General features: G+C 40.7%; 40 protein-coding genes. 13 read left to right on the top strand and 27 right to left on the bottom strand.

Annotated elements, in window-relative coordinates; all coding sequences use genetic code 11:
- Positions 1-313 precede the first annotated feature (313 nt).
- On the bottom strand, positions 314-637 hold the full coding sequence (locus QZT73_RS07800; protein ID WP_291777451.1) for a four-helix bundle copper-binding protein: 324 nt from the start codon (positions 635-637) through the stop codon (positions 314-316).
- Between the two features lie 273 nt (positions 638-910).
- Positions 911-1,120: a hypothetical protein gene (locus tag QZT73_RS07795; protein WP_291787516.1), complete on the bottom strand. Its 210-nt coding sequence runs from the start codon at positions 1,118-1,120 to the stop codon at positions 911-913.
- Positions 1,121-1,339: 219 nt separating this feature from the next.
- Here QZT73_RS07795 and QZT73_RS07790 point away from each other — a divergent pair, with 219 nt between their 5' ends.
- The 5 genes from QZT73_RS07790 to QZT73_RS07770 all read left to right on the top strand — a co-directional run bounded on the left by QZT73_RS07790 (position 1,340) and on the right by QZT73_RS07770 (position 8,765).
- Positions 1,340-2,059 carry a head GIN domain-containing protein gene (locus QZT73_RS07790; RefSeq protein ID WP_291787514.1) on the top strand — a complete coding sequence of 240 codons (720 nt, stop codon included), beginning with the start codon at positions 1,340-1,342 and terminating at the stop codon, positions 2,057-2,059.
- A gap of 382 nt (positions 2,060-2,441) precedes the next feature.
- Complete coding sequence (locus QZT73_RS07785) at positions 2,442-2,882, top strand: hypothetical protein (protein ID WP_291787512.1); 441 nt, start codon at positions 2,442-2,444, stop codon at positions 2,880-2,882.
- A gap of 158 nt (positions 2,883-3,040) precedes the next feature.
- Positions 3,041-4,165 (top strand): efflux RND transporter periplasmic adaptor subunit, encoded by a 1,125-nt coding sequence (locus tag QZT73_RS07780; RefSeq protein WP_291777439.1) that lies wholly within the window; start codon positions 3,041-3,043, stop codon positions 4,163-4,165.
- Positions 4,166-4,167: 2 nt separating this feature from the next.
- On the top strand, positions 4,168-7,350 hold the full coding sequence (locus QZT73_RS07775) for an efflux RND transporter permease subunit (RefSeq protein ID WP_291787511.1): 3,183 nt from the start codon (positions 4,168-4,170) through the stop codon (positions 7,348-7,350).
- Complete coding sequence (locus tag QZT73_RS07770) at positions 7,347-8,765, top strand: efflux transporter outer membrane subunit (RefSeq protein WP_291777433.1); 1,419 nt, start codon at positions 7,347-7,349, stop codon at positions 8,763-8,765. The genes QZT73_RS07775 and QZT73_RS07770 overlap by 4 nt, the downstream gene beginning before the upstream one ends.
- Before the next feature lie 579 nt (positions 8,766-9,344).
- Here the strand turns inward: QZT73_RS07770 and QZT73_RS07765 are convergent.
- From QZT73_RS07765 to QZT73_RS07755, 3 genes are all read right to left on the bottom strand, one after another.
- Entirely contained in the window at positions 9,345-9,857 is a 513-nt protein-coding gene (locus QZT73_RS07765; protein WP_291777429.1) for a hypothetical protein, read from the bottom strand.
- A gap of 189 nt (positions 9,858-10,046) precedes the next feature.
- Positions 10,047-10,412, bottom strand: a complete 366-nt coding sequence (locus tag QZT73_RS07760) for a hypothetical protein (protein ID WP_291777426.1) — start codon at positions 10,410-10,412, stop codon at positions 10,047-10,049.
- A gap of 53 nt (positions 10,413-10,465) precedes the next feature.
- Positions 10,466-11,137, bottom strand: coding sequence for a class I SAM-dependent methyltransferase (locus QZT73_RS07755; protein ID WP_291777423.1), 672 nt, complete (start codon positions 11,135-11,137; stop codon positions 10,466-10,468).
- Positions 11,138-11,333: 196 nt separating this feature from the next.
- Between QZT73_RS07755 and QZT73_RS07750 the strand changes: the two genes are divergently transcribed.
- Together QZT73_RS07750 and QZT73_RS07745 are read left to right on the top strand one after the other, a co-directional pair.
- A complete protein-coding gene (locus tag QZT73_RS07750) occupies positions 11,334-12,704 on the top strand; it encodes an exopolysaccharide biosynthesis polyprenyl glycosylphosphotransferase (RefSeq protein WP_291777419.1) in 1,371 nt (456 codons plus the stop codon).
- Positions 12,694-13,620 (top strand): class I SAM-dependent methyltransferase, encoded by a 927-nt coding sequence (locus QZT73_RS07745; RefSeq protein WP_291787509.1) that lies wholly within the window; start codon positions 12,694-12,696, stop codon positions 13,618-13,620. The genes QZT73_RS07750 and QZT73_RS07745 overlap by 11 nt, the downstream gene beginning before the upstream one ends.
- Here QZT73_RS07745 and QZT73_RS07740 read toward each other — a convergent pair.
- Positions 13,617-14,528 carry a universal stress protein gene (locus tag QZT73_RS07740; protein ID WP_291777413.1) on the bottom strand — a complete coding sequence of 304 codons (912 nt, stop codon included), beginning with the start codon at positions 14,526-14,528 and terminating at the stop codon, positions 13,617-13,619. The two genes, QZT73_RS07745 and QZT73_RS07740, sit on opposite strands and share 4 nt — an antisense overlap.
- A gap of 130 nt (positions 14,529-14,658) precedes the next feature.
- On the opposite strand from QZT73_RS07740, the gene QZT73_RS07735 reads away from it, so the two are divergent.
- Positions 14,659-15,210 carry a 2'-5' RNA ligase family protein gene (locus QZT73_RS07735; RefSeq protein ID WP_291777410.1) on the top strand — a complete coding sequence of 184 codons (552 nt, stop codon included), beginning with the start codon at positions 14,659-14,661 and terminating at the stop codon, positions 15,208-15,210.
- Here QZT73_RS07735 and QZT73_RS07730 read toward each other — a convergent pair.
- The 11 genes from QZT73_RS07730 to QZT73_RS07680 form a co-directional block, all read right to left on the bottom strand.
- Positions 15,194-16,354 carry a glycosyltransferase gene (locus tag QZT73_RS07730; protein ID WP_291777407.1) on the bottom strand — a complete coding sequence of 387 codons (1,161 nt, stop codon included), beginning with the start codon at positions 16,352-16,354 and terminating at the stop codon, positions 15,194-15,196. The two genes, QZT73_RS07735 and QZT73_RS07730, sit on opposite strands and share 17 nt — an antisense overlap.
- The gene (locus tag QZT73_RS07725; RefSeq protein ID WP_291777404.1) at positions 16,324-17,487 is read right to left on the bottom strand and encodes a glycosyltransferase family 4 protein; all 1,164 of its coding nucleotides are present in this window, start codon (positions 17,485-17,487) and stop codon (positions 16,324-16,326) included. The genes QZT73_RS07730 and QZT73_RS07725 overlap by 31 nt, the downstream gene beginning before the upstream one ends.
- Entirely contained in the window at positions 17,477-18,382 is a 906-nt protein-coding gene (locus tag QZT73_RS07720; protein WP_291787507.1) for a class I SAM-dependent methyltransferase, read from the bottom strand. The genes QZT73_RS07725 and QZT73_RS07720 overlap by 11 nt, the downstream gene beginning before the upstream one ends.
- Before the next feature lie 180 nt (positions 18,383-18,562).
- Positions 18,563-19,681: a glycosyltransferase family 1 protein gene (locus tag QZT73_RS07715; RefSeq protein WP_291787505.1), complete on the bottom strand. Its 1,119-nt coding sequence runs from the start codon at positions 19,679-19,681 to the stop codon at positions 18,563-18,565.
- Positions 19,678-21,075 carry an O-antigen ligase family protein gene (locus QZT73_RS07710; protein WP_291777394.1) on the bottom strand — a complete coding sequence of 466 codons (1,398 nt, stop codon included), beginning with the start codon at positions 21,073-21,075 and terminating at the stop codon, positions 19,678-19,680. Before QZT73_RS07710 ends, QZT73_RS07715 begins: the two co-directional genes overlap by 4 nt.
- Entirely contained in the window at positions 21,066-22,004 is a 939-nt protein-coding gene (locus tag QZT73_RS07705; RefSeq protein WP_291777390.1) for a glycosyltransferase family 2 protein, read from the bottom strand. The genes QZT73_RS07710 and QZT73_RS07705 overlap by 10 nt, the downstream gene beginning before the upstream one ends.
- Positions 21,961-23,277, bottom strand: a complete 1,317-nt coding sequence (locus QZT73_RS07700) for an oligosaccharide flippase family protein (RefSeq protein ID WP_291777387.1) — start codon at positions 23,275-23,277, stop codon at positions 21,961-21,963. Before QZT73_RS07700 ends, QZT73_RS07705 begins: the two co-directional genes overlap by 44 nt.
- 8 nt (positions 23,278-23,285) lie before the next feature.
- Positions 23,286-24,359, bottom strand: a complete 1,074-nt coding sequence (locus QZT73_RS07695) for an exopolysaccharide biosynthesis protein (protein WP_291777384.1) — start codon at positions 24,357-24,359, stop codon at positions 23,286-23,288.
- Positions 24,356-26,992 (bottom strand): SLBB domain-containing protein, encoded by a 2,637-nt coding sequence (locus QZT73_RS07690; RefSeq protein ID WP_291787504.1) that lies wholly within the window; start codon positions 26,990-26,992, stop codon positions 24,356-24,358. The genes QZT73_RS07695 and QZT73_RS07690 overlap by 4 nt, the downstream gene beginning before the upstream one ends.
- A gap of 152 nt (positions 26,993-27,144) precedes the next feature.
- Positions 27,145-28,149, bottom strand: coding sequence for a radical SAM/SPASM domain-containing protein (locus tag QZT73_RS07685; protein ID WP_291777377.1), 1,005 nt, complete (start codon positions 28,147-28,149; stop codon positions 27,145-27,147).
- Between the two features lie 84 nt (positions 28,150-28,233).
- Positions 28,234-29,193, bottom strand: coding sequence for a fasciclin domain-containing protein (locus QZT73_RS07680; protein WP_291777373.1), 960 nt, complete (start codon positions 29,191-29,193; stop codon positions 28,234-28,236).
- A gap of 380 nt (positions 29,194-29,573) precedes the next feature.
- On the opposite strand from QZT73_RS07680, the gene gldB reads away from it, so the two are divergent.
- Positions 29,574-30,494, top strand: coding sequence for a gliding motility lipoprotein GldB (gldB, locus tag QZT73_RS07675; protein WP_363331090.1), 921 nt, complete (start codon positions 29,574-29,576; stop codon positions 30,492-30,494).
- Here the strand turns inward: gldB and QZT73_RS07670 are convergent.
- Genes QZT73_RS07670 through nth form a run of 3 tightly spaced genes read right to left on the bottom strand, consistent with a single transcriptional unit; the run spans position 30,463 to position 34,155 of the window.
- Positions 30,463-31,686, bottom strand: coding sequence for a glycosyltransferase family 4 protein (locus tag QZT73_RS07670; protein ID WP_291777367.1), 1,224 nt, complete (start codon positions 31,684-31,686; stop codon positions 30,463-30,465). The genes gldB and QZT73_RS07670 overlap by 32 nt on opposite strands.
- Before the next feature lie 2 nt (positions 31,687-31,688).
- Positions 31,689-33,467, bottom strand: coding sequence for an asparagine synthase (glutamine-hydrolyzing) (gene asnB, locus QZT73_RS07665; RefSeq protein WP_291777364.1), 1,779 nt, complete (start codon positions 33,465-33,467; stop codon positions 31,689-31,691).
- Position 33,468: 1 nt separating this feature from the next.
- A complete protein-coding gene (gene nth / locus QZT73_RS07660) occupies positions 33,469-34,155 on the bottom strand; it encodes an endonuclease III (RefSeq protein ID WP_291787503.1) in 687 nt (228 codons plus the stop codon).
- A gap of 124 nt (positions 34,156-34,279) precedes the next feature.
- Between nth and QZT73_RS07655 the strand changes: the two genes are divergently transcribed.
- Positions 34,280-35,140: an alpha/beta hydrolase gene (locus tag QZT73_RS07655; RefSeq protein ID WP_291787502.1), complete on the top strand. Its 861-nt coding sequence runs from the start codon at positions 34,280-34,282 to the stop codon at positions 35,138-35,140.
- Positions 35,141-35,179: 39 nt separating this feature from the next.
- On the opposite strand, the gene QZT73_RS07650 is transcribed toward QZT73_RS07655, so the two are convergent.
- Both QZT73_RS07650 and QZT73_RS07645 read right to left on the bottom strand, forming a co-directional pair.
- Entirely contained in the window at positions 35,180-35,422 is a 243-nt protein-coding gene (locus QZT73_RS07650) for a hypothetical protein (RefSeq protein ID WP_291777356.1), read from the bottom strand.
- Positions 35,397-35,999, bottom strand: coding sequence for a sigma-70 family RNA polymerase sigma factor (locus QZT73_RS07645; protein WP_291777352.1), 603 nt, complete (start codon positions 35,997-35,999; stop codon positions 35,397-35,399). Before QZT73_RS07645 ends, QZT73_RS07650 begins: the two co-directional genes overlap by 26 nt.
- Positions 36,000-36,389: 390 nt before the next feature.
- On the opposite strand from QZT73_RS07645, the gene QZT73_RS07640 reads away from it, so the two are divergent.
- Positions 36,390-36,752: a DUF3127 domain-containing protein gene (locus tag QZT73_RS07640; protein WP_291777351.1), complete on the top strand. Its 363-nt coding sequence runs from the start codon at positions 36,390-36,392 to the stop codon at positions 36,750-36,752.
- 34 nt (positions 36,753-36,786) lie between these two features.
- Here QZT73_RS07640 and QZT73_RS07635 read toward each other — a convergent pair whose 3' ends face one another.
- The 5 genes from QZT73_RS07635 to QZT73_RS07615 form a co-directional block, all read right to left on the bottom strand.
- Positions 36,787-36,948 (bottom strand): hypothetical protein, encoded by a 162-nt coding sequence (locus QZT73_RS07635; RefSeq protein WP_291777348.1) that lies wholly within the window; start codon positions 36,946-36,948, stop codon positions 36,787-36,789.
- Between the two features lie 79 nt (positions 36,949-37,027).
- On the bottom strand, positions 37,028-37,543 hold the full coding sequence (gene purE, locus QZT73_RS07630) for a 5-(carboxyamino)imidazole ribonucleotide mutase (protein ID WP_291777345.1): 516 nt from the start codon (positions 37,541-37,543) through the stop codon (positions 37,028-37,030).
- Positions 37,544-37,548: 5 nt separating this feature from the next.
- Positions 37,549-38,688, bottom strand: a complete 1,140-nt coding sequence (locus tag QZT73_RS07625; RefSeq protein WP_291777343.1) for a 5-(carboxyamino)imidazole ribonucleotide synthase — start codon at positions 38,686-38,688, stop codon at positions 37,549-37,551.
- Between the two features lie 121 nt (positions 38,689-38,809).
- The gene (locus tag QZT73_RS07620; RefSeq protein ID WP_291777340.1) at positions 38,810-38,962 is read right to left on the bottom strand and encodes a lmo0937 family membrane protein; all 153 of its coding nucleotides are present in this window, start codon (positions 38,960-38,962) and stop codon (positions 38,810-38,812) included.
- 70 nt (positions 38,963-39,032) lie between these two features.
- The gene (locus QZT73_RS07615; protein WP_291787501.1) at positions 39,033-40,787 is read right to left on the bottom strand and encodes a DNA mismatch repair protein; all 1,755 of its coding nucleotides are present in this window, start codon (positions 40,785-40,787) and stop codon (positions 39,033-39,035) included.
- A 183-nt stretch (positions 40,788-40,970) separates the two neighbouring features.
- Between QZT73_RS07615 and QZT73_RS07610 the strand changes: the two genes are divergently transcribed.
- Positions 40,971-41,423, top strand: coding sequence for a hypothetical protein (locus tag QZT73_RS07610; RefSeq protein WP_363331089.1), 453 nt, complete (start codon positions 40,971-40,973; stop codon positions 41,421-41,423).
- Positions 41,424-42,502: GTP-binding protein (locus QZT73_RS07605; protein ID WP_291787500.1), on the top strand; the 1,079-nt coding region annotated here is incomplete at its 3' end.

Raw genomic sequence — 42,502 nt, 5'->3', positions numbered from 1 at the left:
CAAAGGGCTTTTTTGAGCAGTTTTTCAGGCTTGGTGTTATTGCCCTTTATTTGGGACATGTTGAAAGACCGCTGCGGGGTGGTGTAAAAACCAGCTTCCTCCGAAAACCTGGGCACAGAGATTTTCTGCTCGGGATAGGGTCTGAATACGGAGAAGTTTGACTTTTTGGGCATAGCTTTTATGATATGAAGATAACTTAAAAAATTATCACCATGGAAATCGAAGTCAAGCTAAACCCCATGCGACAGCTCTAAAATTTTAATCTAAAAATTAAAAAAAGCCTGATGCGAAAAAGATCAGCCAAGATATTTGTCTAATTATTAAGATAAGCCAAACAAGCTTCTTTGCAGCTTTGACAAGATTTGGCACATGCCTGACAATGGTCATGTGCATGTTTCCCGCATTCATCAGCGCATATTCCACAGATTTTTGCACAATACTTAATCAGTTCATTTACTTCTTCAAAACTACCCGAAAGTACCTTACTTGTGGTCAAGCATACTGAACCACAGACATGATCTGTTTGGATACAGTCTTTCATGTGTTTCACATCTTCTTCCTGAAGGCAGGCATCCGCACAATGAAAACATGCATTGGCACATTCCTGAAGTTTAAGAATCAGTTCGTTACGTTTCATGGTTGTTTTGGTTTAAGGTTACAAATTCATTTAACTACTTTAAAACGTGCAAATACCATTCCATCAATCAGAAAGAACTCTTGCCGTATTGACCAGTTATACCAAGCATTGACTATTTTCTTCTAAAATGGCGGCTGATCACCGTAATTACCTGATTATGAATAGTTTTAAATTCCCAAAAATTTATTTCCAGCCTTCCTGACAATTTTCACTTTCAAACTCCAAATTGCCTTTATGGCACAATTGCTTTAAAGGAATGCCAAGCTCCAATAGCTAGGGAATAGGCATCACATTATAGCCTATCTGCGCATCTTTCTGGGTTTTGCAGGTCGCCTCAAGTTTCCGGCTATCCAATGCTTCCAGAATAAAACAATGACTGAAATAGGTACATCCTTTCAGTACTGGGTTTTCGTTGACTTTGGCAATCAGAAACTCCACTGTTTTCAATCCGGACTCGCCCTTTTCATGCAGGTGTATATTCATGCCCTTACTCCATTTCAATGCAAGTTGAGCGGTAAAGTACATGGTCTATTCCATATGCCCATCGATAGAATTAGGCTCCACTCCTCCGATAAAATCAATCTCGCTTAAAAAACACTTCTTCTGTAAAATTCAGTATATTAGATATCCGATATCAGATTTCGACAAATATTTGTCCGATTTAGAACAAATTAAGATTTTGTATCCTAAAAAACCCAGCTTATGAAAAAAAACAATATCCTTCTGATGCTAGCCTTTTTGGGCGGGCTTTTATTTTCCTGCCAACCCAGTGATTCCATCTATAGTGGCGAGCAGGTCGAAGAAGAAAGAAGCCTGAAGCCTTTTAACAGGCTCAGGGTATCAGGTATCATCAACTTGAATCTTTCCCAAGGAGACTCGGAATCTCTTCGCGTGGAGGGAGATTCAAAATGGGTGGATCAACTCAAGGTAGAGCAGCGGGGAGATTTGCTCAGCATTAGTCTCAAAGAAGGCCAAACATCCTGGGGAAAGAATGAGAAGATTGAAGTCTTCCTTCAATTAAAAGATCTGCGAGAATTGGAATTTGAAGGGGCAGGTCAGATCAAAACTTCTTCCATGCTGGATTTAGACGAACTCTTTATTTCAGGAAAAGGTGTGGGGAATATTGTGTTGGAATTGGAAGCAGAAATGGTGAAAGCAGAGTTGAATTTTGTAGGCAATATGGAACTCAAGGGCTTTGCCCGGGAATTCCGCTTAGAAAATGAAGGCCTGGGTAATATTGATGCTTCTAAATTAATCTCTCAAAAGGTGGATTTGACCAGTTCGGGTATAGGCAAGATTGCGGTGCATGCTGAAGAGGAATTGCAGATGAATGTTTCCGGTATCGGTTCGGTCAGCTATACCGGTAACCCCAAGCAGGTGACGGAAAACGTGAGTGGATTGGGAAAGGTGAATCGGAATTGAAGTAGGATTTGGGAAGGTAGGACGGAGCGTAAAAAAATGATCCCTTTGGTCCCGATAGCTCGGGATTTAGTGACAACCAATCCCCAGAGCAATGCGATTCGGGAGGCCAGGATGTACGGGGGACTGAGCGTAAAGAAAAGCTCTTGTAGAGCTTTTTAGCTCAGGGCCAGGCTGCAGGGTGGGAAAAAGAGCCAAGTGGGTGAACCATTAAGGAGTTAAGGGCTTTAAAGGGTTGCTTTAAGCAACCAAGGCAAAAGGAAAGAAGGATGTCAGGAAAAGCTCCAGGGGATAAAAAATATTTTCACTGATCTGCACGAAGTATTGAATAAAAATAAATGATAGCTATCGACTGATGATACTGAAACTTTAATTGGGAAAAATAATGACCCCACTTTTTAAAAAACTGAATTTTAAGGAACACCCTCATATCCTGGTGATCAATAGTCCTGAGTCCTTTGAAAGTGAAATGGATCAAATGGTTTCCAAAACACAAATTTTGAAATCATTGGAAGGTATAGACAAGCTGCATTTCGTTATGGCTTTTGTCAAAACCTTACCGGAAATTGAAAGCAGTTTTGCGGCCATTTATCCTAAGTTGGAAGGAGATGCCGTCCTTTGGTATTGTTACCCAAAAGCCTCCTCTAAAAAATATACCTGCGAATTCAATAGGGATACAGGTTGGCAAGCACTAGGTAAATACCAATTAGAGGGTGTCAGGCAAGTGGCCATAGACGATGACTGGAGTGCACTGCGCTTCCGGAAAGTGGAATTCATCAAAAAATTGACCAGAAAAGAGGCAATGCGGCTTTCAAAGGATCAGTGAATCCAATATAATCACCAAGCTTTTCGATAATTTGGGATTAATGGGCAAAAAAGATACAGATTGTGCCTTATATTTTTATTTGCAATGAATTGTTTTCATAGGAATTTAGATTTTGATACATTTGATTTTGTTCCAAAATTCTAAGAATTATCTTTTCTATGAAGAGTCTTGTTCACATTTCCATGCTTTTATTGGTTTTGGGCTTTAGCGCATGTTCCCAAAAGGATCAGCCTGCGCAGGCAGTACCTACTCTGAAAGCCGTTGAAGTTAAACAACAACAAGTCCCGATAACCAAAGATTTTGTCGGACAGGTCTATGGTAGGGCAGATATCCCGATCAGGGCCAGGGTGGATGGGTTTCTGGAAAGAATTCACTTTGACGAAGGCTTTGAGGTCAAAAAGGGCCAACTGCTCTATACCATTGATGACAGTCCTCTCAGAGAGGGACAAAGCAGGGAGCAAAGTAGGCTATCTGAAGCAAAAGTCAATTTAGTCAATGCCGAAAATGACCTTTCGCGTATTGTTCCCCTTGCAGAGATCAACGCCATCAGTAAACGGGACATGGATGCAGCCATGGCAAGAAGGGATGCCGCTCAAGAAGCGGTGAAGGCTGCCGAAGCTAACCTTAATCTGGCCAATATCAATCAGGGTTATTCCAGAATCTATGCGCCCATCACAGGAATTATAGGAAAATCCAATGCCAAAGTGGGAGAATACGTGGGAAGAGCGCCCAACCCGGTTATTCTAAATACTGTTTCCCAAATCGACAGCATAATAGTGGAATTCTTTCTGACAGAAAAAGATTATATCACCTTTGCCCGGCAAATCATGGCCGATGAAAAATTAAGGGTAAGGGATATGGAATACAATTTAGCGCTTTTCCTTGCCGATGATGAACTTTTCCCTTATAAGGGAAAAGTCACCTTTTTAGATAGAAATGTGGATTCGGGTACAGGGGCGATTTTGGTGCAAAGTATTTTTCCCAATCCTCAAAAGTTGTTAAGGCCTGGACAATTTGGAAAAGTAAGAGGGGTAGTTAATCTTTTACCCGATGCCTTGTTGGTTCCTCAACGGGCTGTTTTTGAACTTCAGGGCTTTTACAATGTCTTTGTGGTAGGGGATGATGGGATAGTCAGTCAAAAAAGAATAGAGATTTTAGAGAGTTTTGAAGATCAGTTTGTGGTACAGTCAGGCTTATCTAAAGGAGAAGTTGTACTGATGGAGGGACTGATGACAGTCAAAACCGGTCAAAAGGTTATTGTTGAAAAGGCTGTAAATAATTGATAATGGAAAACCCAACGAAAGAACAACATCATTTTTTTGTCAGGAGGCCCATTGTAGCAATTGTTATTGCCATCATCACAGTGACGGTTGGTTTGGTTTCTTTATCCACCTTGCCGATCGAGCAATATCCTGATATTACCCCGCCTGTGGTGAGGGTCAGTGCCAAATACACCGGTGCTAATGCGGTGTCAGTGGAGCAATCTGTGGCTTCGGCCCTAGAGCAACAGATCAATGGGGTGGAGAACATGATTTACATGAAGTCTACCAATTCCAATGATGGTACGGTCAGTGTTCAGGTTACCTTTGATATCGGAACCGACCCGGATATGAACACGGTTTTCACTCAAAACCGGGTTTCTTCAGCCATGGCCAAGTTGCCGGAGGAAGTGACCCGCTTGGGAGTCACCACCCAAAAGTCCATGTCCAATATCCTATTGTTGTTGTCCCTGGTTTCTCCGACCCAGCAATATGATCAGCAGTTTTTAGGTAATTATGCCATTATTAATATTCAGGACAGGTTAGCCAGGATACCTGGTGTAGGCCGGGTAGCAGTGATCGGAGCCTCCGATTATTCCATGAGAATATGGGTCAAGCCGGACATGTTGGCCAAAATGGGCATCACCATTGGAGAGATCACCCAAGCGATCAGAAGTCAGAATGCCATAGTTCCCGGTGGTAAATTTGGTGCTGAGCCCGCTCCTCCCGGAACAGAATTTACTTATGTAGTGCGTTTGCCCGAAAGGTTGCAGACTGAAGAGGCTTTTAGTAACATTATCGTAAGGACACATGAGGATGGTTCACAGGTCCGATTGAAGGATATTGCCAGAATTGAATTGGGTACGGAGAGCTATTCTGCTTTTACCCGGACCAATGCACAGGATGCAGCCTTGATTTCTATCTATCAATCTCCGGGTTCCAATGCCGTGCAGGTTGCGGAAGATGTGAAAAAGGAATTGGCGCAATTAGCTGAAGGCTTCCCTGAAGGAGTGGATTACCTCGTTTCCTTGGATGCGACCAAACCCATAACTGCTGGGATCAATGAGATCATTGAGACCTTGATCATCGCTTTATTATTGGTGATTTTGGTTGTTTTCATTTTTATCCAAGATTGGAGAGCTACTTTGATCCCCACCTTGGCCATTCCCATTTCCTTGGTCGGTGCTTTTATGTTGTTCCCTTTATTGGGATTTAGCATCAATGTGCTTTCTCTGCTAGGACTGGTATTGGCCATTGGAATTGTGGTGGATGATGCCATTGTGGTGGTAGAAGCGGTTCAGGTCAAAATGGAAGAAGGCATGGGTGTCAAAAAGGCCACTACCGAAGCGATGAAAGAGGTTACCGCTCCGATTATCGCCACAAGTTTGGTGCTGGTGGCGGTTTTTGTTCCTGTGGTGGCCATTCCTGGTATTACCGGAAAGCTCTATCAGCAGTTTGCGATTACCATTGCAGTTTCTGTAATCATTTCCAGCATCAATGCCCTTTCCCTTTCTCCGGCCTTATGTGCACTCATCCTTAGGCCAAAAAAAGAGGGAGAAAGAAAAGGGCTCTTGGGCCGCTTTTTTAACAGTTTTGATCGGGGATTTGACAAAGCGACTGTAAGTTACACTTCATTTACGACCGTAGTGGCCGGAAAACTTAAAAGAGGGGCTATTTTGATTTTATTGACGGTAGTTGCTGCTGGAATTTTAGGTGCCCGACTTCCAGGAGGCTTTATTCCTGAAGAGGATCAAGGCTATGTTTTCTTGGGCATACAGCTGCCCAGTGCAGCCAGCCTTCAGCGTTCAGATGAGGTGGCTGCAAGAATCGAAAAAATATTGAAAGAAGTAGAAGAAATTGAGGACTATTCAACAGCTGTGGGCTACAACATGCTTGCCGACGCTTTGAGCACCAATTCGGCTTTTGTCTTCATCTCTTTGGTAGATTGGGAGGAGCGGCCTGGCATCACGGCCAAAGATGTGGTGGCTAAAATCAATGGCCTGCTCAACAGAGAGATCAAAGATGCAGTGGCTTTTGCATTTGGTCCTCCAGCCATACCCGGGTTGGGTTCTGGGGCAGGTTTCAGCATCATGATTCAAGATAAAACCGGTGGAGATCCCGGCTACCTTTTCGAAAATACGCTGGCCTTTATCCAGGCTGCCAACCAAAGGCCGGAGATTGCCCGAGCTTCCACCCAGTTTCAGGCTTCAGTGCCACAGCGTTTTATTGACCTGGATAATGATAAGATTTTGAAAACCGGGGTCAATCTTCAGGAAGTGTATCAGACTTTTGGGGCTTTTCTAGGAGGGGCTTATGTCAATGACTTTACCAAGTTTGGCAGAATTTACAGGGCTTATGTGCAGGCCGAGTCCGAATACAGACAAAACGAAAAGGGTTTGGAACTGTTTTTTGTGAAAAACAACAAAGGAGAGTCTGTTCCTATCAGTACGTTTTTGGATGTCAAAGAGGTGAGTGGTCCTGAATATACCAACCGTTTCAATTTGTTCCGTTCGGCAGAGGTTACAGGGGTTCCTGCAGCTGGATACAGTTCCATTCAAGCTTTGAATGCCTTGGAAGAAGTGGCCAATGAAGTGTTGCCGGACAATATGGATTTTAGCTGGAATGGCATGAGTTTTCAGGAAAAGAAATCCTCCGGTTCTGCAGGAGTCATTTTTGCTTTTTCCTTCTTCTTGGTATTTCTCATTCTAGCAGCACAATATGAAAGTTGGTCCCTACCCTTGAGTATACTCTTAGGTACCCCATTTGCCATTTTTGGGGCATTTCTGTTTTTGTCTTTGGCAAGGGTTTTCAGTCTGAGTTTTGAGAACAATATTTTCGCGCAGATTTCCCTGATCCTATTGATTGCCATGGCAGCGAAGAATGCCATTTTGATTGTGGAGTTTGCCAAAATGAAATTTGATGAAGGGCTTACTTTGTTTGATTCTGCTGTAGAGGCTGCAAAATTGAGGTTCAGACCCATTCTGATGACGGTATTTTCCTTTGTTTTGGGGATTCTTCCTTTGATTTTAGCCTCCGGATCCGGGGCGGAAGCAAGAAAAGTGATGGGAATGGCTTTGCTTGGCGGTATTGGTATTGCCACGCTTTTAGGAGTTTTTCTTTATCCCATGCTTTTTGTCCTGGTGGGTAAATTGTTTAAATATGAGCAGAAGAGGGATTTGGTGCAGGCTGATAAATCCATGGAAGTATGAAAAAGGCAATAGGAATATTTTCTTTGTTGGTGCTTTTGGCGGCTTGTAAAGCCGGCAAGCCTTATCAGGGGGTAGACCTGAGTATTCCTGATACCGAAAAGCAGGCATTTGGTCAGGTAAGCGAGGATGAAATAGTCAATACCTTGGACTTATCAAAAAGCGGGAATGCCAATTTGCTTTGGTGGGAATATTTTGAAGATCCATTGTTGGATACTTTGATCAAAACAGGATTGCAGTACAATAGGAATGTATTGATTGCAGCAGAACGCATCGTACAGACGCGGATGGCACTCAGGATCCAAAATGCAGAGTTGCTGCCCAAATTTGGGGCACAGGCTTCTGCGGAACGGGGTAATTTTTTGTTTAATCAGATAGGCCAGGTCAATGAGCTGTACATTGCTGGTACTGGATTGAATTGGGAAATTGATTTTTGGGGTAGGCTCAGAAACCTATCAGATGCGGCGCGTTACCAATTGTTAAGTAGTGAATTTGGATTACAGAGCCTTCAGATTTCCCTAATTGCTGATATAGCTACTACTTATTTCAATTGGCTTCAGGCATTAGAAGAGTTGGAAATTGCACAAAGCAACCTTGCGCTCAGGGACAGCATGCATCAGATTATCGTGGCCAGGTTTGATAAGGGGATTGTGCAGCAGACCGATGTAGACCAGTCCAACATATTGAAAACCATCGCAGCCGGCACAGTTCCAAAATTTCAAAGGAAATCTATTCAATTGGAGAATGCATTAAGTTTTCTGATCGGAATGAATCCCATGCGTTTTGCTAACGAAGCCGGTATTGAAGCGCTAAATATGCATGTGGATATAGATCAGTTTCAGCCTGCCGACCTGTTGATCAATAGGCCGGATATCATTGCCGCTGAATACCAGTTGATGTCTCAGAATGCTCAGGTTGGAGCTGCTAAAGCCAGAAGGTTACCTGCCATCAGTCTCGATGCTACCTTGGGTATCATATCGGATGATCTCAGTACGCTAAATTTCAGTAATCCTTTGTGGAACATTGGGGGGCAGTTAGTGGGCCCAATATTTTTTTGGGGCCAGATCAGAAGAATGATAGATATTGAACAAAGCAAAGAGTTTCAGGCCTTGTTTGCTTATGAAAATACGGTCTTAAATGCCTTAAGGGAAGTGGAGGATGTAAAAGTTGAAATCAGGACCCTAATGCAGGAAATAGACATTGCTAAGGAAAGGAAGGGTTCCGCTTTGAGTGCTCAGTTTTTAAGTGGGGAAAGGTATTCGCAGGGTGTCACTTCTTACCTGGAGGTACTGGAGTCCCAGAGACAGGCTTTTGATGCCGAATTGGAGTTGGTCTTTTTGCAACAGTCTTTGCTGTCTGCATATGCCCGATTTTACAAAGTCATGGGTGGGGGGCCGGTAGGGGAGAGTGGGTTTTAAGAGCTATGGAAATGGTGGGATGTCGGAAGGCGGATTTAGGAAGTAGTGAATCATGAAGGAGTAAAGGCTTTCATTAAGAGGAGATAGTAAGAACCAAGGCAAAAAGGTTTGAGATGGGAAAGTTTGGGAATTTGGTTTTGTATGGGAGTCAGAACGCGGTAAGCGTTCAATACCGAAGGTTATTTGCCCCGAGTAGCAACTCGGGGAAATGGTGATCAAACCCTCGGTCCGCCCAACTCCGTGAGGAGTTGAATTTAACTTTGATTGTTGAGTCCTATTTTCTTTGTCCACGAATTACACGTATATGCACGAATGATTGGATTGGAGCGAATTAAGGCGGCTAGCGCCTGATCATGCGTTCGGTGATATAAATCAAGACGCAGTCTTTCATAAGTTGTAATATTTAAAGCAGAGCATTTAACTCAAGGGAAATAGGAGACACTTATTTGATTGACCTTATATTCGTGTCATCCTAATAATTCCTGCCATAGGCAGGCAGGCGTGGACAAAAAAACAAAAAAAACGCACCCAAAAGGTACAAGTAGTACCTGATGGATGCGGGGTGAGAAAAAATTTACATTAGGTGGTAACGTGCTGTCGGGGAACCTGTTGCAGCAAAGATTGTAAAAGCTTTTCCCATTTTTTTATCAGAAGAGGTTCTCCGTCCATAGCGGAAAACTTTTCCGCATCGTAAAACTCCAGTTGAAGACTAGATTGGCCAGCTATGATCAAAACAAGATCCAAGCGGTCTATCACTTTTCTTTTATCCCGTCCTTGGCCAAACTCGTGGAATTTCTCTTCTAATTTAATCCTCTGTACTGTTGTCAGGTCCAGCGTCAAAGGAGGGGTTTGATGGATCTCTGCAGCATATAGAAGCACTTTTTGCTCAGGGTCAAGGCCAATGAAATATTGGTTGTTCCAAGAATCCTTTTCCTGCAGATTGAGTTTCAGGTTTTTGGAAACCTCATGGATATGAAACATTGCCTGTTTTAATTTTTGGGCAGATTTTCTATGATTCCAGTAGAAAGGGGTAGCAAAGGCGGCTATGCATACCGCCGCTATGCTTAAGGTTAGATAATCAATGTCAAACATGTATCATGTGTTTTGGCCTTTTTGGAAAGACCGTTGTTATGAATTGGTAAAATGTATTGTTTTCCTTCTGAGGGAATCATTGATTCCAAAGGGACCTTGGCTAGGTGGATGACTGCCTTGAAAGCAGATCAGCAGGAAGCCACTCCACTGATTTCAGGGAATTGGTGTGAAGGAGAAGTTTTATGGCTTTTACCAAAAAAAATGGGCAGGAAACTTTAGTTTTCTAATGCTAAGGTTTGGGTCTACTTTTTGTAGAATTCCAAAAAGACGCTCGATCTCAAGCCCAATAAAGCATTCAAAGTCAAAGCTAGTTGAAGTCAGGACTTCCCAGAGGGGAGACAAGTAATTGGAAGGAAAATACCATGGAATAATCCCGGCTTCCTGAAGAGAAACTCCGGCTGTGCAGGAAGCTAGATCCAAGTATTCCAGTGTGTCTGCATCTTGGTCTGATAATTCTTGGCTTTTTATGGACAAAAAAGATAATGAGACGGTTAAAAAAACCATCCATGTGCCCAAAATGAGGGAAAATAAGCCTTTGGTTTTATCCTTTTTCATCAGTGACTAGCTAGTGTTATAGCTGTCAAAATCTGTACCAGAAAAATCAAGGATCAGCCCATGTTATGCGCGGTAAATGACTTGGTCATCCCCAGCATTTTTTCATGATAGATTTTGGCATCGGGGAAAAGTTCCTGCATTTCTCTTTTATTGATCAGCCTGATTTCATCCAGGTATTGTTGGGCATCTTGGGGTTCCCATTTTCTCAGGCGGCTGAGCCTGGTTTTTGTAAGTATGCTATAGGTGAGTCTTTTGGGCATGTATTGAATAAAAGGAATGGCATAATGGGCTTCGACAAAAAAGTGTTTATTGGGAGTCTGAATAAAGTATTTTTTACAAATGCGTTGGCATTCCCTGGCCATTTTTTGTTGATTTTCCCAAGTATACAAGTGTTCAATGACAGAATTCGAAAAAACCAGGTCAAAATGATTTTCCTCAAACATAGAAAGATCAGTGGCATTCCCCGCCATGCTTTTGATTCCGTTAGAAAGGTTTTTTTCTTCCTCAAGATTGAGTAAGGTAATTTGTAGTTTTCCGGATTTGACCATTTCCCGGTCTTTCCAAAAGTAGGCAGTTCCTCCTACATCCAATACTTTGATTACCTTTCCATTAGGAAAATTTTTCTGAATAAGGGCTTCAAATACCTGAAACCTTTTGTTTCTCATGGCATAGCCAAAAGAATCCGGTTGGTCAGAGGAAGCCAAGAGTGCTCTAATTTTAGGCATAAAAGAATGGAAATATTCGGCGATTGGCAATCTTGAGAATTATTGAAATATTATCCTACAAAATCAATTCCCTAAAGGAATCTTTATTAATTTTACATCAAACTTAGTGCAAAGGTATAAATTTCTGATTAATAACAGAAAACAAAATAGGAAGTCGCCACTTCCATTCGGCCCTGGTTAATAGAATTATATTTTTATGAAAAAACGCTTCGATAGGCTTTTCCCTTGGTTATTCGTTATTGGGGATTTGACTGTGATGATATTTTCTATCGTCTTAGTATCATTTTTGATGGGCAGTACAGGAAAATATAATGGGCCCGATGCTGAAATTTTTACCATTTTTATCATGGTATGGATGGTTATAACTATACTCAGGAAGGATTATAAATGGGAAAGAACTTCTCAAATTGACCAGCTTTTTAGCAAATTAGTGGTCTCGCTACTCTGGTTTTTGGTCATTGTTGCAATCTTGTGGATGCCGGTTTTAAAGGGAGTCAACAGCATTATCTTCTTTATTGCCCTGTCTTTCTCTTTGTTCTTGTTCATTTCTTTCTACCGCATTTGTACTTTTATCATCCTTAAAAAATACAGGACCAAAGGTTATAACTTCCGGAATGCTGTTATTCTTGGAAATGGTCAAATTGGCAAAAAATTAGCTTCCGTGCTTGAAAAGAGGAAGGATTTTGGGATTCGCTTTATGGGTCAATATGATTTTAGCCCTGAAATTGCTCAAAATAAGGAAAGTTTAAAGGTATTCTTCAATGATGCGGTGGAAAACAATATAGATATTATCTATATCCATGAGCTCAGTGATTCCAAGATGGTGAAAAGGCTTATTGATTTTGCAGACGAGCACTATATCAAGGTTAAGGTGATTCCTGGTAATTCACTGCAATTAGAGAAGCAATTGTCTTTCTCGAGATATGGTGATCTATTTGTCATCAATATCAATGAGATTCCCCTTGATAATGCTTTTAACCGCATGATGAAAAGGAGTTTTGACATTGCCTTTTCCCTCTTTGTAATCATTTTCATTATGAGCTGGCTGGTGCCTTTGGTTGGACTTTTGATCAAACTCGAGTCCAATGGCCCCATCTTTTTTGAACAAGAGCGCAATGGATTCAATAATAAAGTATTCAATTGCCTGAAGTTCCGTTCCATGACACCCAATGATTATGCTGATCAAGTTCAGGCTAAAAAGGGAGATCCCCGGATTACCCGTGTAGGAGCATTTTTACGCAGCAGTTCCTTGGATGAAATGCCGCAGTTTTTTAATGTGCTTGTGGGAGATATGTCCATAGTGGGGCCAAGACCGCATACAGTACCGATGAATGAGGAGTTTAAATCCCAAATTGAAAAATACAATTCCAGGCATATGATCAAACCGGGAATTACGGGACTGGCCCAAGTGAAAGGTTATAGGGGAGAAATTGAAAATCCATTCCAAATCCGTTCCCGCTTTAGATTTGATTATTTTTATATTAAAAATTGGTCAATTTGGCTGGATCTCAAAATCTGTTTGAAAACCTGCCATGAGTTGATCTACAACAGAGATAATGTCTATTGATGCTGATTTAACCTGCCCCTATTGTGGACATCAGGGATCATTTCCCAGGCATCAGGTCAAAGAAATGATGTTCGGGACCAATGAGTCTTTCGAAATGGCAGAATGCAGTGCCTGTGGCAGTCTTCAATTGGTAGATATTCCAAAAGACCTCCACAATTATTATCCGGCAGCTTATTATTCATTAACACCTTTGGTTCCGTCTGGATTTTTTTGGAAATTCTTAAAGAAAATCCGTTACCGATTATATATGAATGGAGTCAACTTTTTAAAGCCTGTTTTTGGGGAATGGATGTTGTATACCAAAATGTCTAGTCATGCACGGATTGCAGATATAGGATGTGGTAATGGCCAATTGCTTTACGAAATGCATGCAGCAGGCTTCACCAACCTGGAGGGATATGATCCTTATATCAGGGAAAACAGGGTTTTGGGAAAGGGAATACAGCTGTATAAAAAATCCATCCATGACATAAAGGGTACATATGACCTCATTATGATGCACCATGCCTTGGAACATATGTTCTCGCCTGAAGAAGTTCTTCAAAGGTGCCATTACCTGCTTGCAAAAGGGGGAATACTGCTTGTCCGCATACCTGTGACTGATGCTAAGATCTGGAAAGAGGAAGGTGTCAATTGGGTTCAATTGGATGTGCCGAGACATTTGCACATACCGAGTATATCCGGCATGAAAACTTTGGCAGGGAAGGTGGGGCTAAAATTAAAATCCTTGGATTTTGACAGCACTGCTTTTCAATTTTATGGGACAGCGTTATATAAGGAGGGGATTGCGCTCAAAGATGTAGGAACAGCCCATTTTACGGCCAAAGAGCTTAAGGCATTCGAACACAAAGCCCTGCTGTATAACCAGCAGGGCTTGGGGGATCAGGTATGTTTTTACTTTGTCAGAGAAGATTAAATCCGCATCAAGGCATCCAAGAAACTCATGGTTTCACCTTTTTTCTTGAAAATCAACATGGGCACTTCATTGTTGACATTGACCAGTTTTTCTGCAATGCTTCCCAGCAATACCGCAGCAGATGCTGTCCTGCCCCGGCTTCCCATCAAAATCATATCCGCATCGTTTTCTCTGGCCACTTTGATGATAAAGCGACCTTCATTACCTTCTTCTTTTAGCAAAAAAAGACAAGCATATTCCGGAAGTTCATGTTTTTTAAGAAATTTATTATAGTCTTTTTTAGCCAGGTCTTTCATGATGACATCAAACTCGGAATGGCTTTTCCCCGTTTTGTAATAGCCTAATGGAATGCTGTATACGTGCATCCCCAAAACTTCTGCTCCAATATCTTTGCCCAATCGCTCTGCAAATTCCAGCGTCATCACGGAGTGGTCTGAAAAATCCATGGGGACCAAAAGTTTTTTTGGAGTTCTGACAGGACTCTTCTCTGTAAAAAATAATACAGAGCAGGGAGCCCTATGGGCCATATTCTTTGCCAAAGAGCCACTGCCCTCCAATTCCTCTTTACGGCCCATGATCAATACATCAACATCCTTGATTTTGGCCCAGCGAAGGACAGTGTCCATGGGTTTGCCCTCTTCAACAACGATTTCTATTTCAGTTCTAGGAGAAAATCCATGTGCCTTAACCATTGTTTGGATTTCTGCTTTGATGGATTCATCGGTCGGGGCTGCAAGGTCCGGATATTCTCTTTTCAACTCTTCCGGTAGAGAAAGGTCTTTGGCCACATGGATAAAATACAGTTTTTCAATACCCAATACTTCAGATAAATGGGCTACTTTTTCTAAAAGGATATCATCCATTTTGCTGAGATCCAGCCCTACCATTGCCTTGGTGAAATGCTTCATAATACTGTGCGCTATAAGGTGCTTTAATTTACACTTTTATAATGTTCTTTGGAAAATTCTACCTGTAATTTAGCGGAAAGCTTTTTGAAATAAAGTCAAAAGGAGTTGAAATCGGCTATATTTGTGTTAAATGGCAACTGAACTTGCAAAATACTTTCTGGCTTTGGTGCCTCAGGGCCAAATACAAAAGGAAGCTACCGCTATGAAAGAAGAGTTAAAATTACTTTTCAATCTCAAATATGCCCTGAAATCTCCTGCGCATGTCACGGTAAAAATGCCTTTTAATTACAATGAGCTAAAAGAGGAAAGGTTGATTTCTAAAATGCAAAATTTTTTAAGTCTGTATCCTACTTTCCATTTAGAATTAAAAGGATTTGACCGCTTTGGTAAAAGGGTAATTTTCATACATGTCAGACCATCTGCAGTTTTAAATCAACTGCAGGAGAATTTGGGAAAGTTCTGCAAACTGGAGTTAAAGCTTAACAATGAGCTGAGTGATCGTGCTTTTCATCCCCATATGACCCTGGCGTTCAAAGATATCAAACCCAATAAGTTTGAAAGCTATTGGCAGCACATAAAAAGCAAGGAATTTCAGGCTACTTATGCAGTCGAGGACTTGGCTTTGCTCAAACGGATCGGGGGCAGGTGGGAAGTCATCCACCGTTTTATTTTGAAAGGATAAGTTTTGATTTTTTCTTACTCTCTTTCAAGGATTCGAATACCTCCAGGTATTGCTCTGTTACGATATCCCAATTGTACCGGTCTGTAAGTCCTTCTCTGGCTGTTTCTCTAAGAAATCTCATGGATTCAGGCTGCTCTTCAGCTTTTTCCACGCAGGCAGTAACTGCATCTACTTTCTTTTCAAAGAACCAACCGTGTTTTCCATCTTGTAACATTTCTCTGTTGAACACGGTATCCAAAGCGAGTACTGCACAACCGAAACCCAAAGCTTTGAGCATGGCAGGGTTGGTGCCACCATATTCGTGCCCATGGAAATAGGCAAAAGAATGGATATATAGTGATTTTAATTCTTCCGGATCAGTCACGTAACCAGTGAAAAGCAAACGATCATCTGGGATTTTTTTCAATTTGGATTCAAATTCATCCCGATAGGGAACATCTCCTACGATCACCAACTTTCTTTTTGACCCAGATTTGATGAAGCCCTCCACAAGCAAATCCGCGTTATTGTCGGGGACCAACCTGCCTACAATGAGGAAATAGCTTCCTTTTTCCAGACCCCATTTTTCGATTTTCTTAGGATTGGCATTTTCTGCGGGGTTGGCACCATAGGCTATTACGGTGGATTCCACGCCGAACATTTCCTTGTATATCCTGTGCATTTCGTCCGAATCATTGATGATATGGTCATAATGCTTGGTGGCCATACGCGAAGCCCATATAAAATACCTTGAGCCAAATCCTCTCCATTTGGGACGCAACCATTCCAATCCATCTACATTGATAGCGGTGGGTTTACGGAAAAATCTGGAAATGACACCAAAAGGACCATTTCCGCTATTTACAACAAAGATCACATCTACATCAGAGAGACAGGCATGCATCATGGATATGAAAGAGTGTGTGAGTTGGGTAAGACTCTTGGTTTCAATAGCAGGTGTGTAGATCAATTTGATACCATTGACAATTGGAGGTTTTTCCTTAAAAAGTGCCCGGTGACAATATACCCTAAGATCTACCCCTCTTTTTTGTAGCCTTTCACCCAATTCTTTCACTAAAGTGTCATAACCTCCATAAACATAGGGATAACCTTTAGCACCCAGTATGGCTACTTTTAATTTTTCGTTTCCGGGAATAACTGACATATGTAATCTTCCATTTTTTGGGCAAATTGCCCGTAGCTAAAATTATTTAATACTCGGTCTCTTCCTTTTATACCCATTACCACTGCCTCTTCAGGATGTGCTAATAAGCGGTTGATTTTTTCACTTCCTATTTCTACATCTTCGGGTGCAATCAAGTACCCTGTCTCCCCATCTATGAGCATTTCTGAAGCCCCTCCTGACCTTGTAGCCACCACGGGAAGCGCAGAAGCCATCGCTTCCAAAACTACCGTAGGGAAAGAATCCGGCAAAACAGATGGAAGCACAAATACCTGAGTACACTTCAGAATATCCGGAATATCAGAACGGAATCCCAGATCCATCACGTGTTTTCCCAATCCATGGTCTTGTATAAAACCTCCGATCTCCTCCAATATACTTTCATAACCTGGATAGGGATCCCCTACCAACAAAAAGAGGGCATCGGGATGTTCCCTGATTACTTCTTTCGCCATTTTTAAAAAAAACAGTTGACCCTTTCCGGGATTTACTCTCCCTATCATGGTCACTATTTTCCTGTCATTTGGCAATCCTGTTTTTTCATGTACAGCTTTTTTACCGTTCAAAAAGGGTTCGTATTCAATGCCATTATGAATAACCTCCGGCTGTACGTTTAACAAGCCTGACCAATGCTGGGCAACAGATTCAGAAACTACTATCGGTTTTCTTTGGACACCATCAATCTGCCTCGCTAAAAACCTAACCAAGAACCTTGGAGAGTTAATAATTTCATGAATATGCCAAATATGGTTGATTTTATTTCTCTTGGCAAAAATTGCACCAACAATTACTGCTAAAGTATTGGAATACACTAATTTTATAGGCTCTTCTTTGTGGATTTGGTTCAAATAGCGGTAAGCCTTCAAAAATTTCCTTCCCCTATTCAGGATGCCGATCGGATTGAAATATTTCCTTCTTAATATTCCAAGGTTGAGTATCACGACCTCAATTCCTCTTTTTTCCACCTCGACCCGGAAGGGACCCTCCCCCGGAAGTATGAGAAGGGTAGAGTAGCCCAATTTCTTGAAAATCTCAATCACATAGATCAAAATCTTGGAAGCCCCATAAAGCTCGGATGAACTGTGTAAAAAAATAACCCTTCCTTTATGACCCATATTTTTTAAAATATAACCTCAGAATTCCTGTTTTACGGAAAGGCAAGGCAAAAATTTCCATGAACAAGGAAATGGGCAGGACAATGGCTACGCCTAAAAGTAAGGGTATACTTTTCCTGTTTTTCAAGTCGTAAATGATATTTCCCCGGTAACCCAATTTCCCTAACAATGCACTTAAACTACCTAAAACCCCCAAATGTAAGGAAAAGTATTGACTTTTGACCTTTTGAAAGCCCAGTGTTTCAACCTTTTCCACCAATAGCTTTTCATTCCAATGACTCAGGTGTTTGGGGATATCCAAATGCAGCCATTTGCCTCCCGCAATCGCATGCTGCCAGCTATCCAGGTTGGGTACTTCAATCACCAAAATCCCACCTGCCCTCAGGTTTTTTTGAACAAGCTCTTGCAGTAAACTCAAAGGTTGTGGGAGGTGTTCCAACACGTGGAAAAGACTGATTACATCAAAGTTTCCTTCCCCTACGATGCCTGATTTATATTGATCTCCGATTACCTCTACACCGTATTTTTCTCTTGCAAAACCTGCCCTTTCTTTGGCTGTTTCAATTCCCAAAACCTTCCACCCCGCTTCCTGTGCCTGATGTAAAAATTGTCCCTTTCCCGATCCAAAATCCAAACAATGAAGCTTTAAATCCCACTGGATCAGCTTGTTGACCGTTTGGACTACATTATTGGCTTCCCCAAAAATTATCCTTTCAAAAATAGATTTCCTGTTGTCTACTACTGCATATACCTCATCTTCATACAATGCTTCCGCATCGATTTCAGAATTGATCAAGGTCCATGAAACACCACAATTCCCACATAAAACCAGGGAAAGATTAGAAGTTTCTTCTTTAATGCCAGTGCCACAAACAGGGCATTGCTCTTGCCTCATAATTCCCTAAATAATTCCGAAAATTAATTGATTTTTTTACAATAAATCAGCGAATCTTTCAATACTAGGGTGCATAAACATAAAACAACAAATTATTTAGTTTAAAATACAAAAAATTATATTTGAAATTTTTTGTTAGGTCAGTATCTTTTAGGATTTCAACCTCATCTATACAAGGGATTAGATCAGTTTCAAAAAACCACCTATAAATCCCTCTCTTGAAAAACCCCTGGCTCTTTGTTGGCCCTTTAAAATAAGTGCATCTATCAGCTTAGGTTTTTCGATCAATTCTTTCATTTGCGCTGCTAAATCCAATGGGTTATCCATCTCATGGATGAGTGCTGCCTCTCCTGCTATTTCCAACAATGCATCCTGATCTGAAATTATGACAGGAATACCACTGCGCATGGCTTCAATTACAGGGATACCAAAGCCCTCATTGGAGGAAGGGAATACATAGGCAAAAGCAGTTTGGTAAAGGGCTTTTACTTCCCTGTCCGGTAGAAAACCTGGCAGTACAACCTTATGCTCCAATGCTTTCTCTTTGATTTTTTGTACTACCTGTCGGTAATCATCCAAAGCACTGCTGAGCCCTTTTTCTCCTACAAGTACCAAGGAAAACTTACCTGGATATTGTTTTTCAATTTCCGCAAAGGCGGTTACAAGGGTGGGAATTCTTTTTCTTTTATCGAAACTCCCTACATGAAGAAAATAAGATTTTGGATGTAATCCGAGTTTATCCAAAACCCTATCTTCGCCTGACTCGGGGAGAAGTTTTGGACATTGATAAATCACCTCAATTTTTTGATGAAGTCCTGCATTTTTTTCTAAGGCATTTTTAGCTGAATGGGAAGTGGTAATTACTGTCGTATTTCCTTTCAATCCTGCATGAATCATTGGGATAAAATAGCCCCTCCAGATGCGATTGTAATTTTGAGGCATTTGCCAAAAGAAAGCATCATGCACTACCACAAGTTTTTTGGTATTCAATGGAAAAGCAGGAGCGATAAAATCAAAGCAAAGCAGCACATCTGCTCCTGATTTTTTAACTTTAAAAGGTAGAATAAGCTGTTTCCATGCAAAATAATATAAATGATAGAACAGTTTCTTCCAACGGGCCACATCTCCACGGAAAAAGGTACTATCTGCCTGTTTTTGATGGTTATGGGAAAAAATGTAAACCACATCCTCCGTAGGAAATGTTTTTGCTGCCTCACAGAATTCCAGCATATAGGTTTTGATACCTGTCAATGCCGTATTGAGATAGAAGAGGTCTACAAATACCTTTTTCTTTTTCATGCCAATGTGGTTTTGGGATACCTGAGCCTTTGGAATGCAAAGACAGTATAGCCTATCATCCACCAGCTGAGCCAGGACACATAAGTATAAACTTCTGCATTGGCGGTGAAAAGCGGTAAAAGCAGACCGAATTTGACCGAAGCAGCAACGAAAGCGATCCTTGCGGTCATTAGTTCATCACTTTCATTGAAGACTTTAAGTGCTGTCCAGATACCATATCCCAACATCAGTATGTAAAGGCCCATACCCAGCCAACCGAGCTGCACGCCATAGATCAGAAATTGGTTTTCTCCACCCACCCTGAGTTCATCTTCCACACTGCCCACATTGCCGCTCATCGCCAGCCCAATACCTCCCGGATTGGCTATCATGGAATCCAATGCCAGCAGCCACTCTACCAAGTGACCTATACTGGAGGTGTTTTCAAAAGTAATCGTATCCACAACAAAGTAATAAAAGTCTTCAGAGGCAAAAAAGATTACATAAATAACAAAGAACAAGACCAAAATAAAGCCGGAAAGGATAAGCCGATACAGTTTGAAAATGATGGCAACAAAAAATATCATGACAAAAAATGCCAAAAAGGCAGCACGGGAAGCAGCAAAAAAGAGACTTCCCATAGAACAGATCATGACCAATGTTGGCAGCAGCCAATTTTCTCTTTTGCTTGTCAAAAACCAGATAAGGCCAGCTGAAAATCCAAGAAGTACAGAGCTGGCCAACTCCAAGGGGTCGGAAAAAAAGGAAGCCAGGCGTTTTGTGACGGCTTGGGTTTCAAATGTCCAGGTCAATCCAAAATTACCTGTGGGTTCAATATCGTTGATGTCCTCATTAAATAAGGCATATCCAGTCAGGGACTGCAAGTGGGTATCGATGGCCCTTTCAAAGAGATTGACCAAAAAGGCAGCAATGGCAATGAAAAATATACCCTTGAAAATCACCTTCACCTCTCTGTCTTCAAAAATGGTATTTCTACCCAAGAAATAGATCAGGCCTGGAATCAACATGTTTTTAAAATATAATGTTTTGTTCAGGGTACTTGCTTCCCCAAGAGGAAGTAAAAGGTAAAGGAAGGCAAGCCCCAAAAAGGATAGGAATAAATAGTCCACCCTATGGAGTCTAAAGGGGTATTCAAAAATATTTTTATTGTAGAGCACAAAGGAAAAAACAGCCAAAAGTACTACTATTTCTTTGAGAAACTGAAAACTGTTGACCATTAAAGAAGAGCCGGTGGTCAGGTAAACTATACTCAGTATGCTGATGTAGAATGGAAGAAAAAATAAAAGAAAAAAAACGGCATATTCCCATTTCCCATGCATTACGACGCCATTCAGCACCCAAAGGAGGAGTACCAATGTCAACAATGCTATGATGGAAAATACAATCAAGGACATAAGGGTTCCGCTTGTCTATGGTCTAAATATATGCCGTCATGGATACCTTTGGCAACGGCTTTCATTTTTTTAAATCGGCCTCTCAGGCAAAAATAAGACATCCATGCAAGATACTTAAGCATATGATATGGCCATGCTGTCAATTTGTGAAATCCTGTTACATGCCTTCTTAGCTGGAATAATTGGTTTCTGGCATGGAGGTAAAAGACAGTAGGGCTAAGCGTACCTTCTTCATGTGCTTTTTTGGAAGAAGCACTGCCCTCATGAAATATCAGGCTGTTTGAAGCCAAATAAATCCTGTAACCGGCAGCCCTTATCCTGAGGGACCAATCTACATCTTCAAAATAAGCAAAATAGGAATTTTCCAAAGGACCGACTTCCTGTATAACATGCCTTGGAATGAGTAAGCAGCAGCCTGTGGCCCAATCCAAAAGTTGATTTCTGAGCTGGTAATCTTTCATCTCCATTCTATCTCCCCTTGTCTTGGCCAAACCTAGTGGTTTTATATATTTTCCACCTGCACTCCAGATCTTGTCGGGTTCATCCTGAAATAAAATCAGAGGCTGTACCAGGCCTGCTTTGGGATGACTTTGCTGCACTCTGAGGAGTTCTTCCAAAAAGTCCGGTTTTACTTCGGTGTCGTTGTTAAGCAATACAATGTAATCAAAGCCTTTGTCCATAGCATAGGCAATTCCGAGATTATTCCCTCCCGTAAAACCCAGGTTTTTGTCATTTTTCAGGTAATAGGGAGTGGTAAATTCCTTTTGCAGTTTTTCAAGAGAGCCATCCTTAGAGCCGTTGTCCACTACAATAATCTGTACTTTTGGGTAAAGGATTTTTTCTAAAGATAATAAGCACCTTTTGGTCAGAAGAAACCCATTCCAATTAATGATGATCAGCGCTACCGAAAAGGGAGTTTTTGAATCCATGGAATAAGTCTTTGTTTTTGGTAAAATTCAGGAAAGTACTGATAATAAAAATAACTACTTCTGTTGAAAGCAAAGCATAACACAGGCCTATTCCTCCATATTTGGAAGTGAGAAAGAGAGAGGCAGTGACCATATAGATGCACATAAGCCATGAGGCTTTGAACAATTCGTTTTTTTTATCGGTGACAAGAAATGCCATGACGTTGGCAATATTGAGACAAGCCAGAAGGGGGACAAATGCAAGGATTTTCAGGTAAGCAATGGAATCCTGAAGTGGGGATTTGGCCAAAGCTTCGATGATAAAAGGCGCTGCAAAATAGGTAAAAACAGAAAGGAAAATACCCAATATCATACCATAGAGGTATGCTTTTTTCAGAAACCTATAAAATGTACGCCTGTTTTTTTCAAATTGTTTGGAGGCATTGGGATATATGGCCTGTATTACCAGTGCGGGAAGCATACGCAGTACCATTGTAATCCTTTCTGCCAGGCTGAACATCCCTAGTGTTTCAGCAGTAGCAAAGAAACTTAGGATAATCAGGCCCCCGTTGATGGAAATATGGGACGCAAGATTTGAGAAAAATAAAAGTAAATTGTCTCTTATAGACTGGAAAATCTGTAGGATTTTGGGCTTGTAAAAGCGGATATCTAATTGATAATGAATATAAAGAAGGATAAAAAGGTTCATCATTAGCCCGGTACCCCCCAGGATGAAATTGACCCATTTGGCCTGATCGGGCTGATGGATAAATAAAACGATACCTAAGAGATAAAGCAATTTGCTGAATACATTGGCCATGGAAATGATTTTCATTTTTTCCAGACCCTGAAAAAACCAAAGGGGGATGGTCGCTTCAGAAAACAGCAGCAGCACCGAAAAAACAAGAATCACCTGGTATTCTTTGAACAAGTTGAGGCCAAATACAGCAATCAAAATGATAAGGCTGGCAAGAAAGGCCAATATGAGTTTACTGAATATGATATTTGAAACCAGATGGGAGAGTTTCCCCCGGTTTTTTTGATTGATGGCAACTTCTCTTGGAGCACTGAGGTTGTAACCGAAACCCACCAAAATATTCAGCAGGATAATTACTGAAAGGGAAAGATTTACCAGTCCAAATTGATCCACTCCAATTGATTCAATGAGCAGGGGCATGGAAACAAGGGAAATAAGAATATTGGAAGCTTGAATAAAGCCTAGAAAAATAAAATTCTGAATCGATTTATTCCGAATCAGATTGAGGTAAGGATAACTGAGGATTTTATCTAACATGATAAAATTTATGCTTCAACTGTCTTGACATGAAGCCGGTACAATTCTCTAAGGAAAAGATAACAAAGTACAAAGAAGCCCAAGATTATGGCGCCGTAAACCATCCCCTTAACCAAGCGGATTTCTGAGCGTTTTAGCGGAAACCTTGGAGAATCAATTATCTGAATAAGCGGGGAATTGTTTCTGTGATTGACTTTGGCTATTTCGAGATTTTTAACAATCTCGGAATATACTGCTGATGAGGCCTGTACATCCACTTGCTTTTTCCTCGCTTCTACTGTTGCCGCCTGAAGGATAGGGTTTGGGTTGGGCACCCGGTCTGTGCTGCTGGCATAAGCCAAGATGCTTTCATCCAAAATGCTCCTTACGCTGTCTGCCTGAGATTGTAGGATGGAAACGTTTTCTGCAGTTTTTTTCGTTTTGGTTTCAAAGTAGAAAGCATTGACATTCTCCACCAAAGTTTCATTGAATACCTTGGCAAAATGCTCGTCCTTAGAGGTAACATTGACCTGTATGATGGTCAATTTTCTATTGGGCTTTTCTACAGAAAGGTGTTTTTCCCGTATGAGCTTTGCGATTTCTTTGACCACAGAATCCTGTTTTACCGTAAAGGCAGCCCTATCAATGGAAAAATCCATGGAGCTGAGGTTTACCTTGCGTTGCCACTTCTTATCCAGCTTATTGAAAGTAATGTATCGGTCGATTAGTAAATTGCCTTCATCAAAGGAACTCAATAGGGTCTTGCCAAGCATATTGTCGGAACGGTAAAGTTCCATGATATTGTCACCCTGAAAAAGGCCACTTGATGCACCTAACGAACCCAGGTTTACGCCCACAAGGGAGGCGAGTCCTGACATTTGATTTAGTCCTGACATGTCATTTTCTTCCAACACAAAGGTAGTTTCTGCATGGAAAACAGGTTTTTTGAAAACAGAGGCTATGGCACCGAGCGCCAGGCCCAACAGGCCTGCAATCAACAAAATTTTCCATTTCCCGAGGAAAAACACCATCCAATATCGAAAGCGCTGGACGACTTCTTTTAGTGTAATTTTATCGTCTATGATATGTTTTTGGCTTGTCATTGTGGGTTGATTTGTGTAATGACTAATACCAAGGTGGCCAGTCCAGTGACTAAGCCTACAAGCTCACCCGGGCGTATAGGTACCCTGGGTCCTTTGGTAGGGACAATTACTTCAGAACCAGGCCTCATGGAAGGATAAGTTCTCAAGCCCAAAAAGCTCTTTGTCCTTGCTACTTCCCCATTGGCATAAACAATATAGGTCCTTTTTCTATTGGCACGGATATCAAATCCACCTGCACGGTTGATATAATATTTCATGCCCCTTTCTTTTTCAAACCTTACCGTGGCGGGATAGACCACATCACCTCTTAGCCGCACTGTTTGCAACTGTCTTGGAATGGAAATGATGTCTCCTTCTTCAAGGATGAGGTCTAGATCTGAACCCGGATTTTTGAGTATGCCCTCCAAGTCAATGGCCACCGCCTCCGTCTGTCTGATTTTTACGGGTGCAATATCGGCCTTGCTTTCGGTGATGCCGGTAATTACCTCCCGCTTAGTTGCTGCCGCCTCCAGCCCCTCACCCATTTCATCTGGCATATTGTCCAGATCCCTGAAAAGTCTTTCAAGCAAAAGCTCTTGAGATTCACTACTATTTGGATCCATCAATAGTCTTTGTTGCAGGTCTAAGAGGTTGCGTTGTCGGCGTAACTGTTCCGATTCAGTCTCATAAAACTCAGTCCTTCTTATCAACGTTGCACCTTTGGGGTAGGCAAAAGTAGTAAGTCCTCCTGCACGGCTGATCACATCGGAGATTCTCTCTTCGGCGTTTTTGATAGGAAATATGCCTGGAGAATTGATCTGACCTTCAACCTTCACCAACTTGTCCAGTGTAAAGTTGGATTTCCTCCTTACCACCACCATATCAAAAGGTGCCAATATTGCGGACTGATTATTTGGAATAAGGCTGGTGTTTAAGTTTACAGGAATAATATCAGCGAAGTTTCCCTGAGCAGTCTCTAAAGACCTTCTGGCTATTTCTACATCCTGAGCATTGGCTGCTTCCCGAAATCCTCCGGCAAGAATAATGAGTTCTTCCACAGCCATATTCTTGGAGTAAGGATAAGTGCCCGGATTCTTTACTTCTCCATTGATCTGTACATACAACTCCTCTTGCAGATCATAGATACTGGAAATACGGACTACATCTTCTCTCTGTAAAATAACATCAGGGGCAGTTCCATCTAGAACAGCCTTTAGATTCACTGTCAAAACCTCAGTACTCAGGTCATCAAAAGTTCTTAAAATACTGGCCCGTTCTATATAGGCATCACCTCTCAAACCCTCTGCATTTTTAATCAATTGTCTCAGGCTCATCCCCTCAGTAAGTGCATAATCACCCTCTCTGAAAACGGCACCTTTGACCTGTACCCGATTAGTGAACCTGTTCAGTACCCTGCCCACCTGATAGGCGTCCCCACCTTTGACCAAAAAAAGTCCAAACTGACTGTTGAAAATATCTGAAACAGCTTTTTCTTTTCCGGTAATTCTTGTTACACTGATTCTGTCCCTGAATGCTTCATCTGTGAATCCCCCTGAATACTGCAAAAGGTCTTCAAAAGTATCCCCCTCTTTGACTTCAAAAATTTTCGGTCTTTTTACCTCACCTGTTACTTTTGCCCTGGCTATAAAGGGCTCCACCAAAACGACATCCTGATCTTGTAATTTGAGGTCAAGGTTGGCCTTACCCATGACTAAAAAATCATAAATATCTACTGTGGCCACTTGCTTCCCGTTTCTGATGACTTTGATGTTTCTCATAGAACCGTTTTCACTTGGCCCCCCTGCAGCATAAAGCGCATTGAAAACCGTGCTGAAAGCACTCAGTGTGAATGTACCTGGTAGTCTTAACTCTCCAACCAAGTGTACTTGAATGGTCCTCACATTTCCCAAGGTTAATTGAACAAAGGTGCTGGGATTACTGCCCCTGATTCCTGGATAGTAAGTAGAAAGTCTGTTCCTGATAATACTGCCAGCCTCCTCTATGGTTTTGCCCGAAACACTGATGGGGCCAATATTGTCCAAAATCAAAAAACCATCTGCATTGATATTGGCTTCATAATACTGCTCCGATTCTCCATAGATATCTACATATACCATATCTCCCGGTCCAAGAACATAGTTCTTAGGAGTAGCCATATTGAGATTAGGTTCGAAAGTAAGTCTTCGGTTTTTGTTGTAAAATAAATCTGACCCAAAAATATTGGATGAAGAAGTATCCAATCCATCTAAGTCTTCTTGCATTTTAAAAATGCCTTGGGTTATTGTATTGAAATCGACCTGCTTCCGTGGTTCTCTTTTAGAGGCGGTTGTCCTGGTCCTGCTGCTCATACCTCCCATTTCCAACTGCTCTATTCTTAGCTGTAGTTTTTCTGTCTCCCGGGCGGGTAAACCCCTCAAACGTGCCATTTGGATCAGTTCAATTTCATTGATTCCTGATTCACCAGCTCTCCTTATCAATTCTCTAATTTGATCATCTGTGAGTTCATCCACATTGATACTAGCAATATCAGGCAGACCTTGCGCATTGGAATGGTAAGGGACCTGGGTAGCCAAAAGGAAACCCAGCAGCAAGAATGCCAAATATTTCAAAAGGGAATATGTGGTGATATGGGCTTTGGAAGGTTGGTTTTTCATATAATTTTCACCGCCTTTTCTTCAACGATTCAAACGCCAACAAAAAGGTTTTATGGCATTTTCTCCAATATAAATAGAATAAAATCAGCGTAAAGATAATTATTCCCAGCTGTAAAGAAATAATCCTCAAGTTAAATTACATCCAAAGGGCTTTACTCTGTACAGTTTTTACAGATATCAATCTCTGTTCGGTCCTCTAAAAGTTGGGTTCTAAAAGATTGGTAAACCTCATCCTTCCAAATTTTTTTGAATGATTGCTCACCAATTTTACCCATAACATGGGCGCCGTCTTTATCAAAACAGCAAGGGACAACCCGGCCATCCCAGGTAATCACTGCCCCTTGCCACATCCTCCAGCATTTGTTTTCAATCGCTTTTTTTAATTTCCACTTGCCATTTTCTGTCGGGATATACCTGGAATAGTTAAGATCTTTGGGGATAAGCTCAGACCCATTTTCAAAATCATAAATCTGAGTGGTTTTCAATTGGAGTTCATCTACTCCCATAGTGCTGGCCCATTCTTGCAATTCCGGGATTTGGTGTTCATTTTTCCCTGTTACCAAAAACTGCAGGATGACCCTTGGATAGTTCTGATTGTTATCTTTTCTTTTTTTTAATAAAAGAGACAGCCCTTCTTTTACCTTAGAAAGTTTCCCGCCAACGCGGTAATCCTCATAGATTTCTTGGGTTATTCCATCCATGGAGACAATCAGTTGTTTCAATCCTGAAGCCAAGGTTTTGTCTACATTCTTTTCATTTAGATAATGGGCATTTGTGGAGGTTGATGTGAATATCCCTGCATTATTGGCTATGGCTATAAGCTCCGTAAACTTGGGATGAAGAAAAGGCTCTCCTTGAAAATATAGGTGTAAGTAGGTCAAATAAGCCTTTGTTTCTGCTATCACCTTTGAAAAAAGTACTTCCGACAGCATCCCGGTGGGACGGCTGAAACTTCTCAGCCCACTTGGGCACTCAGGGCATCTTAAATTACAGCTTGTGGTTGGTTCTATGGATAAAGTACTGGGGTACCCCCAAATAACCGGTTTTTTTATTGCCCTGCTGATCTGAAAAGACAGGTACAATAGAACAAAATTATAGGCTTTCTTTAGGTTGAGGTGCTCTAAATAGGCCAATGCTGTTATCCACTTATTTTTCACATGTTGAAGTAATCAAATTCAGGTTAAAATAAAAAGAGGCTTGGCAAATTTACCAAACCTCTTAAAATTGAATTTCATGTTTCTTTATTCAGGCAACAAAACAGAATCAATAACGTGGATTACGCCATTGGTGGCATGAATGTTTAACATATCCGCAACCAATCCGGATTCATTGATCTGCAATGCAGACAAATTAACTGTTAACGTAGCATCATCTAATAAAGTAGGCAATTCAGCCCCTTCTCTTAAATCCTGAGAAAACGCCCTTGCAGGAACTACATGATAAAGAAGTACATTTGTCAATGTCTCTAAGGGAATTTCATCAACTCCTCCTACACCAAGAACAGTGTATAGTTCCTCAAAAGCTGCATCAGTTGGTGCAAAAACAGTGAAATTGTCTTCAAAACCACCTGTGAATACTCCGGCAAGATCAGCTCTCACCAAAGCGGCTACCAATTGTGTAAATTCTGGTGCCTCAGCCGTTGAAGATGCGATGGCTATTTCAGCAATATTCAATGTAGGCGGTGTAATTACGTTATCCAAAACGTGAATAATACCATTGGATGCGTTGATGTCTGTGTCAACAATCCGCGTATTTCCGTTGATCCAAAGGTTGCCATTTGGAGCCTCACTGATGAAAAACGGTAAATCTGCAACAGTATTTACGCTACCAGGACTTACAGCAGAAGAAGGTACTGAAGCGCCGATTACGTGATATGTAAGTGTAGTTCCCAGATCTGGACTAGCTAATAATTGATCGGCTGTTAAGTTGTTTTCAGTTAAAAACGTCCCAAACGCATCATTTGTGGGAGCGAAAACTGTAAATGGCCCAGGACTTGAGAGGGTCTCAATCAATCCAGCTGTTTGTACAGCAGCAACTAATGTAGAGAATTGGGGAGTCGCATCCGCAATTTCTACGATGTTCGGTGTGGGAATATCAGGTACAGTATCCTCATCGTCAGAGCATGATGAAAATGTAAAAGCCAAGAAAATCCCCATTAGAGGAAAAGTGAAAATGGAATTAAATATTCGATACTTTTTCATAATAATTGTTGGTTTAGTAATAAGAATTACAACTTTTAAACTTGTTTAAGCGATTAAGGTTTCAAAAAAAACGGATTATCTTTTGCTGGTTTTGGATATCTGTCTTCATATTAGAAATAAACTGCTCCAAAAAGTCAATGTATTTAATTGTATAGACACCTACTTAAAGTACCAATAGCCTCATCAGGACCTGTTTTCAACGGTTCTTTCTCAGAAAAATCTAAAATCATTTGGGGCCCTTGATAAAGAATTGTTTTAATTTGCGTTTACCTTAAATACGAGCTATTCCGACAATGCAAAGATTTATAACATCACTGTCACTTGTTATTTTATTTCTTTTTGGTTTTTTGGCATGTAAGAACAAAATCCAAGATTGTATTTTGGACGAAGAAATATTAGAGATTGAGATCGACTTTCAACTTGAACGTCTTGAACAACTATTTTTTCAGGCGGAATCAAAAGAAGAATTCTCGGAATTACTTTTGGATTACCCTGAGTTTGGGGAAAATTTCCTTCAGGCTGGGTTATATTCATCCGAAGAAGAGTTGCTCGAAGAATTACTTATGATCAATCGGGACAGTGCTATGAGAGAACTTTATGAGGAGGTTCGCATAAACTTTGCTGAGATAGGTGATTTGGAGGAAGAATTAAAGACAGCTTTCAAGCATATCAAATATCACTTTCCTGAATTTAGAGTCCCTAAGGTTTATACATTTGTTACTGGCTTTGGGTCTGATATTTACCTGGATAAAGAAATTCTTGTGATCGGCCTTGATTATTATCTTCCTTTTGAGCATCGTTTTCAGCCTCCTGACCTTCCTCAATATATGACCATTCGGTATCAGCGGGAGTATTTGGTACCTATGATTGTCAAAGCGATCAGTACACAGTTTAATCGTACAGATATGTCCCAAAACACTTTACTGGCAGATATGATCTTTTACGGGAAGTCTTACCATTTTACCAAAAGTATTCTGCCCTGCACCCCTGACGAGTATATTATCGGTTATTCCGAGGAAGAAGTAGCGTCCTGTTTTGCCAATGAAGTAATGATATGGTCTCATTTTGTGGAAAATGACCTCTTATATAATACCAATCCCTTTGAAATTAGAAAATATATCGGTGAGGCACCTTTTACTGATGCGATTAGTCCTGATGCCCCTGGACGAATAGGGAGGTGGTTAGGGTGGAATATTGTAGATGACTACCGCTACAACAATAAATTTTCTCTTCAAGAATTGATGATAGAATCTGATACAGAAAAGATTTTCAGGCAGTCAGGATATAAGCCCCGCCCTTAGTATCTCCGCCAAATTTTTTGGAATCCAAAATTACCAAAAGATGGTTGATGGCCTTTTCCTTAGTAAAAAATCTATCATAGAGTTCTCTCGAACTTTGTTGCTTGCGGTTTAAAACCTGCTTGTCCTGAGACAACAATTCTAAATAGTAGAGCACCTCTAAAGGTTTTTTTGGATTATAATGGTATCCAATCCCATACCTTTCGACCAGATCATAAATCCATCCCTTATGGTTGATCAAAATGACTTTTCCGGAAGCAATGGCATCAAAAAATTTATTTGGGCTGTTGGTTTCCAACACAGGCAAATGCTGGAAGCTGATAAAGGCGACATCTGAAATGTTCATTACTTCCGCTACAGCTTTTTTTGGTCCGAAAGGAATATAACTGAAATTTTTAAGTTTTAATTTTTTTGCTTTGTCCAGTAGATCCGGAAGCTTGGAGCCTTTACCCATCACCACGAATTGAAAAGGAAATTTATTTTTTTGTGCCAAATAAGCGAGATCCAACAATTCACCCACCGCGTTGACTTGCCCTATGGCCCCAGAATAGGTAATTGTTAGTTTGTCCTGCAAGTTGTATTTATTGAGTAGCGGGAGGGATTTCTCCGCTTTTGTAAAAACATCGCCATCTGCAAAATTGGGAACTATGTGGAGTTCACATCCAGGGCATTTTGTGCGGATACTTTCTGCTATTCCAGGAGATAAGGCTATCACTTTCAACGCCCTTCTGTAGATTTTTTTCTCGAATGCATATAAAAGTTTCTTCAAAATGGGATTACGGATAGCACCCACCTGAATGGGTGCATCTGGCCAGAGATCCCTCACTTCAAAAATGTAGGGCAAGGCAAATTTTTTCTTGGCCCACAGCCCTATCCAACCTGTACTCAATGGGGTGGAGGTGATGTACAGGAGGTCGGGCCTTGGAAGTTTAATTATCCATTTTTTGGCTTCAATTACAAATCTATAAAATGCCCAAATGCGTTTGAAAAAACCAAAACGCTGGTCATATTTCACAGGAAGGTAGTGTACTTTGATGTCATCTATTATTTTTAAATCATAATAGGTAGTATTGTGGGCTGTCACTACTTCTACTTCTACTCCGTTTTCTACCAAGCCTTTGGCCAAATAGTAAGAACGGGTAGCTCCCCCTTCCTCGGGAGTCAAAAAATATTGGTGAATGTAAATGATTCTCATATTTAATGCTGCTTCAACCAGGATGCCAATAAAAAAAGATTCCAAACCTGTAGGAATTGCCTTCCTTTAGCTTTTCCTGGATTCAAAGCTAAGTTACGCATTTCGGTTGGGAAATGAGAACCCCATTCTTTCTCCATGTTTTGAATGGTGCCAAAAATCCAGCTGCTGAAATCTTTTTCTTGCATCCATTCGGCCAGAGGAAGACCAAATCCCAGTTTCTTCCTTTTTGATATGGCTCCTAATCCCCTTTTTTGTAGGGCTGATTTTATCCATTTTTTTCCCAATTGATCACGGTGTTCTGTTTCGCTCATCTCTTGGCTTAAAGCAATCAGTTCGCTGTCCAAATAAGGTGCCCGTCCCTCTACACCGTGTGCCATGCAGGTATTGTCGTGGATTTTGAGAATATCATTGACCAAATACCAAGTTCTATCCCATTCAAGGGCATTTTTCAGGTCGCCCTCACTTTTTGGATAGTAATTGCCCAGTTCCAAAAGCAATTTACCGGGGATTTTTTCCAAAGCAGCCATTTGAATAAATGTATCATGAGGATTTTTTTCAATGCTGTTCAGAAACTTTGATGCATTCGATGGGAGGATGTTACCCAGCCCCATTTGTTTGAGCTTTTCCCAGAATCTGGGTTTTTCGAGGTATTTCGAAAAGGCAATATGCCGGTTATATCCTCCAAAAAGCTCATCTGCTCCTGCACCTGAAATCAATACTTTGATGTCTGCTGATGCCTCTTTTGCCAATATCCAGGTCAAAAAGCCTGCGCTGTCACCAACAGGTTGGTCCATACTTTTGATATAAGCGTCCCAATTAGCTTTAACTTTCTCCAATGTTATTTCTACAGGGCGGTTAAGCATGGGGTAGCGTTTTGCTAACTGCCTGACAAAACCTGGGTCAGCATATTTGTACTGTATTTCCTTAGGATAAGTAATGGTATAGGCAGGAAGTGGTTCTCCTGTTTCTTCATACCATAAGGAATAGATTAGGCTTGAATCAGCACCACCTGATAGCATCAAGCCTACTGGCCTCTCTACATGGAAATTTTTAAGTACTGCATCCTTGAGCAGTTCCTGAAAAATCCCAGCATTAGCCTTTCTTTTCAAATTGGCTTTAGGTAGCCATGTGAAACTTTTTTTTTCTCCACTATTCAGGTTGAAAGACCAACATGTCCCTATAGGGAACTGCAGGATGTCCTTATAAAAGCTTTGTTGAGGATGGGTATGCCTCAAATAATAATAATATGAGAATTGTTCTGAATTGATTTTTACTGACTCTGACAATACTTTTTGGATGGCTTTCGCTTCGGAAGAAAAATACCAATTGCCATTTTTATGGGAAAAATAAAGCGGTTTTTCTCCTGATGGATCTCTTGCGGTAATCATTTGGTTTGACTTCAAGTTGGTAAAAGCAAGAGCAAACATACCTTTCAGGGCGTAGATGCCTTCAGTTCCAAAATGTTTCAGCCAATACAATAACACCTCCGAGTCTGAGTTACTAAAAAACTTATAACCCAGAACAAGGAGTTCATTTCTTAAATCCTGGTAATTGTAAAGGGCTCCGTTCCAAACCAAAACGGCATCTCTCTCTTTGGTCCAAAGGGGTTGATTGGAAGCTGGCCCAAGGTCAAGAATTTTCAAGCGGTTGCCGGCAAAGTATAGCCCTTCTTTGACTTTACAGGAGGACGAATGATCCGGACCCCGATGCATGGTAGCCTTCATCATCAGATCGATCTGTTTTTCCTGATTGGAGCCTATGATTACATTAATGCCGCACATGTCAAGGTTTGGTAAGCGGTGTAGTATTTGCTTCTTCGATGATCTTTGCTTTATTCTTTTCGAAATGCCTGCAAAAATGGGTAATGGAACATTCCATGCACTTTGGTTTTCGGGCGAGGCAAACATACCTTCCATGAAGAATGAGCCAGTGATGCGCAATATGTATGTGTTTTTTGGGGAGATGTTTTACCAGTTGCTTTTCTACTTCCAATGGGGTTTTGGAGTTTTGAGGAACTAGTCCCAACCTTTTGGATACCCTAAAGACATGCGTATCTACAGCCATATTGGGCTGGTTCCAAACCACTGAGGTGATTACATTGGCGGTTTTCCTGCCAACTCCAGGAAGTTTGATCAGTTCTTCTACTGTAGATGGGACCTCACTGTTGAAATCTTCAACGAGTTTCTTCCCCAAACCAAGGAGGTGCCTGGTTTTGTTGTTGGGGTAGGAAATGGATTTAATGTATGGAAACAATTCATCAAAATTAGATGCTGCCAAATGCTCAGGTGTAGGGAAATCCCTGAAAATAGCGGGTGTTTGCATATTGACCCTTTTGTCTGTGCATTGAGCGGAAAGTACTACTGCAACCAGTAATTGGAAGGGGTTCCCGTATGACAGTTCGGTCTCTGCTACAGGCATTTTGGTAGAAAAATGATCGATAAAAGCAGCGTAGCGTTCTTTTTTGAGCATGATTATTGAAGCCTTGTTTCTTACAATTTTAAAGATTTAAATGTTTACCTTGATCATTTATAACAAGTATTTAATGGGAACGTTTGCCCAATATTGTATGAAGCCATTAAAATCAATGTATTTTATGAAAAGAATTCTTCTATGGAAAGTACTGATTTTTGTGGGCTTTATTTTTATTTTTTCTTGTCATGACGATCCAGGTCCGGATCTTTTTCTTGACCCAAATGTTCCTTTGGAACTTTTGGACTTGCCTTATGGGAGCCATCAGCGACAGAAAATGGATGTTTATCTCCCCGCAAACCGGACAGCAGAAAACACCAAGGTACTTATCTGGATCCATGGAGGGGCCTGGGTTGATGGAGATAAAGGGGAGTTTAGGGACTTCAAACCTTGGTTTGAGGCGGTTCAAAATGATTATGCTTACATTTCTCTGAATTATAGGCTATTTGATATTGCCAGTGGATTGAACCGTTTCCCGAATCAGGAAGAAGATATCCAAAAAGCTTTGCAAACTATAAAATCAAAGCTAAAAGAATGGAATGTCTCTGAACAGGTGGTACTTGCAGGGGGCAGTGCCGGAGGTCATTTGAGTTTGTTGCACAGCTACAAAAACAATGATGGCCTGGTGAAGTTAGTCGCTGCACTTTTCCCACCCACCGATATGTTGACTTTGGCTGATGGCAATTTCCTTATAGATTTTTTATTGGCCAGAATGGTAGGAGATCCAAAGTCGGACCGTGAGCGGTATTTGGCATCATCTCCAATAAATTTCATAGGTCCTGACGCAGTTCCCACTGCTTTTTTTCATGGGGATAAAGATGATGTGGTACCCATTGCACAGAGTTTTTTGTTGCAAGAAAAATTAATAGAAAATAATATTCCTTTTCTTTTTGAGGTTTATCCTGGACAGGGTCATGGGTTTACTCAGGAGATCAATAAAGCACTGATTCAAAAGATAGAGGATTTTATTAACGGGCATTTATAAAAAAAACCTGAAAGATTTACTTTCAGGCTCACCGTTATTCTAAAACGATTTGATTTTTTCGAGTCCTGTAGAATTGGCTTTTTTGATTATGCCCTTTACTACTTTTTCGGAAGGTTGTAGAATGAGTTGATCCAATTGATCGATTGTGCTCAGCAATTCGAGGTATTCTTGCATCAAAGTACCATCTTCGCGCAAGGCCTGCACTAGTTTTTCATTCTCACCCTCACTCATTTCCTGATAGATGTATCTTACCAGGTCATTTGGGGTAAATGGTTTTGTCATAGGCAAAATTTAGTTGTTTCATCTTTTTTCTCATATTGATAAGTGCATATCGCATCCTACCCAATGCAGTGTTGATACTGACCCCAGTCTGTTCCGCAATTTCCTGAAAACTCAGGTCCATATAATGCCGCATAATCAGCACTTGTTTTTGCGTTTCAGGCAATTCATCAATCAGTTTTCTAACCAGTTCAAGGGTATCTTCCTTGATTTTCTGATCTTCAACGGTATTTTCGGAAAACCTAAGGGTATTGAAAAGATTGGCGCCATCCTCCATTACTATGGTGGGATAACGTTTGGATTTTCTAAAATGATCAATGGCGAGATTATGCGCAATCCGCATCAACCATGGCTGAAATTTCCCCTCTTCGTTATATCCATCGGCACTTAGCTTATGAATTACTTTGATGAAAACATCCTGAAGCAAATCTTCCGCTACGCCTTGATCTTTTACGATCAGATAGATTGTAGTATAAACCCTTGATTTATACCTGTCTACCAAAGTTTCAAATGCAGCTTCATTGCCGCTTCTGTACTGTGAAATCAGTTCAGCGTCTCTAGGACCTAACTTTTTACTCATACTAATAGACTGTTAAATAACGTAGAGGTTTATGCCATAGTATAGAAATAGGGGTGAAACAATAAAATTACTTATGATCAAATGTATTCAATCCAAAACATACATGCAAAAAACAATTTGATTTTTTTATAAAAATTGTGGAGATAGTTAATTTTATTGAAAACTAATTGCACAAAAGCTTTTTTTTATAAAATAAAATTTGGTTATAAAGGGTGTTTTCAAGTAGATATAAAACAAAAAATAAGGTAAGAAATCAACGAAATTATCTGCATTTATTGTGCCAAGTGTCTTACAATCAAAGAAAAATTCATGCCATTATTATTAGAAGCTTAATGATAAGGCATTTTCTTGGCAATTTATTACCTTCGTTTTTGAAGATAAAAATGTGTTATGGAAATCAGCGGAAAAATAGTTCAGGTGATGCCTGAAATCAATGGAACAGGTAGGAATGGTCAATGGAGAAAGCAGGAATATATATTGGAAACTGAAGGAAATTATCCTAAGAAAGTATGTTTAGTGGTTTGGGGTGATGGTATAGATCAGTTTGCCGTAAAACAGGGCGATCAGGTAAATGCTTTCATCGATATAGAGAGCAGGGAGTATAATGGCCGTTGGTATACAGATGTAAAAGCCTGGAAAATAGAAAAGTCAGGATCTGCCGGATCGGGAACAGCACAGGTCAGTTCAACTGATAATATGCCAGATGTTAGCAGTTTTTCAGATGAAAACGCAGAGGACATCCTACCATTTTAAAGGCTTCCCTGATCTTTTTGAGGTCAGGGTTTTTTTATGGTGTTGCTCCAAACTGTCTTTCCCCAAACATAAAGCCCAGATAGGCTCCTACGATCATTAAAATCAGAGCTATTCCTATCAAAAGTAATAAAATTCCCAGGGGCATTTCCCAATTTTCTGAGCCCAATTTGAATCGTACATTTTTTTTTAGATCCATTTCTTATGGTTTTGGAAAAGGAAAAGCGGATCTTTTGGGACCCGCTCTTCAATCAATCTAGTAAACCTTCTATCAATGTCTAATTGCCTAACGATGAGCGCCAGCCTTTTGTTTCAATTGCAGCAGCAGATTTCTCCACTTTTTCCTTTAGCGCCTCCTTATATTGATCCATTTTAATGCCCACTTCAGCGTCAAAAGAACCGATTATGGAAGCAGCAAGTATTCCTGCATTTTTTGCTCCATTGAGGGCCACAGTGGCTACTGGAATTCCTCCAGGCATTTGCAAAATGGACAAAATACTATCCCATCCATCTATTGAATTGGATGATTTGATTGGCACTCCAATTACAGGTAATGAGGTCATGGATGCCACCATACCAGGTAAATGTGCCGCTCCACCTGCACCTGCAATGATTACTTTAATTCCTCTTTCCCTGGCAGTTTGAGCATAATCAATCATTCTTTGGGGTGTGCGGTGTGCAGAGACTACCGTAAGTTCAAACGCTACCCCCATTTCCTCCAATATGATAGCGGCTTCTGACATAATGGGTAAGTCCGATTGGCTGCCCATAATTATTCCAACTTGTATGCTCATGCGCTTCAGGCTTTAATTTTGATCATGTTTTTTATTTCTTGTGCCCTTTCTTTCAGGTTTTCCAAGTCCTCATCCAAAATGGTAACATGTCCCATTTTTCTGAAAGGCTTTGTTATTTTCTTTCCATAAAGATGGATATAAACCCCTTTTTGCTTCAAGGCTTCATCCATTCCTTCCACATAGACTTCTCCTTGATACCCATCTTCTCCCAATAAATTGACCATAGCAGCAGGGCTCCTTAATGTGGTATTGCCCAAAGGCATATTCAAAACCGCCCTTAAATGTTGCTCAAATTGAGAGGTAATGTTGGCCTCAATGCTATGATGACCTGAATTGTGGGGTCTTGGAGCGATTTCATTGACAAGAATCTCTCCGGCTTTGGTTACAAATAATTCCACTGCCAAAATACCAACTAGATCCAGCTTTTGGATTACGCTTTTGGCGATCTCCTGTGCTTTGTTTTCCACTTCGACCGGTATTTCAGCAGGCGCAAATAGAAACTCTACCAGATTGGCAGTGGGATGAAAAGCGCATTCTACAGACGGATAGCTGATGATGTCACCCCTTTTGTTTTTGGCGACTATGACTGCAATTTCTTTATCAAAATCTATCAGCTTCTCCAAAAGACCAGGCTTATCAAATGCATTCTCCAAGTCTTCTTCCTTCCGAAGGATTTGTACTCCCCTTCCGTCATATCCTTCCCTACCAAGTTTGTTGACTGCCGGAAGAAATGCAGTCTGATTGATTACCGCTTGTTTATTCTCTGTAAGCACAAAAGGTGCGGTGGGAATACTATTTTCTTTGTAGAAGGTTTTTTGAAGTCTTTTATCCTGTATCAAACGGATCAAATGTGGCTGTGGAAAAACCTCCTTACCTTCTTCCTGCAGCTTTTCCAGCGCCTCAGTGTTTACGTTTTCTATTTCAATGGTGATGATGTCGCAGTCTTTGCCAAATGCATATACCGTTTCAAAGTCAGCAAGACTACCTTGGGTAAATTTTTGACAAATGGATTTGCAAGGTGCATTGCTATCCGGATCCAAGATATGAATATCGATATTGTAACTTATAGCAGACTGTATTAGCATGCGTCCAAGTTGGCCACCTCCTAAAATACCTAGGATTTTTTGTTGGTAATTGTTTTGCACGGCAATGCACTTTGTTTGTCCAAAAGTAAGATAAAAATACAGCTTGAAGAAACTTTGAGAAAAAATAGAAAAAACCCTTTTGCAAGGGCTTCAAACTAATTATAATCAAACGGTTTTTAAGCTAGACTGCCCGTCCTCCGATCAATCTCAATAAGACAGAAATGATGGCAAGCACCAGCAATATATGGATCAATCCGCCCACGCTGTAAACGAAGAATCCAAAAATCCAACCTATGATTAAAATTAAGGCTATCAAATATAATAAAGAACTCATGGCTTTTGGGTTGGGTTAAAGTATTGATTTTCATCAAATTTTAATGCAAGGACTGTGCCAAAGACAATAGTTATTCAAACCTTACACCCATCAACTGCATGAGTTTGTACGCATTGAAACTTGGGCAAGGACCTTGCTTAAGCTTGTAGTCAAACAAAATTTCACTGTCAGCAATTTCACTGTGAAAACTGTAATTGACCAGGTATGGAAGACTTTTTTCCAGGTCACTGAGTTCGATGTCATGGGTGGAAATGATGCCTTTGGTCTGCTTTGATGCCAATTGACTAATCAGTGCCTCACTTCCAAGGATCCGGTCCTTGGTATTGGTCCCTTTGAGGATTTCATCCATGAGGAAAAAGATCCGCTCTCCTTTTTCAGCTGCTTCAATTATCTGTTTGATTCTAAAAAGTTCCGCATAAAATGAACTGACACTTTCCCCGAGATTGTCTGTGTTGCGCATGGAAGTATACAATTGAAAATTGCCGATTGATAAAGATTCTGCAAAGGGTCTTAAACCAAGATTTACCAATACCAAATTGATGCCCAAAGTCCGCATAAATGTGGTTTTCCCAGACATATTCGCTCCTGTCAAGAGAACAGTTTTTTCTAGTTCTTTCATGTTAAAATCATTGCCTATGGCCTGATCAATTTTCAGCAAGGGGTGTTTTATATTTTTGCATTCAAATTGAGGATTGGTAGTCCAGTTGATTTTACCCTGAAGCCCCGAACTGTTTGAAAATGCTGCAAGTGAGATGTAAACCTGCCATTGATCAAAGATTTTTTCAATTTCCGAGAGGTCTGTTCCAAAATCTCTTTTCCAGCGCCTTAATCGCCAAAGCAGGAAAAAGTCCAGCCAAAAAAATAGGTTCAAAATGATATATACCAAGTTAAGTCGGTTTTGAACCAAGAAAGATATTTGTTCCAAAGAATGCAGTCCCTTGGAGAATTGGGCATCCGCAAAATGGGTATTTAATTTAGTAAGCAGGGGGTCTTTGAATGCAGTTTTCTCCAAAAATTGCGCCCAAATGCGGAAAGTTTTAATGTCGCCATCACCGGGCCAAATTTTAGAAGCAGTATTTAAGGCCTTATATATCAAAGAAAGGATAGCCATTCCAATAAGTATCCAAAGTCCCATCCATGCACTCGGCAACCAGCCTAGTAAAGCTGCCAATAGAAGGCTGACACCGCCAATTGGACCAATCCAAATAAATAAAAAATAAGTAATATGCCATTTTTCAGGTTCTTTGAGCCAATTGTAAAATCTGGACTTGTCTTTTTCTTCCTTTAAGAAGGCCCTCCCAATGGCCTGAAAATGCTGGATCAGCAAGGTTTTTTCCCGAAGTTCCTCGATGGCAGAATAATTCTTGCAGGCCTTTTCAGGGTCAATCTGTGCTTTCATGCTACCTGCCAATAATTTCCTTCCAGAAGCGGATACTGTATGATTCAAAAGTTGGAATAATGAATGAGAGCCAAAAAGATCCAAATCATTACAAAATGGATGATTTTTCTCCATAAATTCTATTCCTGGATCAAAGTTTTTAAGTGCTCTTTTTTTTCTCTCCGCTTCTTCGGTTTCCATAGCCTGTAGCTCATGGATAAATGCTTTCAGGTCTTTGTAATAATTAAAACGGTTGATCAAAGCCACAAAAATCAGTACCAATACCGGGAGAGGCAAAAGAAATAGCTTATTGTCACTTAGCCCAATGATCAAGAAGGCAAGCATCAAAAAAAACAATAGCAGTCGGGAAATTGCTACAAAGGCTGATTTTTTTCCTACTTGTTTTAAAGTTTCCGGAAGCGGATACAAGGTTTCAGGGAGTTTCATGTTTTAAATATATACAAGAAGAGAAAGTAAGCAGAATTTATTTTTGCAATAATGTTGCATATATATTGAAATTATAATTACATTTGAACTATCTCATTCATATAGTGTTCTCTTCAATTGAATGATGATGGTTGACAATAGACTCCGGAATTCATTCCGGAGTCTTGTCGCTTATTTAAAATAATGATGAGAAAAATAACAATTGGTTGCCTCACAATACTGATTCTAGCGAGTTCTTTTGTTGCCAGAGAAGATAATATGTGGGCTTTATTTGCCAAAACCAGGTTTGTTGAAAAGCTGAACAGGGAGTTTGGCATGTATTTTTTATATCCCAAATTTCCAGAAGAGTTGAAGGCATTTGAAGGCAAATTAGTTACGCTATCCGGTTTTTATATTCCACTGGATATGAACAATTCTGAAATTGCGGTGGTGTCAAAATTCCCCAATGCAGAGTGTTTTTTTTGTGGAGGAGCTGGCCCTGAAAGTATCGTTGTAGGTTATTTGAAGAAGAAGCCCGGCCGAAGGGTAAAGATGGATGAAATTGTAAAAATCCGTGGAAGGTTGAAATTGAACGAAGATGATATTGACGAACTCAATTTCATCTTATATGATGCGGAGTTAATTCTTGATAAATAAATGAAAAAAAAGCTACCGGTAACAGTACTCAGTGGGTTTTTGGGTGCTGGCAAAACCACACTTCTAAATCATGTGCTTCATAATAAGGAGGGATTGAAGGTTGCTGTGATTGTCAATGATATGAGTGAAGTCAACGTGGACGCACAGTTGGTACGACAGGAAAATACCCTTTCCCGAACAGAGGAAAAATTGGTAGAAATGAGCAATGGCTGTATTTGCTGTACCTTGAGAGAGGATTTAATGCTTGAAGTTGAGAGACTTGCCAAGGAAGACCGCTTTGATTATTTGTTAATAGAGAGTACAGGTATTTCTGAACCACTTCCAGTAGCTCAGACCTTCAGTTTTGTAGATGAGGAAAAGGGCATCGATCTTTCAAGATTCAGTCGTCTAGATACTTTGGTTACCGTAGTGGATGCTTTTAATTTTTACAAGGATTTTGGATCGGCAGATACGGTACATTCAAAAAACTTAAATGATGATCCCGAAGATCAGCGATCTATTGTCAATTTGCTTACCGATCAGATTGAGTTTGCCAATGTGATTTTGATCAATAAGGCGGATTTGGTCCCCCAGGAAACCCTTAAGGAGCTATCAGCAATCATTCAAAAGCTGAATCCTGAAGCCAAAGTCATGGTTACTTCCCAAAGCAAAATCAATTCCCGTGAGATTTTAAATACAGGCCTTTTTGATTTTGAGAAGGCTTCTAATTCAGCAGGTTGGCAAGCAGAATTGGAAAAAGAGCAGCATACACCTGAAACCGAGGAGTATGGTATTTCTTCTTTTGTATTCAGAAATAAAAAACCCTTTCATCCACAGCGATTTTGGGCTTATATCAGCGAAAACTGGCCTGCTGGTATCATCCGTAGCAAGGGATTATTTTACATAGCTTCAAGAAAGGACCAGGCGATGTCTTGGTCTCAGGCCGGAGGATCCTTAAAAGCCGAACCAATAGGTGTCTGGTGGGCAAGTATGTCTTTTAAAGAAAGAATGTATTATCCTTCTTATGTGGAAAACCAGGAGTATATAGAATCAAAATGGGACAAGCACTTTGGAGATAGACTTAATGAATTGGTAATTAT

The organism is Cecembia sp. (assembly GCF_007126775.1).
Taxonomy (GTDB): domain Bacteria; phylum Bacteroidota; class Bacteroidia; order Cytophagales; family Cyclobacteriaceae; genus Cecembia.
The sequence above is the reverse complement of the archived record's forward strand: the minus strand, read 5'-3'. Positions and strand labels throughout refer to the sequence as shown.

Excerpts from the sequence above, each read along its gene's own strand:
- QZT73_RS07800 (WP_291777451.1), bottom strand. The coding sequence starts at position 637 with ATGAAACGTAACGAACTGATTCTTAAACTTCAGGAATGTGCCAATGCA.
- QZT73_RS07795 (WP_291787516.1), bottom strand. The coding sequence starts at position 1,120 with ATGAATATACACCTGCATGAAAAGGGCGAGTCCGGATTGAAAACAGTG.
- QZT73_RS07790 (WP_291787514.1), top strand. The coding sequence starts at position 1,340 with ATGAAAAAAAACAATATCCTTCTGATGCTAGCCTTTTTGGGCGGGCTT.
- QZT73_RS07785 (WP_291787512.1), top strand. The coding sequence starts at position 2,442 with ATGACCCCACTTTTTAAAAAACTGAATTTTAAGGAACACCCTCATATC.
- QZT73_RS07780 (WP_291777439.1), top strand. The coding sequence starts at position 3,041 with ATGAAGAGTCTTGTTCACATTTCCATGCTTTTATTGGTTTTGGGCTTT.
- QZT73_RS07775 (WP_291787511.1), top strand. The coding sequence starts at position 4,168 with ATGGAAAACCCAACGAAAGAACAACATCATTTTTTTGTCAGGAGGCCC.
- QZT73_RS07770 (WP_291777433.1), top strand. The coding sequence starts at position 7,347 with ATGAAAAAGGCAATAGGAATATTTTCTTTGTTGGTGCTTTTGGCGGCT.
- QZT73_RS07765 (WP_291777429.1), bottom strand. The coding sequence starts at position 9,857 with ATGTTTGACATTGATTATCTAACCTTAAGCATAGCGGCGGTATGCATA.
- QZT73_RS07760 (WP_291777426.1), bottom strand. The coding sequence starts at position 10,412 with ATGAAAAAGGATAAAACCAAAGGCTTATTTTCCCTCATTTTGGGCACA.
- QZT73_RS07755 (WP_291777423.1), bottom strand. The coding sequence starts at position 11,137 with ATGCCTAAAATTAGAGCACTCTTGGCTTCCTCTGACCAACCGGATTCT.
- QZT73_RS07750 (WP_291777419.1), top strand. The coding sequence starts at position 11,334 with ATGAAAAAACGCTTCGATAGGCTTTTCCCTTGGTTATTCGTTATTGGG.
- QZT73_RS07745 (WP_291787509.1), top strand. The coding sequence starts at position 12,694 with ATGTCTATTGATGCTGATTTAACCTGCCCCTATTGTGGACATCAGGGA.
- QZT73_RS07740 (WP_291777413.1), bottom strand. The coding sequence starts at position 14,528 with ATGAAGCATTTCACCAAGGCAATGGTAGGGCTGGATCTCAGCAAAATG.
- QZT73_RS07735 (WP_291777410.1), top strand. The coding sequence starts at position 14,659 with ATGGCAACTGAACTTGCAAAATACTTTCTGGCTTTGGTGCCTCAGGGC.
- QZT73_RS07730 (WP_291777407.1), bottom strand. The coding sequence starts at position 16,354 with ATGTCAGTTATTCCCGGAAACGAAAAATTAAAAGTAGCCATACTGGGT.
- QZT73_RS07725 (WP_291777404.1), bottom strand. The coding sequence starts at position 17,487 with ATGGGTCATAAAGGAAGGGTTATTTTTTTACACAGTTCATCCGAGCTT.
- QZT73_RS07720 (WP_291787507.1), bottom strand. The coding sequence starts at position 18,382 with ATGAGGCAAGAGCAATGCCCTGTTTGTGGCACTGGCATTAAAGAAGAA.
- QZT73_RS07715 (WP_291787505.1), bottom strand. The coding sequence starts at position 19,681 with ATGAAAAAGAAAAAGGTATTTGTAGACCTCTTCTATCTCAATACGGCA.
- QZT73_RS07710 (WP_291777394.1), bottom strand. The coding sequence starts at position 21,075 with ATGTCCTTGATTGTATTTTCCATCATAGCATTGTTGACATTGGTACTC.
- QZT73_RS07705 (WP_291777390.1), bottom strand. The coding sequence starts at position 22,004 with ATGGATTCAAAAACTCCCTTTTCGGTAGCGCTGATCATCATTAATTGG.
- QZT73_RS07700 (WP_291777387.1), bottom strand. The coding sequence starts at position 23,277 with ATGTTAGATAAAATCCTCAGTTATCCTTACCTCAATCTGATTCGGAAT.
- QZT73_RS07695 (WP_291777384.1), bottom strand. The coding sequence starts at position 24,359 with ATGACAAGCCAAAAACATATCATAGACGATAAAATTACACTAAAAGAA.
- QZT73_RS07690 (WP_291787504.1), bottom strand. The coding sequence starts at position 26,992 with ATGAAAAACCAACCTTCCAAAGCCCATATCACCACATATTCCCTTTTG.
- QZT73_RS07680 (WP_291777373.1), bottom strand. The coding sequence starts at position 29,193 with ATGAAAAAGTATCGAATATTTAATTCCATTTTCACTTTTCCTCTAATG.
- QZT73_RS07670 (WP_291777367.1), bottom strand. The coding sequence starts at position 31,686 with ATGAGAATCATTTACATTCACCAATATTTTTTGACTCCCGAGGAAGGG.
- asnB (WP_291777364.1), bottom strand. The coding sequence starts at position 33,467 with ATGTGCGGCATTAATGTAATCATAGGCTCCAATCAGGAAAAACAGATC.
- nth (WP_291787503.1), bottom strand. The coding sequence starts at position 34,155 with ATGCTCAAAAAAGAACGCTACGCTGCTTTTATCGATCATTTTTCTACC.
- QZT73_RS07655 (WP_291787502.1), top strand. The coding sequence starts at position 34,280 with ATGAAAAGAATTCTTCTATGGAAAGTACTGATTTTTGTGGGCTTTATT.
- QZT73_RS07650 (WP_291777356.1), bottom strand. The coding sequence starts at position 35,422 with ATGACAAAACCATTTACCCCAAATGACCTGGTAAGATACATCTATCAG.
- QZT73_RS07645 (WP_291777352.1), bottom strand. The coding sequence starts at position 35,999 with ATGAGTAAAAAGTTAGGTCCTAGAGACGCTGAACTGATTTCACAGTAC.
- QZT73_RS07640 (WP_291777351.1), top strand. The coding sequence starts at position 36,390 with ATGGAAATCAGCGGAAAAATAGTTCAGGTGATGCCTGAAATCAATGGA.
- QZT73_RS07635 (WP_291777348.1), bottom strand. The coding sequence starts at position 36,948 with ATGGATCTAAAAAAAAATGTACGATTCAAATTGGGCTCAGAAAATTGG.
- purE (WP_291777345.1), bottom strand. The coding sequence starts at position 37,543 with ATGAGCATACAAGTTGGAATAATTATGGGCAGCCAATCGGACTTACCC.
- QZT73_RS07620 (WP_291777340.1), bottom strand. The coding sequence starts at position 38,962 with ATGAGTTCTTTATTATATTTGATAGCCTTAATTTTAATCATAGGTTGG.
- QZT73_RS07615 (WP_291787501.1), bottom strand. The coding sequence starts at position 40,787 with ATGAAACTCCCTGAAACCTTGTATCCGCTTCCGGAAACTTTAAAACAA.
- QZT73_RS07610 (WP_363331089.1), top strand. The coding sequence starts at position 40,971 with ATGATGAGAAAAATAACAATTGGTTGCCTCACAATACTGATTCTAGCG.